Here is a 55,749-nt window from a genome sequence, read left to right on the forward strand (position 1 = left end):
CTTGAAATGCTGTCACCCAATTTCCACACTTAAAAAAATAATTTATCAAAAGACCAATATCTAAATTCTTTGAAAGTTGAATCACAGTTGCGACTTCATCTTTAGAACAGAATTGATAATAGGTTGAAATAATCTTTTTGATAGGAACATATCGCTGTAACTGAAATCTCACAACATAATCATCACCATCATACAAATCAAGGACTGCTTTTTTCAGCAAGTAAACCTCGTCCAGCGACATGATCTTATCAACTTCCCAATCAGTAATACCACATACAAAGAAATTCCCTTTATCAATTCCCAATTCTTTCAATCTTGCAACTATCTGATCTTGACTATGCTTCATAATATCTAACTCACAAAGATAATCGAAATTGCCTTCATTCAGAACCCTGATATTCGCTATCATCTTGATACAAAGTAACCTTTATCAACAAAGCTACCACCTTCTTCTAGCCGAACATCTCGACCAAATTTTTCATAGTCAAAATATCTTTCTAATGTTTCTCTTGACAATTCAAAACCAATTTCATCAACAATATATTCACCCAATTCTCGATCGGTTGCTACTTCAGGATATAACCAGCAATCATCAAATTCAGCATTTAATAAAGCCTTTGGATCAGAACTATCTGATTCAATGAATGATAAAACAATATCTTCATCTACATCTTCCAATTTTTCAGCAAGTTCATTGAACACAAATAAAGGACTTCTTTCAACATCTAAATCAGGCAATTCTTCAATAGATTGAATCGTTGTAGAAACATCTTCTACATCATATCCAAATTCAGAAGCTACATATTCAAGTTCAACAGGCAAAGAAAATTGTTTTACTTTCTTTGTCCGATTATCCATAATCAAAGCTGTTAATTCCATTTTTCACCTTCCTTTACTAACCTTCTACCTGCTTATTTAACTGCTCCAGATCAGCAACACTAAATAAACCATATCCAATGAATGAAGTCCCTTCATAATCAACAATTTCAATTTGATCATCATAAGAACCACTCATTCCAATCACAGACAACTTTCCAAAATATAAAGGCAAGCTAAACCAAGCCTGCCTTCCATTTTTTGGATTCTTAATTAAAACTCTTGAAGCCATATTCGGTACCAGCTATTCCTTATTGCAAGAAGTACCAGCTATCGCCTTCATAACCAAGATAGACACAACTATCACCAATACGAGAGATAATTTCTTCTTCATGTTCTTCTACATAAGCAGACAAACGATCTTCATTGACTAACTGCTCATATTCTCCATGATCCAAAATACCAGCAAAATCAATCAAGGCTTCTTGTGTATCAACTTCTGTAAATGAATTGATATAAACATTATCAGGGTTGCAACCATCAAATTGTCCAAACTCCACACCGTCAAAATGTTCATCTAAGCGATCAATAATTTTCTCAGGTTCATCAAGTAACTTTTTTCCAAAAGTGTAATGCTTACACACATCAGAAAATTTGTTATATACAACTTTAATACTCATTTTTTCTCCTTCCAAAATAAAAAAGGAAGCCAGCCTTGACTTCCTTCATTCCTTTACTTAAATTGAAGCTGAACGCTCAAAGCTAGAACCAATCGCAAATGCACGAGTTGTTACCTTGTTCAGTTGCTTGTTCATATCATAGTAACTATTCAAATCACGCTTGATACACTCAATAACTTGATACGGTAGTTGTAATTCTTCATCATTTTTAAGAAGCGCACTTAATTCACCAGCATTCTTCCACGCTAAATCAAATTCTTTTGATTTCAATTTTTTAGCAAGTTCATTCGACAATTCAATAACTTGTTTATCTTTTCCACTTAAAGCCATTTTTTTATACCTCATTTTTTCTATTTTTTATATTTTATTTTTTCCCAGCAATCATGCAGGAGAACGCTTCTTAATTTTCATCTATTCTCTCCCAAACAACCAATCCAACGAAACACCAAAAAAATCAGCTATTTTTTCTAATTTTTCATAGTTAGGTTTACACTTACCATTTTCCCAATCACTATAAGAATTTTGTTTTATACCAATTTTTTCTGCTAATTCTTCTTGACTAAATCCATGCTGTAAACGTAATTCTTTTAGTCTGACTGAAAATAAATTCTTTTTTTCTTCTTTTAACTTTAAATAGCTTTCTTTAGATATTTCTAAATTTACACTTAACAAATAATCAATAGAAACATCAAATATACAAGCTAACATACTTAATTTCTCAAAGTTAGGCTCACGCATTCCCTGTTCCCAATGTGCATAAGCACTTTGAGATATGTTTAACATATTAGAAAGACTTTTTTGTGTAAGTCCCTGCTTCTTCCTTAACACTTTTAATTTCTCATGAAATTTCTCCATATCCTAAATTCACCCTTTTCCTTCAACAAATAAACCACCTACCAAAAACATCAGAAATAACAAAATAGAGAATTTAACATTCCCTATCAATACATACGCAAACAGCGCCATAACCAATCCTACAATAATATTTACAAACAAATAATGTATGATCTTAAAAATCATCTTTACCATTCTTATCATATATAGACCTATCCAATTCTCTAAAATTCATCACAATTCCTGCAATTAGCGTAATACTAAAGAAAACAAAAGCGATTTTAGAGTTGCCACTAATTAAATTTACAACAAGAAATACAAACATAGGCAATATATAATTCAAACACATAAAGCGCAGGACTTCTCTTAACCACTTCAAAACTCTAGCCATATTCAAACCCATCTTTCTAAATGATATTTTTTCACCAATAGATTATAAACATCTATTCTTTCCTTATTATCTCTTTTCAGCAAACCAAACAATAACAACTTTCTTTTTATATCCACTTCTTTATTCAGATATTCTTCATATTCTTTAGTTAGTCTTTTAACTTCATACCAATCTTTTCTTGTTTTAGTTGATCTATAGGTCTGACATTGAAACTCAATATAATCTTGATAACCTCTAGCCTTCTTACTCGTTACAATTCCATCATAGAAATACCTTGCAGGAATCAGATACACCAATTTTCTTAAAACTTCATCAGTTATTTTTTTCTTCTTTTTCATAGAACAACCTCAAATAAAACTAACTATTTTGTCATATCAAGAATCGCATTTACATCTTCATGTATCCTTGACCAATCCAATATATATTCCTTGAAATAAGTCCGAAAGATTTTTGAAGGCTCAACAGGAATCACTACTAAATTTTCATTCCCTTCAAAACTAGGAAAATAACTACTAATAGACTTCAATCCTTTATCAGTAGATACAACCAAGTTACTATTATTGACAACTACTGAATCAGAACCTATCAGCTTGTAGATTCTTCTCATAATCAACCCTCGCTTGCTCTAATTTCTTCCAATTCTTTTCGCTTATATTCCCTTCAAACAATATCTTTTTCAACTTATGATCACCTGTTATGTTTTCCCAGGTTTTAAGAACAGTAGTAACACCTGAAACATTCTCATTGATCCATTTATACTGTTTATCAAAGAATCCAACTTCAACAGGAGCAGTTGAAAAACCGATTCGGTCAACTTCACCCAGCAATGAATACCACTCTTTGTTAAGAACCTTCTTTCCATTGACTTTCTCATAAACCTTAATCTTGCTATTGATAACTCTTACAGCCAACTTCGCCATATCCAGTCTTTCATTCAAGGCTTTTTTAACAAAGTCCAAAGCGACTTCATCACACATTCGCACTTCATACCGATTCTTGAATTGTAAAGCCGAATGAATGAAATCTAAATCAAAACCAAGTTTTTTCGCCTGCTCAATATCCTTCTGATAAAAGCAAAAATGATAGGCAGATTGTCTTGATCCAAAGTAGATTGTTTTAGCTTTTCCATACTCACCATTATCTTCAATCTGCTTCAATCTCAACCGACTGTCAATCAAACCTTTGTCCCATAATTCCACCAATTTTCCAAGTTCAAAATTCCCTTCTTCGTTATATTTTTCATCAAGCGCAATGTCTAACCGAGGTATATTCATATACTTTCCATCACCTTCAGCAATTTCACGCTCATACTCAAAACAGCGAATAAAGAAATCTCTCCAGCTTGCTTTTTGTTCTTCTTCTAGGTAATATTCAAATTGCCTGCAAGCCTGACCTTTTAACTCAATCATACAACCCATATCTTCCCTTTTCTTCGATATAAAAACATTGATATGCTGAAATGTATGTTTGGTATCATACCCTGAACCACCTTTTTCTTCTTCGAGAAAAGGCTTATTCTTCAAACACAAGACTTTCTCAATCACTTCAATATAATCTCTTGTTTTGAATGTTACCTTCAAATAGTCAACCTTACCTTCCAAAGAAAAACCACTATCTCTCACTCCTTCTTTAAAAGCCATCAACTCTTGAATTTGTGAATCATAGGATTCAGGCACTTTACCAGCTTCTTTCCAATGATAGAAAGAACCAGCATTAATTCCTAAATAATCTGATATTTCATTTACAGAGAAATTATATATTCTCATAACTTTTTCTAAATAATTAAATTCCATAATTCCTCACTTTTTCATTTTTTCAAAGTTTTCACTATCAAAAAGTCAGTAATATCAATACTTTTGAACACTTTTGAATACTTCTACCCCCCTATTAGTCATAGGGGGTTAATTCGCACAATCCAGCCTGCTAGTACACGCTAGTACACGCAGTCACTCGTCGCATACGCTTCCTCGTTCCTGCTACTAGCTACTAGCAAGCTGAATTGTACCAACTAGCACTAATAAAAAAAGAGGGGAAACCCCCTCACAAACTACTAGATTAGTATTGATCAAAAGGAAAATCTTCCAAAATCTCACTCCAATTTTGTGTAGTATTCTTTTTCAACTCAAACAAATCTCTAATAATATCTCTTTGAGTTTTATCAAGTAAGACTACGTTATCTTCCTTTTCAAAATCTAAAATACCATCTAGCTTATCAACCAAGTTTTTCATAGAACCAGCAGATACACCAAGTTCTTTAGAAAAAGCAAATGTTCTTACAAGATCATCTCCATTTTCTTTTTGTTTGCTTGCCATCAGTTCTTGAACCAATTCAGGACTAGCCTTTTTAACAGAGCCATTCTGCAATTCTTCTTTAGCCTGCATTTCTTCCTGTAATGCTTGTTTTTCTTCTTCAGAAAGAACCACTTCAGGATTCTCTAATGGATTGAAAGGATTTTCTCGTCTTTTCACCTGGTTAAATTCATCAGTAAATGAGAAACCATTGACATATAAAGGTGAATAAAATTCCCTTGCAACTTCTCCATAAACAGAAGCATATCCACGCCCATAAACACGCTTACCAGCAAGATATTTCACATACTTAAATTCCTTGTTTCTATTGACTTCACCAAAAGCAAGATCATAACCAACCTCGTCCAATCGACCAACAGACACACGAAAGTTAATGTTTGCTTGTAATTTTGAGCCTAAATCTTCTCTTGAAGGCTTCTGCATAGCTATTGTCGCAAAGCACCCAGCCTGCCTTCCAAGAAGCAGAAATTGCCCCATAGCATTGTCTAAGCGCTGTCTAGTTTGAAAGTCCAACATAGCACACAAGGCATTGTATTCATCACAAACTAGAAAATAAGGCTCTAAACCGTACTCATAAAACTTCTTCAAGTCCTTATCGCCATTTTCTTCACGTTTTTCACGCATATAGGCATATCGTGAAAACATAATCTCGACACCTCTTTCAATCATAGAAACAATATCTTCTACTTGATAAGAGATTCGACCTTCAAAGGCTTTTTGTTCTGCCATTGTCACAAAGTCAGCTTGTTTTGGATCGCAAATATCCACTACACCTACTTTTGACATAGCAAGAATCAGCGTTCTTAAAAGTACAGTTTTACCTCCACCAGTACCACCACAGACCAGCATATGAGGATCATCAATAGGATTCCAGTAAAGATTCTTCATCAGTTGAATACCTTTATCAGAATAATTGACATCAGTTACCTTGATACGATTCAAGAAAGCAGAATAGGCTAATTTGTAAGTTTTAAACTTAATATCGTCCTGGACTTCCATAAAATCCATAAAGAAAGTTGTTTCTAACTCACTACCAATCTTCTTAAATTTTTCTTGAAACTTGTTACCAGCCATTTTAAAAGCGACATCAAGATCATAGCGATTCTGTTTCATGTAAACAGCAGGAAACACAACTTTATCAATAGTACCTGATTCTCGTTTTACCTTCTTTGTATAGGTATAACCATTCTCTTTCAAAAAGAAAGCCAGTTTAGACAGTCTTTCTAACTTTTGAAAAAGAAAGAATCTTTCTTGTGAAAACCATGTTAAATAAATACTTAAAACAATAAATACTATCAACATGATCACAAGAATAACAATAGCTGGTATATCTAAACTCTTAATTTTATCAAAGTTTAAATAACCATAAAATACAAGCCCAGGACTAAATAACAAAAAGAAAAAAGAAAAGATAAAGTATCTAAGATTCACCATATAAGGCCTAATCTTGATTCCTCTATACGCAGGAAACAAACCCATATCTTTTCTCCTTTACCAACTAAGCTTTATGCTCTTGTTTTTGTTCTTGCTTCTGCTCTTGTTTAGGTTGTGGAGTTACACCGGCACCAACACGCTTAATGTTTTCAGCACGCAATGAGAAAGCAAGCGCCTTAATTTCAGACACATTGTTATTGCCACGATACACAGTATCTTCATAATCATAGATCCAAATTGTAGCTTGTCCTACAATTTCAACTTCCGACATGAACGGAATATCTTCTACTGAAATACCTTCTTCCAGCTTGATCGCAATAGTTTCTTGCATTTTGTCAGAGAACACTTCGGCATGAGTAGGATAATCAACAGCTTCACCTTCTACCATTTTCCAGTTTTCATCAAAACCAAGAAAAGTAAGTGTACCGAATTTTTCCTTCACATTTACAGGAATTTCTGCATTGTTAAATTTACGAATGTTAAAAGCCATTTTTTCATTTTCTCCTTTTCTTATTTTTCAAAGCGCAATTCACTTGCTTCAAATTGAATTTCTTCTTTTCGACCAACCAAGCGAGTTACAAAATTAAGTCCTGATACAGACTTAACAACAGTCAAGCCTTTAGCCTTCGGAATATCAGAATTATTTACTCCATAGACACGAACAGTCACGCTATTTTGTTGATCTCCTGACAATTCAAACTCACGGAAAGGAACAAAATTTTCTCCGTTTCCACTCACAACTTCACGGAATTTTGGATTGACAACAACTTTTGTTCCAATCGCTTCCAACCCAACAGGGATTTTTTTAATTTTTGCCATTTTTTACACCTCTTTAAATATTTATTTTCACAAATTAAAAAGGGAGATTTTCCTGTTTTAATCGCCCTTCACAGATAGACTAATCTTCTTTACGTTTAAGACCAGCAACACCAAGCACAGTTGCAAGCACACCAACTACACCAGCAAGACCAAGTGAAGATTCAGCAGTACCAGTATTCGGTAATTCAGACTTCTGCTCTTTTGGTTTTTCAGGAGTTACAGGTTTTTCTTCTTTTGGTTTTTCAGGAGTTACAGGTTTTTCTTTAACGTAGGCCTTGTGGTATTCCACTTCAACTTGTTTTTGTTTAGGAACAGGCACATAAGGCTTAATTGAAATCAATGGTTTAGGAGTGTATTTAGGATCATTGTATTTCTCAATAGAAATAGGCTCTTGCTTAATTTCTTTTTGTGAAGCACGTCCGAACAATCCACCTACGATTGAATATGAGGTATCAGCAGTATTTGAATGAATGAAGCTAAAGTTAATCTTTTGACCTTTTGCAAATGACCAGCCAATACCATTAGAATCAAGCACCCCTGCTGTACTTTGACTTTGCGCAGAATCATTCGCAGTAAATGAGTTACCACTTTGTGAAATGTTCTTACCAGTTGTCACTTTCGCTCCATCAAGTTTTGAAACATCAATCACCTGGTTACTATCAACATCATTGACAGTTACTTCACTTACATTATTAGAATCTGTTTCAACTCCAATAGTGACCATTTTCACCCAGCCTTGACGATCATTAAGGTAAGCACCTGAAGCACCACCACCAGCTTGACCGTCAACACCACCTCCACCATTAGCTTCACCAGCACCAGCAGAGATAAAGACACCATAACCGATACCACCATCTTCACCAGCCCATAGAGCAACATAGCTACGAATGAAGCCTGATTCAGCCGATGGAGTAACACCACTAAATGTTAAGGTAACATCACCATTAGAAGTGTTTTTTACCTTGATTTTAGCAGTACCACTCTTGTCATCAAAAAGGAACACATTATCAAAGTTTGCGTCCAAGTTAGTGTTACGAGCATAGCCTTGAATCACGTTAGCTGTATAAGCAGGAGGAGTGACTTTAGAAGCACCTGAAACAACTTCAAAAGTTGTTTTAGCAGTTGCAGTCAAACCAGTTTGAATTGACTTGATAACCTTACCAGCGTTAGCCTTATTCCATTGATCAACAGCTTTTTGATCTTGCGCATAGTTACCAGTGAATTTCAATCCAACTTTTTCCATGATAGCTTTGTCTTTAGCCTTGATTTTCTCAGCTTCCAGCTTTTCATTTTTGAATTTAGCTTCGTTTGTTTGATTTTCCTTCTTAGCTTGCGCATTGTAGCCTTCAACAGCTTTCTTATCCTTCGGATAATCACCTGTATGTTTCAAACCAGCTTTTTCCATAACAGACTTGTTATCAGCATTGATTTTACTGTTTTGCGCTTTAGCTTCATTGATTGCTTTAGTATTTTGCTTTTTCTCAGCAATCTTCTTATCAATTTCTGCTACTTGCGCTTTTTCATCAGCTTTTGCCTGATCTTCGGTATCATAACCAACTTTTTCTTTTTCAGTTACCTTGATACCAGCTTCTTGCGCTTTTTTCACAGTAGAATCAAGATCAGCAGATTCAACAGGTTTTACTGTTTCTTCTTTTTTAGCTTCTGCTTTTGAATCAGCTTTTGCTTCTGTTTTAGGTGCTTCGGTAGGTGAAGCAGGTTTAGCAACTTCAGTAGTTGCAGGAGTTGAAGGTTTTACTTCGTCAGCAGATACATTCCCATTAGTTACCATAGCCATCATAGCAAGAGCCAAAATAACTCCACAAGTACCAGCTACTTTCGTTTTACGGATTGATCCGTAAGCCTTAAATTCATTAGATTTAAACATTAATTTTTTCTCCTTTTTCTTTTTTTTATTTTAAATAATGTTTTTTCTTTTTCGATCTCATTCATTAGATGGTGAACGTGACCGTTTATAGATAAATACTGTCATATTTTCTCCTTTTCTCTAAACAAAAAAGCCGATATACACCGACTTACTACAACTAACAACTATTTAATGAAATTCAATAATTTCTCCTGTTTCTAAAAAATGGTTATAAGTACGATCAATACGATTATCAATCTTACGGTAAAATGTATTCGTTAATTGACCCATAGCATATAACTTCCTATACAAATCTTCACAACATTTTTTAGACGATACATAAACATCAGCACCCCTCTTAACGTGGGCATAAATTTTTAGATTCCAACAAAACCTACTATATATTCGCAGATATTCCCTACGAATCCATTCTTCTGAATATGTTCTTACATCATCTTCTCCCTTCCACTCAATAGATACGATCTTAACACACCTCTTTCAATCAATATTCACGACATATCGCATACATTACAAAACTATCTAATAAAATCAATAATAAAATTAAAAAGAATACACCAACAGTATTATTACTAAATATCAAATAGAAAAACTGATAAATTAGAAAATCAACTAACACCATACTAAAAGCTACTAATAAAACTCTTAACAGCTTCAAATGATATTCTAACCAAAACTTCATTCCTTTTTTTAGGAAAAGAAAATAACCTTCAAAAAATTCTCTTATAAAAATACCCTCTTTCTTTCTATTGTTAATTCACATAAAAGAATAATAACTATTCTCTTGTGAAAACTAACAATAAATTTTATTGTTAATTTCCTTTTTTGAGTAAAAATAAAAAGGCTTATATTTCAAAGCCTTTTCTTGTTAATCTTTTTTGTGTATGCTCTTATCTTCGCACACTTTCAGCTTTATAGCTTACTCCCTTCGCCAAGGTCACAGATTTAAGGATAACTCAATACCCCCTCTTCCTTACCCAAAGGCATTAGCAAGACATTCATCTTACACACCGACCATACGATATAGCCTCACTATCTCACTCTAGCTACCTCTACAAAGTATCATTGACTGCACCACAGCCGTCAGTTCCCTTTTCTTATCTACTCAGGCGAAAGGACGAAAAACCCAACGTGATCAATATTGACTAATAGATATAGTTTACGGAATCTAGCTAAAAAAATTAGATTGGTTTGTCTTTAAAGGTTCAGGAGCCATTCTAATTTTTTTAGCTAAACTCCACAAACTACATCTACTATCAGACCAACTTGACATTTTCCTAAAATTCACGTATAATTAAATTGCTACATTTAATCGTGTTAGTCAATGCTTCGTTGTTGTCTGACACGTTTTTTATTAAATTTTCAATGGACTTGAATTAAGAAATCAATACTTAATTCTTATAAGCTATTGCTTATATATCTATTATATAACCCATAGCTTATTTTGTCAATAGTTTTTTTAAAATTTTTTTAAAAAATTTTAAAAAGGAGTAAATATGTTTTATGATCGACTAAAAAAGCTAAGACAACAAGAAAAATACACACAAAAAGAAATTGCTAATTTCTTAAATATAACTCAACCAGCATACCAACAATTTGAAAGTGGTAAGAAAAAGATCAATATAGAAACAATGCAAAAACTTGCAGATTTTTACAATGTATCTACCGACTACCTGTTAGGTAAAACTGATATTCCTGATCCTGATTCAGATATTGACCTTGATTCTGCTATTGATAATTCAGTTGCTTATGATGGTACACCTATCACAGATCACGATAGAGAAATTATTAAGAATTATCTAAACGAATATTTTTCAAATAAGAAATAGTATGGAACTAAGAAAAGTCATAGAAGAAATCGAAGCCCTAGACTGCAAGGTTGTCTTGTTAGACCATTTAGAAACAAAAGGTCGTTATCTTTTTGTAAACAATCAACACTTCATCTTTCTACGTTCTGACACTACAGATATAGAAAAAATCAATATCCTACTACACGAGAAGCAGCACTTACTGAATGATGATTCGCATAACTCCCTTGCTCATATCGATACCTTCTCACAACGCATCGAAACCAGAGCTGAAAAAGGAAGAATTCTTAACTTTATGAGCTTAATCAACAGCGAGTATCCGATAGATGAACAATTCAACTACCATGACTATCTCAAAAATGCAGGTATACCAAGCACTTACGAGGTCTACGTGCAAGAAATAGCTACACAATTTTATAATGAAAACAAAAAAAATAACATTATCTAAGATAGTGTTATTTTTTCTATTTCCGAATATTTTTCAAATACCTGGTTGCCTATTTTGACCCCAAAAGCGAATTAAATATCCAGGAACATTTAATTTTCCTTCGCTTTTTATTCTAAAATTACAGTACCCCAAAGTTCACCATTACAAGATACAAATAATTCATTAAAAGAACCTGGTAATCTACTAAACAAAAATTTAACAAAATAGACTTCTAAGTCTGCATCATACTCTTTTGTAATTGACATATTTGAACCCGAATCCAACTTATCCAACTGATCAGAATACTCTTTCAAAAAATCCTTCACAAAGTAATTAAATCTCGAATTCATCGTTTTTGGAAGTCTATCGTGATAATTTATTTCTTTAATTTCCATATTCTATCTCCTTAAAACAAATCCGAATGTGTACCTACACGCTCAAATACAACATGTGTACCTCTTTCTAGGTAATAATAAATCATAAGCAAATCTGACTTCCTACCCCCAATATGAATTTCCCACAGCTTAGGTATTCTTTTTCTAGGCTCTAAAACATGCTTTTTATATTCATAACCCAACTCTTCATCATTTATTATCTTCTTAACAGCTTCATTGATAGGAGTTATATCTATTCCACGCTTAATTATTTTAGCCAAATCTTTATTGTATCTATTGGAAAACTCATAACTAAGCATTTTCTCTTACCATTCTTTCAAAATAATCATCTACACTTTCGGTACTTTTTGTTATTCCCTCATTTTTATATTTACTAATACTCTCTTTAAAAGCCTTCTGAGTAACTTCATTATATTCATCTATATTTCTTGTACGAATATAATCACCATTTTCTAACTCAATTTCATAATCTGAATCAAGTTTTAACTCAAACGGAATACTTCTCGTCAACACACTTTGCTTCAAAAATAACTTCACAGCAGTTGTCATATCCAAACCCAATTCACTAAAAACTTCAGTCGCTTCTTTTTTTAATTTATCATCTACTCTTACAGCAATTTGTGACATAGCAATTCTCCTTTTTTATCTTTTATATCTATTGTATCACTTTTAGATAGACAATTCAAGTTTTTATACATATTAAACACAAAATAAAATAGACCAGCTATATGATCCACTTAATTTTATATTTAATTCATTTTTTGGTCAAATTTTGGTCAACGTTTGGTCAAAAAAACAAAATATACTATCCTATTTTAAAAAACTAAATTGTGATGATTGCCTATAAATAAACACTTTGAATATTCTTTATGTTTCTTTACGCTTCTTAAAATGCCCCCTGCAGGAATCGAACCTGCAACTACTCCTTAGGAGGGAGTTGTTATATCCATTGAACTAAGGGAGCTAGAGAAAAACCCTGCCGTATGAGCAGAGTTTTTTTCATCGAATTAACGACGGATTTCTTTGATACGAGCTGCCTTACCTTGAAGAGCACGCAAGTAGTACAATTTCGCACGACGTACTTTACCGTAACGAACAACTTCGATCTTTTCAACACGTGGAGTGTGGATTGGGAAGATACGTTCAACACCTACACCGTTAGAGATTTTACGAACTGTGTAGTTTTCTGAGATGCCAGCACCTTTACGTGCAATAACAACACCTTCAAAGATCTGAACACGTTCACGGTTTCCTTCGACAACTTTCGCGTGTACACGAACAGTGTCACCAGGACGGAATGAAGGGATATCTGTACGAAGTTGACCTTCAGTCAAGCTTTGGATTAATGGATTCATTTTATTCTCCTATCTTTGTCAATCTTGAGGAAACTTCCTCAGCGGATAAACTGTATTTTTGTGCGTCCATTACACACAAGATACAGTTTATCAAATTTCCTAGAAAAAGTAAAGAAATTTAAAGCAAAATTCCCAAAAAAATTGCAAGAAAACCAAGCAAGTAGGTTAATAATAAATAACTATAAAATGCCTTCTTGTCATTGATCAGTCTTTGGAGTTCATCATTCAAAGTTGAGAAAGTAGTCAAACCACCACAAAAACCAGTTGCAAGAATAAGATAGACTTCTTTTGACTCCACATGGTTATAGCATAATCCAATCAAAAAACAACCTAGAAGATTAGCTATGAGTGTTCCTAGAGGCAGTACTGAACCCTGATTATAACTGGAAAAGAAATAACGAACAAGAGCACCCAGTCCACAAGCAAGCGCTAGATAAAATACTACCATTTCTTCCTCCCTAGACAATAAGCAAATAGAAGCCCACCGCCGATGCTCAAAATCAAATACGTCACCAAACTAAGGTACCGCCCTGTGTCCAGCAATTTCACAGCATCTAATAGGAGACTAGAAAATGTCGTTAGGCCACCACAGAATCCTGTTCCAAGCGCTAGAATAGTACCTTTACTACTTCCCTTATAAACCAGATAACCTTTTACAAGGTAGACAAGGCAAAAAATTCCTAAATAGTTGACTACTAGTGTTCCCCAAGGGAAGTCTGGACTAGATGGCAACCATCTCGAAATCTGAAAACGCACAATTCCTCCCAGCATACCAGCTAGAAAGATTCCTAGAGGGTAAAATTTTTCTTTTTTCATTTGATCGTTTTATCCTGATAATCACGTGAACGTTTGAGAATATCTGAAAAAGTCTCAACAATTGTATCTTCGTATTTTTTATTGCCTACACGATTTTTGACTTTTTCAAAGATAACTTCTTCTCTTTTAGTATCTAGAATAGGTTTTCCTGAAGCTTTTTTATAGGCAACTACTCCTTCAACTAAATGCATCCTCTCTTCTAAAAGTTGAACGATCTGGTCATCGATTTTATCGATTTCTTTTCGAATATTATCTAAATCCATAGAGTCTCCTTTTTAATTGAACTATTGTACCAAAAAAGCACTAAATAGGCTAGTAAAGTCCTAATCCTGTTTAATAAAAACTGCACTGACAATTTTCATCAGTGCACTTCATGCTTATCCTACTTTAGCAGCTAATTCTTCCGCGAATTGCTCCAAGCGTTCAATATCTTCTTCCTCGGCAGAAAGGTCAACTTTAACGCACTCTGAACCCTTTTCAGCTCCAGTAGCTATAAATACTCGGTCGAAGTCATCAACAGCTTTACAGAATTCATCGTAGAAAGTATCACCTGATCCGACTACACCATAGATTTTACCGCTCAAGTTGAGGTCTGCTAGATCTTCGTAGAAGTCCATCATCTCATCTGGTAATTCTCCATCTCCGTAGGTATAGGTTGCGACAATGGTGATGTCTGCTTCTAAAAAGTCAGAAGCGTCAACGGTTGTACACTCATCAACATCCACTTCTAAACCACATTCTCTTAATTTATCTGCTACAATATCAGCGATTTCTTCAGTATTACCGGTCATACTGGCAAATACAATTTTTGCTAATGCCATAAGGTCCTCCTCAATTAATCTTTCTCCATTATATCACATCTTTTTCATTTTAAAAATAAAAACTCTTGTGCTACAATGAAATGAGAAAGAATTGAGGTTCATTATGGAAATTTGTCACCAAATTTTAGAAAAAATTAAAGCATACAATACTATTATCATCCACCGTCATATGAAACCAGATCCTGACGCTCTGGGGAGTCAGGTAGGTTTAAAAGCCTTGCTTGAGCATCATTTTCCAGAAAAAACGATAAAAGTAGTTGGTTTTAATGAGCCAACCTTAACTTGGCTTGCTAAAATGGATCAGGTAGAGGACACAGACTATCAAGGTGCACTTGCCATTATCTGTGATACAGCAAACACAGCACGTATTGATGATAAACGATATCTTAATGCTGAGTCAATTATCAAAATTGACCATCATCCAAATGACGAAGTCTACGGCGATCTTGTTTGGGTAGACACGAACTCTAGTAGTGCGAGTGAGATGATTGCTCTCTTTGCTGAAGCAACTAACTTAGAATTATCCGACTATGCTGCTAAAATGCTCTGCGCTGGAATTATTGGTGATACCGGTCGTTTTCTCTACCCTTCTACTTCTGCACGCACGCTTCGTATCGCAAGTCAACTCAGAGAACATAACTTTGACTACGCTGAATTAACTCGTAAAATGGATACTATGAGCTTTAAGATTGCCAAACTCCAGGGTTATGTCTATGATCACTTAGAAGTTGATGAAAATGGTGCTGCACGTGTCATTCTCACCCAAGAAATCTTGAAGAAATACGACGTTACTGATGCGGAAACAGCAGCTATCGTTGGAGCTCCAGGCCGTATTGATACTGTTAGCCTTTGGGGAATCTTTGTGGAGCAAGCAGATGGTCACTACCGCGTACGTCTTCGCAGTAAATTTGTCCCAATCAATGAAGTTGCAAAAGAACATGATGGCGGTGGACATCCTCTTGCTAGTGGAGCAAATTCCTATAGTTTAGAAGAGAATGAGCTCATCTACCAAAAATTAAAAAACTTGCTGAAAAATAGATAAAAAGCTTGCCAAACTTTTCAGAATCTGATAGACTAGTATGGTAACAATCTATGGCTCGCAAAGAGACCATGGCAGAAAGGAAATATTGCAAAATGAAAAAAGATATCCATCCAGAATATCGCCCAGTTGTCTTCATGGACACAACTACTGGTTACAAATTCCTTAGCGGTTCAACAAAACGCTCTAGCGAAACAGTTGAGTTCGAAGGCGAAACTTACCCATTGATCCGTGTGGAAATTTCATCAGACTCACACCCATTCTACACTGGACGTCAAAAGTTCACTCAAGCAGATGGACGCGTGGATCGTTTCAACAAAAAATACGGTCTCAAATAATCAACCGCATCACTTGTATACGGTTAAACGAAAACAACTTCGATTCGGAGTTGTTTTTTTGTTTCCTTTATTTTTTCAAGCTTTAATTTTTTTATAGCTTATAATAGTCCAAATTCTTATTTCTACTTCTACTTTCGTAACAAGTCCTCTACAAAATAAAAAAACCTACGAACCAAGCTTGACGCTTGATTAATAGGTTTTTTATAAAATCATTATTTAACTGCTTCTTTAAGAGCTTTACCAGCTTTGAATGCTGGAACTTTAGAAGCTTTGATTTTGATTTCTTTACCAGTTTGTGGGTTGCGACCTTTACGAGCTGCACGTTTACGAACTTCGAAGTTACCAAAACCGATCAATTGAACTTTTTCACCAGCTGAAAGGAATTCAGTTACAGCTGCGAATACAGCGTCAACTGCTGCTGCTGAATCTTTCTTAGTCAATTCTGTAGCTTCTGCTACTTTAGCGATCAAATCTTGTTTGTTTGCCATGTTAATGAATCCTCCAAAATTATTTCTAATTAACACTTATAATCATAACCTAAAATTGCTTTTAGGTCAAGTCAAAAACACGTTTTTATTGATTTTTCTTCATTTTTTTAGGAATTATAGCGAATTAAGATCGCCCAGGCGTTTTCTCCGGTGTGAGTTTGGATAATTGAGCCTGTTTCTAGAACTGAAATTGGTTTTTCAACGTAAGGTTGTAGAACAGCTTTCATCTCGTTTGCAAATTCATTTGTACCTGCATAAGAAATACCAATCTCAGCTACTGAACGATTTGAAAGAGTGGCTACTAACTCATCCAACCATTTCTTAAAGGTTTTTGAACCACGTCCTTTGACAATCGGTTGAAGCTCATGGTCTTTCATTTGCATAACTACTCGAATATTCAGTAAAGAGCTCAGCAAACCAGTAACACGGCCAATTCGACCACCTTTTACAAGATTTTCTAAAGTTGAAACACCGATGTAGAGTTCAGTGTGATTTTTTACGTCCTCTACATGGGTTAGAATAGTTTCAAGGTCTTTTCCTTCTTGAGCTAGTTTAGCAGCTTCCACAACTTGGAACTTCAAGGCCTGATCTGTGAATGAACTATCCAAAACAGTGACATCTGCTGTTGACAAACTTGCTCCTTGACGAGCCGCTTCAACAGTTCCTGATAAAGCATGGGACATGTGAATAGCTAGAATCTGACTACCATCCTTACCCAAATCATCAAAAATTTCTGCAAAGAGTCCCACTGGTGGTTGACTAGTCTTAGGAAGATTTTTACTAGCTTGCATCAAGCGAAGAAATTCTCCTTCTTCAAGATCTGCATCTGAATAAAGGACACTATCAATCATTACAGATAGTGGAACAACAGTAATATCAAATTCTTTAACCACTTCCGGTTCAATAGTAACCGAAGAATCCGTTACAATTTTTACTTTTGTCATTTTGCCAATCTTTCTATTTTTACTATTGTTGATTATTCAACTTATAACTATAACAATTATATCAAAAAAATACTAAAAGTTCATACTCAATCCACCTAAATTTAAAGCAATTTATACTTCTTTTTAATAAAAAAAGAAAATCACCTTGCTTGGTGATTATCTTTTGTATTTAAGATAAATAATCATACAAATCTTGCATTTGTAAATCATCGGGTACTAATTGTAGATAGGATTGAATGTAGTCTTTTGCTTCTTCTAGCTTACCTAACTCTCTTAACAAATAAATAAACTGTTCCAAAAACTCTGGATTATCCTTGAGTTCAGTAGCAAGTTCCTTATAGAGATCATATGCTGCATCTAATTCTTCAGTTTCTTGATAGCTTCGAGCAATCATCCATTTAGTCAAGACATTTTCAGGTTCATAGACTGCTAAAGCTAGAATGTCTTCGTATCTTTCTTGTTCTTGGTAGATGGTAGCTAAGCGTAGCAAAATCTCTTCCTGGTCATCAGCATTTTCTTGTGCTTGAATCAGATAAGCTTCTGCTTGCTCAGGTTGATGCAACTCATAAGATAGCTGAGATGCAAGGAGTAAGAGCCGAGTTTCAAAAGGATTTTTTGACAAGCCCTGTTGAGCTATTTTAAGAGCCTCTTCTGTCTGATGCTCTTTATGAAGGGCTTGACTATAACCATATTCATACCCCTCAAAATCTGGAGAAATAGTGTCTAGTTGTTTAAAGTATAGTACGGCTTTCTGGTAGTCTTCTTGGTCAAAATAGAGACTCGCAAGCTCAAAGGCTGTTTGGTCATCATATTCTAATTCTAAGGCTTTTTCTAAAAATTCTATTGCAGATTCAAACTTACCTAAACGTGCATAAGCAAGACCTATTCTCTGATAAGTCGAAATTCCTGTTTGATCATAGATAGCACGATTATCTAATTGAGCATAGCCTTTAATGGCTTCTAAATCGTTTCCTAGCTCGCTATCTAGCTCGGCTAGTCCAAATATCAGGAGAGGATCATCAGAGTAGCTACGAGCTTCTAAGAGCTTCTCACGCGCAACATCTGTCAATCCTTCCATCTGATATAAATCTGCTTTTAAGGCAAGAGCTGATACGTACCATTCACTTTCCGGACCAATATTCTCTAAATAATCAAAAGCCTCCTCAATCAATCCATCCTCACCAGCTATTGCAGCTAGATTGATGTTGACTTCTGGAAATTTCGGCGCTAATTTCTCATAGATTTGTGCTGCCTGTGGATAGAAACCAATCCCTTCGAGATATGCAGCAAGTTCAAGAAGAACTTCATCTGAATCTTCTTCTAGGGCTTTTTGGAAAAAAGAATCAGCTCTTGATAAATCTTGTTGCTCCAAGGCTTCGAGCATTTGTTGACTATTGTTCACCTTCAGTCTCCTCTACTGGTTCATAAAGTCCACTAACTCCTTTATACCAATCAAAAATTGCTGAGATGACTACTTTTGCGGAAGCGTAGATTGGAATACCTAGCAATACACCCCAAATACCAAACATGGATCCTGAAGTTAACAGTACAAAAAGAATAGTAATTGGGTGAATATTTAATTGACTACCCAAAATCAGTGGAGAAACAAAACGTCCTTCAATAGTTTGCTCTACAATGAAAACGATAATAACTTTTAAGAGCATAACAGGACCAGCAATCAAACCCAAAACAAGAGCTGGAATCATTGCAAGAAAACTACCTAGATAAGGAACTAAATTGAGAAAACCGGCTGTAATACCTAAAGTAACAGCATAACGAAGTCCAATAATCTTAAAGAAGATAATAAACATGATAGCTACGATTACAGCCACTGTAATTTGCCCTCGAACATAATTGGAAAGTTGTTGATTGACTTCTGAAAGAACCTTACCAACTGGTTCTCTCAATTTATTTGGTAAGAATTGAGTAATATAGTCTCTAAGTCCTTTTCCGTCTCGAAGGAGATAAAAGAGCATAAATGGCATGATGATCAGAGCGACAATGACCTGTGACGTTCCACTGATAAGAGCACTCACCCAGTTAACAGCCTTAGAAGAAATATTACTTGCCCAAGCAGTTGCCTGTGTTGAAAAATTAGCTAAAACTTGCTCCAGTTGGGGTCTAAAGTCATCTGGCAAACGCTTGGTTACAAGGTCATTAATGACTCTATCAGCATCCTCGAGATAACTTGGGACATTTTGCGCAAAAATTACTACTTGACGTTGAAGGTTTGGAATTGCAACGGCTAGTCCAATAATCAAGAGTATGGCAATAATGATAAAGATAATACTAATGGCTAAGACACGGTTAATCTTGTACTTCTCCATCAGATCTACTAGTGGATTTAAGAGGTAAAAAAGTAGACCCGATAAAATAACCGGCAACATCACTACTGATAAAAAGTCTATAACTGGGAAAAATAAAAAGCTAATTTTACTGAGAATAAAAATATTGAGACCTAATAACAAGGTCACCAAGAAAACAGTGGTCGCTTTATTGTCTAAAAACCATTTAAAAAACCAAGATAAGGTAAAGTGTTTCTCTTTTTGTTCCATTTTTTCTTCCTTTCCTTTGTCCTAACATTATACCATGTTTTAAGAAAAATAAGGGTTTTTTATAGTCTTTTAGCAAGGGATAAATTTGTCTTCTTGACAAGGGAAGAGCTGTTTTTTCTGACTTAGATTTTTCATCAAGCAGGCCTTTTTATGTTATAATTGAATTATCTTTTTCTAGAGGTATGAATATGAAAGAAATAGTATATTTTGGAACCTATACACGACGTATTTCTCAAGGGATTTACAAGGCTGATTTTGATACTGAGACTGGCAAACTCTCAAATCTAGAACTATTTGCAACCGAGCCAAGTCCAACCTACCTAGCCTTTGATCAGCATCAGCATCTCTATACTGTCGGAAGCCACGATGACAAAGGTGGAATCGCAGCATACAAAACTGATGGTGCCCTCCTGAATCACGTCGTTGAAGAAGGTGCTCCTCACTGCTACGTTGCAGTCGATGAGACACGGAGTCTAGTCTATGGCTCTAACTATCATAAAGGTCAAGTTCTAGTCTACAAACGTAAAGAAGATGGCTGTCTTGAATTGGCAGACAAAGTTCAACACACTGGCCATGGTCCACATGAAAACCAAGCTTCTCCCCACGTACACTACACCGATTTAACACCAGACCAATATTTGGTAACTTGTGACTTAGGTACTGACGAGGTTATTACCTATGATGTCAATCTAGAAGGAAAGTTGACGAAACTAGCAACTTATAATTGTAATCCCGGTGCTGGTGCTCGTCACCTTGTTTTCCACCACCACTACAAAATTGCTTATCTCATCTGTGAACTCAATAGTACGATTGAAGTATTGATTTACGATGGTGTTGGAGAATTTGAACAAATGCAGGTCATTTCAACCTTACCAGATGACTATAGTGGTTTTAATGGTACTGCGGCTATTCGTCTTTCTAAAGATGGCAAATTCCTCTACGCTTCTAATCGAGGCCATGATTCTATCGCTGTTTATAGCATTTTAGCAGATGGAAGCTTGGAATTATTAGAGATTGTTCCAACCAATGGGAAAAATCCACGTGATTTTGATTTGTCACCTGACCAAGAATTCCTTATCGCTGTTCACCAGGATTCTGATAACGCGACTGTCTTTAAGCGCAATCCTCAAACTGGTAGACTGGCAGAACTCTCTAATGAATTTCATGTTCCTGAAGCAGTCTGCATAAGTTTCAATAAATAGGGCATAAAAAAATGAACTTGTTTTACAAGTTCATTTTTTATTTTATAATTTATTTCCGACATTGATACGGTTAATAGCACGTTGCAATGCAATTTTAGCACGGCGCTCTTGGTCGATTAAGTGTTTGTCTTGTGCTTCTTCGATTTCACGTTCTGCACGAAGTTTAGCACGTTCTGCACGACTAACATCAATATCGCGCGCACGTTCAGCTGAGTCAGCAATAATGGTAATGACATTATTAGCAATCTCAATGATTCCTCCGTTTACTGCAATCCAGTTCACATGAGTATCATCATCGATGCGTTTAACCTTTACTTCATCAACTGCTAGAACCGCAATCATATTTTCATGTCGTGGCAAGATCCCCATCTCACCATCCAGAGTTCGTACCGATACAAAGCTGGCATGGTGATCATAGACGAGGCCATCTGGTGTCACGATCTGGACAGTTAAATGTGCCATAGATCACCTCTTAAAATCCCATTTTTTCAGCCTTAGCAATAACATCTTCGATTGAACCTACTCCACGGAAGGCATCTTCTGGAAGGTGATCGTGTTTACCGTCAAGAATTTCCTTGAAGCCACGAACAGTTTCAGCTACTGGAACATAAGATCCTGGTTGACCTGTAAATTGTTCCGCAACGTTGAAGTTTTGTGACAAGAAGAACTGAATACGGCGTGCACGAGCAACCAAAGTCTTTTCTTCATCAGAAAGTTCATCCATACCAAGGATGGCGATGATATCTTGCAACTCATGGTAACGTTGAAGCACACGTTTCACTTCTGCAGCTACTGCATAATGCTCTTCTCCAACAATTTCAGGTGCCAAGGCACGTGAGCTGGAAGCAAGTGGGTCAACGGCTGGGTAAATCCCCAATTGAACCAATTTACGTTCCAAGTTAGTTGTTGAGTCCAAGTGAGCGAAGGCTGTTGCTGGCGCTGGGTCAGTATAGTCATCCGCTGGCACGTAGATGGCCTGGATAGAGGTTACAGAACCCTTCTTGGTTGACGTGATACGTTCTTGCAATTGACCCATTTCCGTTGCGAGGGTTGGTTGATAACCAACGGCTGAAGGCATACGACCCAAAAGGGCAGATACTTCTGAACCAGCTTGTGTGAAACGGAAAATGTTGTCAATGAAGAGAAGAACGTCTTGACCTTCTACATCACGGAAGTATTCAGCGATTGTCAAACCAGTAAGGGCAACACGCATACGTGCTCCTGGTGGCTCATTCATCTGACCAAATACCATGGCTGTTTTTTCGATAACGCCTGATTCTTTCATTTCCCAGTAGAGGTCGTTCCCTTCACGAGTACGTTCCCCAACACCAGTAAATACTGAGATCCCACCGTGTTCTTGGGCAATGTTGTGAATCAATTCTTGGATCAATACGGTCTTACCTACTCCGGCACCACCGAAGAGTCCGACCTTACCACCTTTAAGGTAAGGGGCAAGAAGGTCGATAACCTTGATCCCTGTTTCTAGAATTTCTGAAGAGGTAGACAATTCATCAAAAGTTGGTGCTTTTTTATGAATTGGCTGACGCTCTGCATCTTCACCAAAAGGAGCTTCCAAGTCAATGGTATCTCCCAAAACGTTGAAGACACGTCCTAGAGTTTCTTTCCCAACTGGTACTGAGATTGGACGACCTGTGTCCAATACTTCCAAACCACGGGTCAAGCCATCAGTTGATTCCATAGCGATGGTACGAATCATACCATCTCCCAACTCCAAGGCTACTTCAAGGACGATTTTTGTTTTTCTTTCGTCATTTTTGTAGACGACAAGTGCATTATTAATCTCTGGTAGTTTCTCACCTGCTGCAAACATGACGTCTACAACGGGACCGATAACCTGAGCAATTTTACCTGAACTCATCTACTTCTCCTATTCTGTATAAGATACTGTCGGTTCCTAGCTCAACTAGGTCCTAAGTTCATTTCTCTGAGCAATATTGCTTTATTCTAAAGCACTAGCTCCTGCTACGATTTCTGTAATTTCTTGTGTAATCGCCGCCTGTCTGGCACGGTTATACTGGATAGTCAAATCATTGATAACTTTTTTAGCATTATCTGTAGCTGTTTGCATAGCCGTCATCCCTGCCGCATTTTCAGCTGTCTTGGCATCAATAATAGCACCGTAAATCATACTTTCTGCAAACTGTGGCAATAGTTGATCCAAGATTTCTTCACGACTTGTTTCAAGCTCAAATGTCAAGCTGTAGTTATCATCTGCTTCATTTGGGTCCAAGTCGACAATTGGAAGCATCTGCTCCACACGCATTTGACTTGTCAGTGTATTCACGTGGTGGTTGTAGCAAACATAGAGCTCATCGAAAAGTTCATTTTGATACATTTCAATGGTTTTTGAAATAATCTTACGAACTTCATCGAAGCTTGGTTGACTTGCGAGACCACGCAATTCATAAATTGGCTGAATACCACGAGCTTTAAAGAAGTCTGCTCCCATACCACCGATACAGATGACTTCAAAATCATCACCTGATGGATGGTATTCTTGTTGCAGTTCCATGACAGCCTTCAAGATTGAAGAGTTATATCCTCCAACAAGACCACGGTCAGATGTAATGACGATATAGCCTGTTTTCTTGACAGGGCGACTAATCAACATTGGATTTGTTGATCCGCCAGCACCATCACCGTGAAGGATATCTGTAAGGAGTTTACGGACTTTTTGAGCATAAATCTGGAAGTTGCGTGCAGCTTCTTCAGAACGACCTAACTTAGCTGCAGAAACCATCTGCATGGCGTTAGTAATTTGACTAGTATTTTTCGTTGAGGCGATTTTTGTTTTAATATCATTTAGAGATACTGCCATCTGACACCTCTATTCTTATTGGAAGCTGGATTGGTTGAGAAACTCAGTAATCGCAGCATCCAAGACTGCTTCTTCTGGCAAGTCTTTTGTTTCACGAATAGTTTCCAAAATCTCTGGATGTTGCGCATCAAAGAAGGCATGGAATTCTTCCTCAAAACGAACAATATCATCAACTGATATAGTATCCAAGAATCCATGAGTCAAGGCATACAGAATGGTTACTTGTTTCTCAACAGGTAGTGGTTTATGAACAGGTTGTTTCAATACTTCTACAGTACGACGACCACGGTTCAATTTAGCCTGTGTAGCTGCATCCAAGTCTGAACCAAATTTAGTGAAGGCTTCCAACTCTCGGTATGAAGCAAGGTCGATACGAAGAGTACCAGCAACCTTCTTCATGGCTTTAATCTGAGCTGAACCACCAACACGAGATACAGAAGAACCCGCATCAATAGCTGGACGAATACCCGCATTAAAGAGGCTATCACTTAGAAAGATTTGTCCATCCGTAATAGAGATTACGTTTGTCGCGATATAAGCTGAGATATCTCCTGCTTGGGTCTCGATAAATGGAAGAGCCGTGATAGATCCACCACCAAGCTCATCTGAAACTTTAGCAGAACGCTCAAGTAGACGGCTGTGAAGGTAGAAGACATCCCCTGGGAAGGCCTCACGACCTGGTGGACGACGGAGCAAGAGAGAAAGTTCACGATAAGCTACCGCTTGTTTAGATAGGTCATCATAAACGATCAAGACATGCTTCCCTTGGTACATGAACTCTTCTGCCATAGCAACCCCTGCATAAGGAGCAAGGAAGAGCAAGGGAGAAGGTTGTGAAGCTGAGGCTGTCACAACGATTGTGTAATCTAAGGCACCGTACTGACGAAGTGTTTCTACTTGTGTACGAACTGTTGATTCTTTTTGTCCAATCGCTACATAGATACAAATCATATCTTGACCTTTTTGGTTCAAGATAGCGTCAATAGCGATAGTTGTCTTCCCTGTTTGACGGTCACCAATGATCAACTCACGTTGGCCACGACCGATTGGAACAAGGGCGTCAATAGCTTTCAAACCTGTTTGCAATGGTTCTGAGACAGACTTACGTTGCATAACACCAGGAGCTGGTGCTTCAACTGGACGAGTCTTGTCTGTATTAATCGGTCCCAAACCGTCTACAGGACGACCAAGGGGATCGACTACACGTCCAATCAAGCTATCACCAACTGGAACTTCCATGATTTTCCCTGTACGACGAATTGTATCGCCTTCACGGATATCTGTAAAGTCTCCAAGAATGATAATACCGACATCTGTTGATTCCAAGTTTTGCGCCATACCATAAGAGCCGTTTTCAAAAATCAACAGCTCACCACTCATGGCATTTTCAAGACCATGAGCACGCGCAATCCCGTCACCAATATAGGTTACAACACCTGTTTCAGTCACATCAAAATTGGGTTTGAAATTTTCAATTTGTTGCTTAATTAAAGCGCTGATTTCTTGTGCGTTAATTGCCAAAAGAACACCACTTTCTATTTCAAATTTTCCTTAACAACTTTAAGTTGTTGTTTAATACTCACATCAATTGTCTTGTGATTGGCAAAAATAACAAAACCACCGATTAAACTATCGTCAATTTTTTCCTTAATGCTACGAACTTTTAGAGACATCTTTTTCTCGATTAGAGGAATTAGTCGTTCTTTTTGTTCACCAGTCAAAGGATGTGCAGACAAAATAGTCACTTCAAAACGATTGGTTTCTTTTTCAAGACGATTCAAGCAATCTACAATCACATCATAAAACAGGTTTGATCTGTGATTGTAAAGTAGAACCTCGATAAAGTTTTGTACTAAAGGTGACACAGAGTCCTGGAAAAAACGAACCGTTTTTTCTTTATCCGACTCATCTACTGCCACCTGAGCTAAAAAAGAAGGTAAGCCTGTTTCTTCAGCTAATTGCTTGATTTGAGACAAGTCTGAAAAAATAGAGTCTTCTTCTCCTTTTTCAATCACCAATTGGACAAAAGGCATGCTGTATTTTTCAATTACCTTTAGAGTCTTTTTGTCCATTAAGCTTCTCCTAGCTGATCGATATACTGATCAATGAGTTCTTTATGGGCCTGACCGTCAAGGTTTTGAGAGATAATTTTTCCAGCTAGACTGATTGTCAAGTCTGCCACATCTCCCTTAACACTTTGTAAAGCTTCAGCTTTATTTTGAGCAATTTCTTGGTTGGCTTTTTCTTTTAAGCGCCCTGCTTCAAGTTTAGCTTCGGCCAAAATATCAGCTTTACTTTTCTCAGCTGTTTCCTTTGCATTCTCGATAATCGTTTTAGCTTCGGTACGGCTTCCTGCTAACTCAGCTTCGCGTTTGCTAGCAAGTTCCTCTGCCTTTTTACGGGCTTCCTCGGCACCATCAATATCTGAAGAAATCTTTTCAGCGCGTTCATCTAAGACACTGGTAATATTTCCCCAAGCATATTTCTTCACTAAAAAGATCAATAAAAGGAAGGAACCAGCGATCAGAATAAAGTCACCAATAATGGTACTAATAGTTAAATCCATCTTCTAATCCTCCTCTACTTACTCTTCCCCTTCATTTATTTTTTTACCAATGTACATAGATGACAACATGGTAAATACATAAGCTTGAATACATGAAATGAAAATCGAAAATGCTGTCCATAACATGTTTGCAATAAAGGCAAAAGGATACCAATACAAGGCATGTTGTGACAAGACCAATAGCAATCCCGCTAAGACCTCACCGGCAAAGATATTTCCATAAATCCGAATCGCCAAAGAGGCAAAATTGGTGAACTCTTCTAAAATGTTCATCGGAGTCATGAAGCCAGGTGTAACAAATGCTCTCAAATATTCTTTAACGCCTCTACGACGAACTCCTTCTACATGAGCGATCAAAGTGATCAATAATGAGAGGGATAAATCGTATCCAAGGTTGGCTGTTGGAGAAGTCCACAAGTTATAACCGTTTGTTGTTTGTACTTTTGCCATTAAACCAATATTATTGGCAACCAAGATAAACAAGAATAGAGAAAATAGGAACAAGGAATAGTCCTTGATGTATGAATCTCCAATGTTTGGTTTTGCAAAACTAACTACAAAGTCATAAATCATCTCAAGAGCATTTTGTTTGCCCTTGGGACGGATGGTCATTTTTCGACTTGCCCAATAGACAAAGGCAAAAACCATCAAAACAGTTACAAGAGACATGGCAAGCAGGGTCAAATCAAAGGATATTGGTCCAATATTAACGGTTGGATTCAAACTTTCTTCCATGGTTTGACACCTCCATTTCTAAATAGAGTTGTCTATTTAATGACAAATGCCATCGCTAGGGTTACAAAGAAGGTACCTTCTACAAAGGCAACACCAAGAATTAAAAGGCTACGTAATTGGTTGATAATTTCAGGTTGACGAGCGGCAGACTTGAAGAGATTACTCATAATCATTCCTTCAGCAATAGATACACCCATACAGGCAAGACAAAGTCCGAAAAATGTTAAATTCATGACGAATTCTCCTTTTTTAAATTAAATTTACCTCCCTAGTTTAGTCCTAAAATTTGCTTTTGTCAACTTTTTACTAGTAATGAAAGCGTTTCGAATCATTTATTTCTAATTTTACGATTTTCAAGACAATTATATAGAAAATTTTATTGTCTTTTCATACCACTTTCGCTACCTTTCCTTGTTTTCTGAAAACAAAAAAACCGAGTTTTACAACTCGGTTTTGCCATTTCTTATTTAAAATAATATGAGTGATGATTTTGACAAGCTGGATTAAAGAGAGCTTCACAGTATGGACAAGTGCCCGTCTCTGTATACTCCTCATACCTTAGTGTTTTCCCACAGGAGCCACATAAGATAGGTCTATCCTCTTTCAGATTTAAAGGATAGGGAGAAAATATGTGCGACTCCAGTTCATTATGACACTGATAACAGGCATAGTATTTCTGACACTCATAGCACTGTAAGGCTACGATATCCTTATCACTATGGTAATGAACACATCTGCTTTCATGATCTACTAGTAAGCCCTGAGCTTGAACCATTCTTTTTCCTTATCTAGGCACGAACTGTGACGCTTGTTCCATCTTCTTTATAGAGATTGATCAGGCCTTCTTTCAAAGCACGTACCATGTCCCCTGCTTCTACTGGTTGAGGAACCTTGATAGTCAAAAGTTCCATTGGATTTGGGGCGCGATCGATTTTATTTCCTTTGGCATCGTGAAGGTCTTCGATAAAAGTTTCAAAATGACGGAAGCCTGGTCCGTAGAACTCAACTTGGTCACCTTCGTTGATAACGTTACGTTGACGAATAGTTGCTGTTTGTGTAGCATCATCATAAGAAACCACTTCAGCGACAAACTTGTATTCAGGGATTTTACGGCGAGCACCAAACAACTGCTCATTTTCAGATGGTGTTCCATAGTAGAAACCTGTAGCCAATTCACGTTGGGCAACCTTCCACATTTCATCAATCAAGTCTTGCTTAATAGCTTCAAACTTTTCAGGACTCTCAAGATAGGCATCAACAGCAGCCTTGTAGCAGTTTGTTACTGTTGAAACATAGTGGATAGACTTCATACGGCCCTCAATCTTAAGACTGTCCACACCATTTTCAATCATATCTGGGATATGGTCAATCATAGACATATCAACCGCAGACATAGAGAATTCTTCAGGAATTTCTCCCTTGAGACTCTTACGTTCCTTACCGAACGGCATATCGTAAAGATCATATTTCCAACGGCAAGATTGTGAACATCCACCACGGTTGGCATCACGCATACTCATATGGTTAGAAAGAGTACAACGACCAGAGTAAGAGATACACATAGCTCCATGAACGAAGGCTTCAATCTCAACATCTGTACGTTTGCGAATCTCTGCCAATTCTTCCATAGAAACCTCACGCGCCAAAACGACACGCGTCAATCCAAGTTCTTTCCAGAATTCTAGAGTTTCATAGTTGGTAGCACTTGCTTGAGTTGAAAGGTGAATTTCAAGTCCTGGTGCTTCTGTTGCTGCAATCATGATCAAGGCTGGATCTGATACGATAACCGCTGCAATCCCAATATCACGTAATTTACGGAACCATTCTCCGGCCCCTTCTTCGTTTCCTTCGTGCATAACCATATTGGCAGCCACATATACCTTAGCTCCATACTTAGCCGCGAACTGTACTCCTTCTTCCATTTGTTCGAAAGTAAAGTTCCCTGCACGGCTACGAAGACCATAGGCCTGACCACCGATAAAGACAGCATCTGCTCCATATTGAACAGCTACTTTTAGTTTTTCAAGTGTTCCTGCAGGTGATAGAACCTCAGGACGTTTCAAAGTTTTTGTCATGTTTTCTCCTATTTGCAATATAAAAGTTTGACACTAATCTTTACCATTTTATAGCAAAAAGGTTCTAAAATCAAGTTTTGATTGATTGTTTAGACAATTTTAATTTTCTTGAAAAGCTTAGCTCAGCGAACTGTTTCTATTTGCCAAGCACTCCAACCTTTAAAACGAATGGCCCCCTTTTGATCCGTTTTATAAATCGAATTCCCAAGTTCATGGTTATTCTCCCCATTTTTTTCTTTAAATTTTTTCTTCTTGTCAACAGAAATGACAGTGATTTTAGGCTGAAAGATTTCGAAGACTTCGATATCTGTCTTTTTCTTCGAGGCTTGCTGATGAGTTAGCACTACATCTGCTTGGATTTTTGGATAAGACTTGTTTAAGAACTTCTCCTCTATATTTCCAGTGACTAGAAAAGTTTGATTTAGTAGCTTTCCATACATTGCTATTGAGGTTTTACTATCACTGTTTTGATTTTCGATTACTTCTAAACTACTCCCAAAAATATATAACTGCTCTCCTGTTTTAATAGGACGTACTTTCAAGTTACTTTCCTTTAATTTATCCATAAATTCTCTTTTAGAAAGAGTTTTTTCAGTTACTAGAATCTCTCCAAGATTGAAGGCTTTACTAATTTCTAGTAGGTGGTCTAGTTGCTTAGGTTCACTAGTCGTTAGCACAAGTTGATCAATCTTTGCCAATCCTCGACTTTTCAGATAGGGAATTAAACTCCGTTTGGCAACGCTCGAGGTGACTTTCTCTTGCCAAGCTTCTTTTTTCTCAACTGCTAACTTTTCACCGACATCCAGTAATATTGTCTTTCCTGTCATGTCTCTTAGGAAAATGCTCCGTCCCTGCTCCATGTCTAGGACTGTGATTTCATTTTCCAGTGGATGTTTGGTTACTAAGAAAAGTAAAATGATAAATAGGATAAGCAAAGGTGCTTTCTTCAAATTTTTACAATAATCATAAATCAGCGCCAAAGAGACTAATAGACATACCAAAACCCAGAGATTCGGTTGACCAAAAATAAAGGGTCTAGTAGATAGCTGAGAAACATAGCGTATGATGCTCTCTAGCCATTCAAAGAGAAAGTTAAACTGGGTAATAGGATATATCCATGACATACAGAAGAGTATTGATAAAAGTGGTAGCAAGACCATATCAAATAAAAAAGAAAAGACAAAGGTTAAGAGTATGGACCAAGGTTGAAATTCAGAAAAATAGAATGATAAAATTGGCAGGATTCCTAAGTAAATAATGGAGCTTTCTCTCACCAAACCTTTTATCCCTGCTACTTCTTCACCAGTCATGGTCAGGATAAAGGCATAGGCACAGGAGAGCACTCCACCAGCAGTTAGGAAGAAATTCGGCATAACGATAAACAAGACAAGGACTGTCAAAGCAAAGTTATCCAGCCCCTTGAAGCCATGTTGAGCCAAAAGTTTTTGTAAGAGACTTCTAATAACAGAGGCTGAAAATCCTGTCAAACCTGCATAGACCAAAGAAAAGGGATAGGCAAGCCATTTGAACTTCTCCTGCGTCAAACCCAATCGTAAGAGTGATTTTTTAAAAGCATTCATGAAGAAACCAACCTGCATTCCTGACAAAGCAAAAAGGTGAATAATCCCTAGACTGGAATAGAGTTCATTCATTTGCTCAAAATCTGTGTCCAAGTGCCCTAATAAAAGACCTGTCATATAATTACGCATGGGGTCAGGAAAATTCTTTTTTATCCAGACAACTGCTTTTCTTCGCAAACTGGATAGGTTTTCTCCTATATCCCAGCTGGATGTTTTCTTTAATTCGACAATTTCCGATATCGTTAAGGTCTGATAAATCCCCTGTGTTTTGAGATAGTTTCTATAATCAAATCCCGCAAAATTATTCACTCCTTGAGGAATAGCTAGCTTTCCTTTTACTACTATCTCATGCAGTTCAGATAACTCTTGAAATCTTTCCTTTTCAGCCTCTGACTGGAATTTATAATAAACCTGAAAGAGTCTCCCATCAGCCTTCCCACGAAAGGATAAACTATCTCCATTGACCTTGATAGTATCAGGCAAGATTCGTACCGTATTAACTGAGTCAACAAAATGTTGACTCGTTTCTTCTTGTTGCCATTTTTGAAATATAAACCAGCTTCCAAAAAGACCACAAACAAAGAGAACCTTGGTCACAGTTTTCCATGGAAATTGAAAAAAGAGGCAGAGAAGTAAAAAGACAAAGCCCAAAAGTGCTAAAAAGCTTGCTGAAAAGATAGCATAGTAGAGCCATAATAAAAGAAAACTGAGATAGATTTTTGGGATGGGAAATCGACTAATCCACTGTGACATACTCTTTTAACTTTTCTATCGTTTTTGCACCAATACCAGAAACCTTTTTGAGCTCATCAACTGACTTAAACTTACCGTTGGACTCACGATGGTCGATGATATCCTGAGCACGTTTGGCTCCCAATCCCTTGACTTGTTTAAGTTCTTCTAAACTGGCTTTATTAAGATTGACTTTCTTGTTTTCTTTGGTGTTGGAAGCACTTGATGGCATTTCTTGACTGGTAGCTTCTTCCTTAGTTGGAACATAGACAAGTGCTTCATCACTAATTCTCTGGGCAAGATTGATAGACTTACTGTCTGCATTATCTGCCAAGCCACCCGCTTTCTGGACAGCATCATTGATACGACTTCCAACTGGCAAATTATAGATTCCAGGTGATTTGACCGCACCTTTTACATCAACAGTAATTAGATCTTGCTCCACCACTTCTTCCTTCTGATTTTTATCTTCCTTTTCATCCGTCGAATCCTTTGAAACAGTTGTAACTTCTGTTTGCAAATTGCTTTCCTTAGCCGGTGTTTGAGCGACTGGCTTTAGGAGGAAAAATCCGCCTAAGACCATGCCCAAACTAGCACAGATAACAATGATTTTGTATTCTTTGATTTTCTCAATAAGTTCTTCCATAATTTCTCCTCTCTTAGCTTATTCGTAAGGCAAAGAAAAAACAGCTGAAAAATCTTTTCAACTGCTTACTTATTTGCAAAATAATTTTCCTTGGTCAAGACATATCTTAAGTAGAGAAATAAGTTTTTCTTGCAATTTATAGCGGTTTCATATAAAATAAGAACATCACAAGAAATGACTGGGTTCTTCCTGTGATGATTTCGTATAAGAACCTAGATGTTAAATAAGGAGCTAATCTCTATGCTAATTGGAATTCCAAAAGAAATTAAAAACAATGAAAATCGTGTGGCTTTAACACCTGCTGGTGTCCACAGTTTGGTCGGTCGTGGTCACCGAGTCCTCATCGAAACAAATGCGGGACTTGGATCTGGTTTTGCTGATGCTGACTATGAAAAGCAAGGAGCTGAGATTGTCGCAACTGCTGCTGAAGCCTGGGCTGCAGAGTTAGTTGTTAAAGTCAAGGAGCCCCTTGCTAGTGAGTACCAGTTCTTGCGTGACGATTTACTTCTCTTCACCTACTTGCACATGGCAGCAGCCCCAGAATTAGCTGATGCTATGCTTGCAGCGAAAACAACTGGTGTTGCTTATGAAACTGTACGCAATACTGAAGGTCAACTTCCTCTATTAGTTCCAATGAGTGAGGTTGCAGGTCGTATGGCTGTCCAAATCGGAGCTCACTTCTTGACGAAACAAGCTGGTGGTTCTGGAGTTCTTTTAGGTGGTGTCCCAGGTGTACCAAAAGGAAAAGTAACCATTATCGGTGGTGGTGTCGTTGGTACACACGCAGCACGTATCGCTCTTGGTTTAGGAGCTCAAGTAACTATTCTTGATATCAGCGCTAAACGTCTCTCTGAACTTGAAGATGTCTTTGGTCACCAAATCCAAACACTCATGTCTAACCCATTTAATATCGAAGCAAGTGTGCGTGAAGCAGACGTTGTTATCGGTGCAGTATTGATTCCTGGTGCCAAAGCTCCAAAATTAGTGACAGATGACATGGTTCAACAAATGCGTCCTGGTTCTGTCATTGTAGACGTTGCTGTAGACCAAGGTGGTGTTATTGCAACAGCTGACCGTGTGACAACCCATGATGAGCCTGTCTATGAGAAACACGGTGTCCTTCACTATGCAGTTGCTAACATTCCTGGAGCCGTTGCACGTACTTCTACTATCGCCCTTACAAATGTGACTCTTCCATATATCGAAGCCTTGGCAGGAAAAGGATTTAAGAAAGCAATCCTTGAAGACGCAGGCTTGCTTGAAGGTGTAACAACTTATCAAGGTCAACTCACCAGCCAACCAGTTGCTGAAGGTTTAGAACGTGACTTCACACCTATCAGTGAGCTTGTTTAACAAGAAATTCAAAAAAAATTAAGAGCAGTTTTTCAACTGCTCTTTTTCTTTATTCTATTTCTTCTTGATTTTCTTCAGCTTTGACAGGTCGAGGTTCATAGGCTCTAATAATCTGAGCGACTACTGGATGTCGAACCACATCCTTGGCTGAGAAGTGTACAAAGTCGATTTGGTGAATGTTCTTAAGTTTTTCTTGGGCATTGATCAAACCTGACTTTACATTACGAGGCAGGTCAATCTGGCTAATATCCCCATTGACAATCATTTTAGAATTGAATCCAAGACGTGTCAAGAACATCTTCATCTGCATGATGGTTGTATTTTGGGCTTCATCCAAAATGACAAAGGCATCATCCAAGGTGCGTCCACGCATATAGGCCAAAGGCGCAATCTCAATAATTTCTCTCTCCATGAGACGAGTTGTTTGGTCTTTCCCTAAGATCTGATATAAGGCATCGTATACTGGACGAAGATAAGGGTCTACCTTTTCCTTCAAATCTCCTGGTAGAAATCCTAAGCTTTCCCCAGCTTCTACTGCTGGACGAGTCAGGATAATACGCTTGACTTGACCACGTTTGAGGGCTGTAACAGCCAAGGTCACTGCTAGGAAAGTTTTTCCTGTACCCGCTGGACCAATTCCAAAGGTCACATCATGGTTCTTAACACTATCTACATAAAGTTTTTGACCCAGTGTCTTTACACGTATCGGCTTACCAGTATTGTCTTTGATAATCTCTTCTTCATAGAGGGCAACAAACTTATCGATTTCATTGTTTCTAACCATATTGATGGCTGTCACCACATCCGGAGTTCCTACTGTCATGCCACGATTGACCAAGACCGTCAAGGCTTGAATTACTTGTCGTGCTTCTTCACAAGAAGACTCCTCTCCCAAGACTTGTACAATTTCTGTACGAGCATGGATGATAACATCTAACTCATCCTCCATCAAGCGAAGATGGCGTTCATTGGAACCAAAAAGATGAAACAGGTCATCTGGATGACTTAACTGAATGTCTATTGAATGTTCCTTCAAATAAAGAACCTCTCTAACTCTTTAATTTCTTTTTATTATAGCAAAGGCAATTAGAAATTGCTATACCTAACACCTATGGTATCTTTAATGTTCTAAATATTCTTGCCAGATACGATCGAAGTCTCCCATATTAAAGGAAAAACTAGCATGTTCTTCTAAAAATCGACTCACCTGATCGAAATCATCCGTATGTTTTGGGAAGGCTGACTCCTCAAAGGCAAGATCCGCTAAAATTGCTTTGGGACTATGACTCTTAGGATTACGCTCTGTCATAAGCCAAGTATAAAATGATTTTCGCATAAGCCTCCCTAAATTAACTCTGTACCAAATTGGTCTTGTTTAATCTTTCCAGCTTTCATTAAACCACCAAGCGCTTTTTTGAACTGACCTTTAGAGATACCGAAGGTTGCCTTAATATCGTCAGGTGACGATTTGTCATTCAAGGTCATAAATCCACCATTGCTTTCCAAGTATGTCAAAATCATTTGTGCATCATTTTCTAACATCTCAAAAGAGCGAGGTTTAAGTGAAAGATTAAGGGTACGATCAACCTCACGGAAGCCTATCACACGCACATCTAGGACTTGACCCAAACGTGGCTCTGCATAACGTTCACTTGGATGAATAAAGCCCAGCATATTATTTTCAGGTAGATAAACGAAGGTACCCGATAACTTGAGACGATAAACGATTGCAGGCCAGTTTTGATTCTGCATGTTATTGTAGGCAGGACGTGCTAGTCGTTGGAAGTCTTCCTGATAAGCCAAAACTCCCCAGATACGGTCTTTCTTATCTACTTCTAGACGAATATAAAGTTTATCGCCCTTCTTTGGCCAGAGCTCTTTCAGTTCAGGTAGGATATCAAGTGACACAACGATTTCCTTGTCAGGAAGCCCTGTATCAACAAAAACACCCAAATCCTTACGAACCTCTGTTACCGTTCCCCAACCAAATTGATCCTGAGTTGCAGTCACTTCTTGAGTTGTCAAGCGAAGTTTTTGCTTCATATCCGTGTAGGCGAAACCTTTGACCGTATCACCAACTGTATGCTGACCTTCTTCCTTAGCAAGAGCGTAAGTTTGACCATCCTTTTGAATAAAGTAAAAACGGTCATTTTCATCGATGATAAGTCCAACGATAAAACTTGCAAGATTTGTATTCATGTTTCCTTCTTTCGAATAAAACTCAGCCAGCAATGCCAACTGAGTTTTTCTGTTTATTTTTTAGACTTCCAAGATTTCTTTTTCTTTATTGGCAGTCATGTCGTCGATGTGTTTAACAGCATCGTCTGTCGCTTTTTGAATATCTTTTTCAAGAGTCTTCAATTCATCTTCAGTGATTTCTTTTGCTTTTTCTTGTTTTTTAGCTTCATCCATAGCATCACGACGAATATTACGGATCGCTACTTTAGCATTTTCACCAACTTTTTTCACTTCTTTAGCGAGGTCGCGACGAGTTTCTTCTGTAAGAGCTGGGATTACCAAGCGAATAACAGAACCATCGTTAGCTGGTGTAATACCAAGATCTGAAGCGTTCAAAGCACGCTCGATATCCTTCAATGAAGATTTATCAAATGGTGTTACCAACAAGACACGCGCTTCAGGAATTGTGATAGAAGCGATTTGGTTAAGAGGTGTTTCGACACCATAGTATTCAACAGTAATACGGTCAAGCAAGCTAGCGTTAGCACGACCTGCACGGATACCACCAAATTCACGAGCAAGTGAGTGGTGAGATTGAGTCATTCTCTCTTTAGCTTTTTCTACAATTGCGTTAGCCATAATTTTCTTATTCCTTTTCTTCGATATTGTTTGAAACAGTTGTTCCGATATTTTCACCAAATACAACACGTTTGATATTGCCAGGTTGATTCATATTAAAGACTACCAAGTCAATATCGTTATCCATAGATAGAGTTGAAGCTGTTGAATCCATGATACGGAGTCCTTTATTAATAACATCACGGTGAGTCAATTCTTCAAATTTAACAGCCGTTTTATCTTTCTTAGGATCCGCATTGTAGACACCATCTACACCATTCTTAGCCATCAAAATAGCGTCCGCTTCAATCTCGGCTGCACGAAGAGCCGCTGTCGTATCTGTAGAGAAGTAAGGTGAACCAATTCCCGCGCCAAAGATAACGATACGTCCTTTTTCCAGGTGGCGAAGGGCACGTCCACGAATATAAGGTTCTGCTACTTGTTGCATGGCAATAGCTGTTTGTACACGAGTATCAACACCAGCTTGTTGCAATGAATCTGCCATCACAAGAGCATTCATGACTGTCCCAAGCATTCCAGTGTAATCCGCTTGAACGCGATCCATACCAGCTTCTGCTGCAGGTTCTCCACGCCAAAGGTTTCCACCACCGATAACCAAGGCGATTTCAATTCCTAGCTCGTGAACTTCCTTGATTTCTTGGGCCATACTTTGGACGGTTTTGATATCAATACCGACACCACGTTCGCCAGCAAGGGCTTCACCAGATAGCTTGATTAAGATACGTTTATACTTAGGTTCTACCATTTTCTCTCTCCTTTTTTCATCCTACCTATTTTATCACAATTTCAAGGATTTTTATAGTATCATGAGCAATTCTTTCAAAAAAATTAGACAGATAAAAATTTCTCTAAATCAGACAAGGCACGTTCTGCAATTTTCTCATAACGAGCTTTTTTATCACGAATACGCTCACCTTCTAACTCCTTGATAATCCCGAAGTTGACATTCATGGGTTGGAAATACTTGCTGTCAGCATGGGTGATGTAATGAGCTAAACTACCGATAGCTGTAGTCTCTGGGAAAATAGCCTCACTTTCTCCCTTGAAAAGACGAGCAGCATTGATTCCAGCAACTAATCCTGAAGCAGCCGACTCAACATACCCTTCCACACCTGTCATCTGACCAGCAAAGAAGAGATTTGGCTGTTTCTTAGAACGGTATGTTTGCTCAAGAAGATTTGGCGAATCCATATAGGAATTGCGATGCATGACGCCATAGCGAACAAACTCAGCATTTTCAAGACCTGGAATCATTTGGAAGACACGCTTCTGCTCTCCCCATTTGAGGTGAGTTTGGAAACCAACGATGTTATAGAGACTACCTGCAGCATTATCCTGACGAAGCTGAACAACTGCGTATGGCGTTTTAAAGTCACCATCACGAGGCCCTTTATAGTCTTCTGGATACTCTAGACCAACTGGTTTCATAGGACCATAAAGCATAGTTTTAATGCCACGTTTAGCCATGACTTCAATTGGCATACAACCTTCAAAGTACTTTTCTTTTTCAAAAGAATTAAGGGGTGCTTCTTCCGCATTGACCAAGGCTTCATGGAAATCCATAAATTCTTGCTTGGTCATCGGAGCATTTAGGTAGGCAGCTTCTCCCTTGTCATACCGAGACTTGAGATAGACCTTGCTCATATCGATGGTGTTGACGTCGATAATAGGCGCTGCCGCATCGTAGAAATAAAAACCGTCACCACCATTAAGATAATGAATTTTCTCAGCCAGGGAATCGCTAGTCAAGGGACCAGTAGCGACAACCGTAATAACATCTGTCGGCAATTCTGTAATTTCATCACGAACCACTTCAATTAAAGGGTGATTGGCAATTTTTTCAGTAACCATTTGAGAAAAACCGTCACGGTCAACCGCGAGAGCACCACCTGCAGGAACACGTGTAGCTTCTGCTGATTCTAAAATCACAGAACCAAGACGACGCATTTCTTCCTTGAGGAGACCGACAGCATTTGTAATAGCATCCCCTCGTAATGAGTTGGAACACACTAATTCTGCAAAATTATCTGTTTTATGCTGTGGTGTTGATTTGACACCACGCATTTCATAGAGTTTAACTGGAATACCACGCTCTGCAATTTGGTAGGCTGCTTCCGAACCTGCCAAACCAGCACCGATAACATTGATATAAGATTGAGACATGACACTAATACCTCTTTGGGTGTAACATAAGTCCATATCAAAACAAGCTACTGGACTGTTTGACACCCACAAATCTTTCTAATTTTTCTTTTACTAGTATAACAAAAAAAGGGAAGAAGGCAAACTTCCCTGTTTAGTCATCCGATTGATTCTCTTCCCATTCATGATAAGATGCATAGAGCTGGCTTTTGTTCCACTGATATATTTTAGCGACTTCCTTAATGGCTTGATTTTTCTTAACACCTTGTTGGATGCGCTCTTGTATTTCTGAGAATAAATCCTCTTCATCCTTATCTTCTACTTCTTGACTAGCACCTTCTACAATCAGAAGACACTCCCCCTTAAGTGGGGTTTCTGCGATACTTTCTAGTAACTCAGTAATATGACCTCGTTGATATTCTTCATAAATCTTAGTCAATTCTCGAACTAAGACAACTGAACGATCAGCGTAGACCTCTAGCATATTTTCTAGAGTATCAGCCACACGATGTGGAGATTCATAGAAAATCTGGGTCTCAGGATAATCTTTTTTTGATTCGAAAAATTGCTTTTGTTGTCCCGATTTTCGAGGTAAGAATCCATAAAAAATGTGGGGTTGTGGAGCTAAACCACTGGCAATCAAGGCAGAAATTCCTGCGCTAGCACCTGGAACTGTGACAACTGCTATATCTTCTTCAATTGCCGCCTTGACCAAATCATGACCTGGGTCAGAAATACTTGGCAAACCCGCATCAGAAACTTGAGCAATACTTTGTCCTGCTTTCAGGAAACCAATCAAATCAGGAATTTTATCCTTGGCATTATGCTCATGAAAACTGATTTGTTTGGTTGAAATATCGAAATGCTTGAGCAATAGACCAGTATTACGAGTATCCTCGGCAGCAATCCAATCCACTTCTTTCAAAGTCTGAATAGCACGAAAAGTCATATCCTCTAGATTCCCAATTGGAGTTGCGACAAGATATAACTTACCGTATGGTGACTGCCCTTTAAAACTTTTTTGAATCTGCATGCTTACTCCCTAAACAACAATTCATCACAAAACATACATTCTGCATCTTGTTCACGACGTTGGCCATAAAAGTCGCGACACACATGAAAACCGTCGTCATAGATTCGGCTCACGTTTTCTCTAACATGCTTGATCTTAGTTGGAGCTGTTTCTTCTTCCTCACTCAAGCGCTCTCTCAGTTTATCGTTTTCTAAGCGAAGAGCTGTATTCTCCTCTACAACACTCTTGAGATTTTTTTTGATGGCTTCGACATCTGCCAAGGTTGCCAACAACTGTTGAGAAAAATCATCTAAGGCATCAAATAATTCTTTCTTGTTCATGAACAGCCCTTTCTTTTTCTGTTTTCATGTTCATTTTACTGTAAAACTAGGTATTCCAAAGAATTCTGGAAAGACACATTTGCTTTCCACATTTTTCTGGCTTCGAGAAGGTTTTGCAATATTGTACGTGCTACTTTTTTTTGAATCTCTTGGCCTGCTAAAACTTCTAAAATTCTAAAGACTTGGTCTTGTTTTTCTTTGTCATCTGCTAAGCTAGCTAATTTTGAGACCTGTAAATAAGATTCGTTTTTCCCAGCATCTAACCAAGAATAGAATCGTTCACTTTCTTCAAGTAGAGTCCAAAAACTTGTTTGATTTGTCAGTTTTTCGGCTTCTGCTTGCGATTGACTAAACTCAGCTAAAAGCCTTGCTTTATTTTTGACCAATCCTGCTTGTTCAAGTTGATTCCTAAGGCTTTCGACTTGTTTCTTAAATTGGAAAATTTGAGTCCGACTACGAATAGTTGGTAACATCTGCTCTTGATCATTGGTTAAAAAGAAAATATAGATTTCACTTTGCGGTTCTTCAATGACCTTTAGTAGTGAATTGGCGGCATTGGCATGCATTTTTTCTGCTTGTTCAATAATAAAAACCTGACGTTGATTTTCGATTCCTGATTGAGAAAACTGGCCAACTAATTCTCGGATTCGTTCCGTTCTAATGATTTGATTCATCGGACGAATAATGGTGACATCAGGAAATTCTTCCTGATCAATCAACTTACAATTTCGGCAAGACTCGCAAGGTAAGACACCCTGCTTTTCTGTACAGAACAAACTCTTAGACAGAAATAAGGCCATCTCCATGCTTCCGAAATACCCTGAAAAGAGATAGGCATGATTGAGTTGTTTTTGTTCCAAGATATGAACAAAACGGTCAAATTGCTGGGGTTGACAAGCTTTTAATTGCTCTTGATTCATTCTGTCAGCCCCATTCTGTCAAATAAAACTTGTTTAGTATTTTCAACCACTTGATCTAGTGGTAAACTGGCATCGATTTTAACAATACGCTCACCTTCTTTCTCAAGAAGAGAAAGATAGCCTTGACGAACTTTTCTGTGCAGGTCTAAACCTTCCAAATCTAAACGATTAACTTCGCGATCACTGTTTGCTGCGATTCTTTCAAGCCCCTTTTCTACTTCAATATCAAAATAAAGTGTCAAATCTGGTTTAAGACCATCTGTCGCAAATTGATTGAGCCAGTCAATAGCTTCAATATTCAAACCACGACCAAAGCCTTGATAAGCAACTGAACTATCAATAAAACGATCCATGATGACCAATTTTCCAGCTGCAAGTGCTGGCAAGACCTTCTCTACTAGGTGCTGTCTACGACTTGCAATATAGAGAAGCAACTCTGTCTTTGGATCCATCTGAGTATGACTAGGATCTAAAATGACTTCTCGAATCTTCTCACCAATCAAAACACCACCTGGCTCACGTGTTGTTAAAAACTCAATATTCTTTTCTTCTAACAAAGGGAGGATAGCTTCAAGCACACTCGTTTTACCAGCTCCCTCTGGCCCCTCTAAAGAGACTAAAAATCCTTTTGACATGACGAACTCATTTCTTTTTTTCTTCCTTCTATTCTATCAAAAAAACAGGCATTTGTGAAAAGCTTTTTAACCTAATAAAAATTTATTCTGAAAAACTAGGATATACATTCGTTAATAAATAAGATATATATTTAATTAAGTTTCTATATTCGTAATCAACTACCATACTGTCTTATTTTGTCTTTGTATAACTAGAAAAAAAGAACCTTGCATAGCAAGATTCTTTTAATGTCTGACTTAAATAATTGTTCTTCTGGGAACTAAATCGAATTAAGCTTCGATTTCTGTAACCATACCTGAACCAACAGTACGTCCACCCTCACGGATAGAGAATGTAGTACCTTGTTCTACGGCGATTGGGTGGATCAACTCAACGTCGATTGTCACGTTATCACCTGGCATTACCATTTCAGTACCTGCTGGAAGTTCGATTGAACCTGTAACGTCAGTAGTACGGAAGTAGAATTGTGGGCGGTAGTTGTTGAAGAATGGAGTGTGACGTCCACCTTCTTCTTTAGTAAGGATGTAAACTTCACCTTTGAATTTAGTGTGTGGGTTGATTGAACCTGGTTTAGCGATAACTTGTCCACGTTCGATTTCGTCACGTTGAACACCACGAAGAAGGACACCTACGTTATCTCCTGCAAGACCTTCGTCAAGTTGTTTACGGAACATTTCAACACCAGTAACAACTGCTTTTGAAGTTTCTTCTTTGATACCAACGATTTCGATTTCGTCGTTGACACGAACAGTACCACGGTCGATACGTCCTGAAGCAACTGTACCACGTCCAGTGATTGAGAATACGTCCTCGACTGGAAGAAGTAATGGTTTGTCAGTGTCACGTTCTGGTTCTGGAATGTACTCATCAACAGTGTTCATCAATTCCATGATGATGTCTTCATATTTAGAGTCACCTTCAAGAGCTTTAAGAGCTGAACCTTGGATAACTGGAAGATCGTCACCTGGGAAGTCGTATTCTGAAAGAAGGTCACGGATTTCCATTTCAACCAATTCAAGCAATTCTTCGTCGTCAACCAAGTCGATCTTGTTCATGAAGACGATAAGGTGTTTAACACCAACCTGACGTGAAAGAAGGATGTGCTCACGAGTTTGTGGCATTGGTCCGTCAGTTGAAGCTACTACAAGGATAGCTCCGTCCATTTGAGCGGCACCAGTGATCATGTTTTTAACGTAGTCCGCGTGTCCTGGAGCGTCGATGTGAGCATAGTGACGTTTTTCAGTTTCGTACTCAACGTGCGCAGTGTTGATAGTGATACCGCGTTCGCGTTCTTCTGGAGCAGCATCGATAGACGCATAGTCTTTAGGTTGGTTAACTGCTGAAGGCAAGCGACGTGCCAAAACAGTTGTGATAGCTGCAGTTAGGGTAGTTTTACCGTGGTCAACGTGTCCGATAGTACCAATGTTAACGTGTGGTTTACTACGATCGTATTTTTCTTTTGCCATTTGAGTAAAAGCCTCCAATAAAATATATTTTATAGATAGACAGTAGGCAATACAGTCTAACTTTCCTTACTATTTTATCAAATTTTAGCTAAATTGCAAGTGTTTTACAAAGTTTTTATTAATTATTCTTATTCTTAGTATAAGTTGTAGATTTATTGATAAAAAAAGAAACAGATGAATCCGTTTCTTTTTTAAATCTTTATTTTTCTCCCACTTCTTGTACTTCTTTATGTTTTTCATAAAGTCGGACTAGGAATTTGGATATTTCTTTGAGAATTGAGTAGGTAGGAACGGCAACGATCATACCTACGACACCATAGATATTACTTGACAACAATAATAGCACGAGAATTGTAATCGGATGAACTTTCATGACTCCACCAACAATACGAGGGTATAGGATATTCCCATCTACTTGTTGGACAATCAGCATATAGATAACTGCTATAATCATCTTTTGAGGATCTGTAAACAGATTTGAAATAATCATCGGAATTAGTCCAATACTTGGTCCAACATAAGGAATCAAATTTGCTAAACCTGAGAAAATAGCAAAAACTAATGCATATTTTAAGCCAATCACACTATAACCGATAAAAGCCAAACACCCGATAATAAATGCATCGATTGATACTCCACTTATGTAACGGGAAATAGTCTCATTCAAGTTTGTTATTAAACCAGATATATTGAGTTTGTCTCGCTTTAAAATAGTTCTTTCTAGCATCGGTAAGAATTTATGACCATCTAAAAGGAAATAAATCAAGAAAACCGGTGTCATAATGATAATTAAAACAGTGCTTACCAAAGCTGAAAGGACACTTCCCACACTATTTGTCACACTATTTAAGATATTTTGTAAAATATCGACATAAGAAAGATTTAATTGTTGGATTGTTTGTTGAATATCTAGCTCTTGGAAAGTAGGATATTTCGATAATTCTATCACTAAATCTTGGATTCGAGAATAGATATCTTGGCTAGAATTAATCAAGCTACTCAACTGATTAATTAAAATCGGCAAGAGATAGACGACAGCTATCACTATGGTTCCAAAGAGAACACAAAGTGTTAACAAAATACCAATGATTCGATTAATTTTACATTCCTTCTCTAAAAAAATGACAATTGGGTTTGTTAAGTAGTAGAGAAATCCACCCAATAAGAAGGGAATCATGATTGTATTTACGACACTTACAAACGGTGTAATAATAGCACCCATTTCTCGCCATAAGTAGAAAATAAGGGTTATTAATAATATCTCAGTGGTCCAGAAGAATAATTTATTTCTCCGAAACATAAGCCACCTCCTCTTTTTCCTATTTTACCATATTTCGAAAAAGATTGATAACCTACATTATAAAAACAAGAATATTTTTTGTCTTTATGATAGAATAAAGTTACTATGAAGAAATTATTTTTAACATTTATCACGCTTATTTCATTTGGTTCTGCTACTACTGTTTTTGCTCAAGATTTTGATGTCGCTGCAAAACACGCCATCGCTGTTGAGGCTAACAGTGGTAAGATTTTATATGAAAAAGATGCGACCCAACCGGTTGAAATTGCCTCTATCAGTAAACTACTTACCGTTTACCTAGTATATGAAGCTCTAGAGCAAGGCAAAATCACCCTTTCTACCCCAGTGGAAATTTCAGATTACCCCTACCAGCTCACAACCAACTCCGAAGCAAGTAACGTTCCTATGGAAGCTCGCAACTACACTGTTGAAGAGTTGCTAGAAGCAACATTGGTATCTAGTGCCAATAGTGCAGCTATCGCGTTGGCAGAAAAGGTTGCTGGATCAGAAAAAGACTTTGTTGATATGATGAAGGCTAAACTTCTTGAATGGGGAATTCAAGATGCTACCCTCGTCAATACAACTGGTCTCAATAATGAAACTCTTGGGAATAATATCTACCCTGGTTCTAAGAAAGATGACGAAAATAAGATGAGCGCCTATGATGTTGCTGTTGTCGCTCGTAATCTTATCCTCAAGTATCCTCAGGTTTTAGAAATCACAAAGAAACCTTCTTCCACTTTTGCAGGAATGACTATTCATTCTACAAACTCAATGTTAGACGGTATGCCTGCCTACCGTGGGGGAATTGACGGTCTAAAAACTGGGACTACTGATAAGGCAGGAGCATCCTTTGTTGGAACAACTGTAGAAAAAGGAATGCGTATTATTACAGTTGTCCTTAACGCTGACAACCAAGATACCAATCCTTACGCTCGTTTCACAGCAACTTCATCACTTCTGGACTATATCTCATCTAATTTTGCTCTCCAAACAATCGTTAAGCAGGGGGAAAGCTACCAAGATAGCAAATCTCCAGTTTATGATGGGAAGCAAAATACGGTTACAGCAGTCGCTAAAGAAGATATAAAAATTGTTCAACGTCTTGGTAGTCGAGCGGAATCAAGTGTTACATACACACCTGATGCTACTGAGCATGTTGCTCCTCTAGAAGCAGGTACGGTCGTTGGACATCTGACCTATGAGGACAAGGACTTAGTCGGTCAAGGTTATATCACCACTGATAAACCCACCTTTGAAATGGTTGCTGATAAAAATGTAGAGAAAGCCTTCTTCTTAAAAGTATGGTGGAATCGTTTCATTCGATTTGTAAATGAAAAATTATAAAAAATCGCGAGAAATCGCGATTTTTTCTTTATTGATTTTTTGATAGTGTAGAGTTTTTATAGCCATAAGTAAAGTAAGTAATAACTCCTACTACTAGGGCTAATACAAATGCTATCCAAGTTTCAAGAGTATATTGAAGCATAAAGGACACACAGATCGCAGAAATCACGATAGATACCACAAAAGCAGGTCCTGCTAGTGTTGCTGCAGCTGTTCCTGTAATGGTAAAAATACCAGTTCCCACCATGGCCCCTATTCCTAAAAGAATTAAATCCCATAATTTCAAATGACGATGCATTTCTGTTTTACTTAGACTGAAGTCTTTTGTTCTAAAAATATTCATTCTTGATCTCCACTAACAATAATTGTTTTATTTTACCACAGATAATGTATTTTGTGAATATTTATAAAATTGTATCTAAAAAAACTGAACAAATGTAATATTTGCTCAGTTTTTATTTATAGTTAAAATTCAACAGTTGTTATACTTCGTAGTATGGGAAAGGACTGTCACTATCTAATGGACGATTTGGTACTTCTTTTTCCAAAATAGCGCGCCAACCAGAGACCAATTCTTCAAAAGTCAATTTGGCTTCAGGAGAAGCTGTTGTAAGCTTCCGTCCAAACCAAGCCATGGTTGCAGTTTCAAACTGAAGCATAGCGTAGTCGATTACCGGTACGTTTGCCTCTTCATAATTCTCATTTACTGCTTAGGCAACTTCTGATGCTTGTGGAAGAAGTTGATTTCTGATTTTATCAACAACACTTGCGTCCATCTCTCGCCAAGAAAGTAATTGACCATCTACCTGATAAAAGAGCTCAAAGGTTTCTTGATTTTTCTTAAAATTGGTAAGAACAAAAGCACGTTCTACCGCATCGGGACCACCAACAGCCTTGACAGCGTTTATCAAGAGGTTTTGTTCCATTTGTCTCCAATAATCATCAGCTTCTTCTACTAAATCAATTGTGAAAGGTGGAACAATTTCCTCGGCAGAAATTTCGCCTTTATTCGCTTTCTCGATATTACCAAATAATTTTTTTAAGAATCCCATTTGCTTCTCCTTTTGGGTTTTATCCAACTGACCCTTCCATTTCATAGCTAATCAAGCGATTCAGCTCAACTGCATACTCCATTGGAAGTTCTTTGGTGAAGGGCTCTACAAATCCCATGACAATCATCTCAGTTGCTTCAGTCTCTGACAAGCCACGACTCATAAGGTAATAGAGTTGTTCTTCTGAAATCTTAGACACCTTGGCTTCGTGCTCCAAAGCTACTTGTGAGTTGTGGATTTCATTAAATGGAATGGTATCTGACGCTGACAAGTCATCCATGATAATGGTGTCACACTCGATGTGAGAAACAGATTTCTTAGAGTTCTTGTTGAAAGTCACTTGTCCACGGTAGTCAACCTTTCCTCCACCTTTAGCGATTGATTTAGAGACAATAGACGAGCTCGTATGTGGAGCATTGTGGATCATCTTAGCACCAGTATCTTGGTGTTGCCCTGCATTGGCAAAGGCAATCGAAAGCATGGTACCACGCGCTCCTTCTCCATCTAGGTAAACAGATGGATATTTCATAGTTGTTTTTGCACCCAAGTTTCCATCAATCCACTCAACAGTCGCATCTTTCAAAGCTTTAGCACGTTTAGTTACCAAGTTATAAACGTTGTCAGACCAGTTTTGGATGGTTGTATAACGCATATAAGCTCCGTCCAAAGCGAAAATTTCTACAATGGCAGCGTGCAAGCTGTTGCTTGAATATGTTGGCGCTGTACATCCTTCTACGTAGTGGACACTTGCTCCCTCATCAACGATGATTAAGGTACGTTCAAACTGACCTGTATTTTCGTTATTGATACGGAAATAGGTTTGAAGCGGAATATCTACCTTGACACCTTTTGGTACATAGATAAAGGTTCCACCAGACCATACTGCTGAGTTGAGGGCAGCCAACTTGTTATCTGTCGGCGGTACTAACTTCGCAAAGTATTGCTTAAACAAGTCTGGGTATTCCTTGAGGGCAGAATCTGTATCTGTAAAGATAATTCCTAACTTCTCAAATTCTTCCTTCATGTTATGGTAAACCACTTCGGACTCATACTGGGCAGAAGCTCCAGCTAGATAAGCACGTTCAGCTTCAGGAATCCCGATCCGTTCAAAGGTTTCTTTGATTTTTTCAGGAACGTCATCCCAAGAACGGGCTGGTTTATCAGATGGTTTTTGGTAGTAGATCAAGTCATCAAAGTCAATCTCTGACAAATCTGCTCCCCAAGTTTGCATGGGCATTTTTTTGAAGGTTTCATAAGATTTCAAACGGAATTCCAACATCCACTCAGGTTCTCCCTTAGCAGCTGATAGTTCACGAATGACATCTTCATTCAATCCTTTTCCTGTCGATAGGACAGGCTCTACATCGTCATGGAAACCAAATTTATATTCACCAAGATCAATTGGTTTTGGTTCTACTCTTTCTTCAGCCATAATATCCTTTCTTTCATTCTTTATTTCTAATGATTTATAAGACAAAGAAAGCTTGTCTTATTTGTTTTCTTGGTCTTCAATTGTTTTCTTAAGGGCATTCCAAGCTAGGGTTGCACACTTGATTCGTTGCGGGAATTTGGCAACTCCTGATAAGAAAGCTGCATCTCCAAGTTGATCTTGACGCTCATCCTTTTGACCTTGAACCATTTCAGAAAAAATGGTCGCAAGCTCTAGGACTTCTTGCTTGGTCTTTCCTAAAACTGCATCTGTCATCATACTAGCAGAGGCCGTTGAAATGGTACAGCCTGAGTTTAGAAAAGCAATATCTTCCAAACGGTCCTCTGCGTCAAACTTGACAGAGAGGTTGATAACATCCCCGCAGGTTGGATTATTGAGGCTGATTTGCTCAGCGTCTTCTAACTTCCCTTGGTGATGGGGATTTTTCGAATGGTCCGCTACCACTGCCATATAAAGACTATCTAGTTTAGAAAGTGCCATTGAAAAACTCCTTTGTCTTTTGTAGTGCATCTACCAACTTGTCGCAATCAGCCTTGGTGTTGTAGATATAAAAACTAGCTCGAGCTGTTGCTGGAACATCCAAATATTGAAGCAAAGGTTGCGCACAATGGTGACCCGCACGAACTGCTACTCCTTCATAATCCAGAGCAGTTGCAAGGTCATGAGGATGAAGATCGCCAAGATTAAAGGCAATGACACCTGAACGTTGAGCCAAATCTTGCGAACCGTAAATGGTCAATCCTTCAATTGCCAGTAATTTTGGATAAACGTATGCGATCAATTCCTGTTCGTGAGCTTCAATAGCATCCATACCAATGTTTTCAAGATAATCCACGGCAGCTGCAAGTCCAATAGCACCAGCCATATTGGGAGTTCCAGCCTCGAATTTCCAAGGTAACTCCTTCCAGCTAGCAGATTGCTCATAGACGAAATCAATCATCTCGCCACCAAATTCTACTGGTGACATTTGTTCCAGATACTTTTCTTTACCGTAAAGGACGCCAATACCAGTCGGACCAGCCATCTTGTGACCTGAAAAGGCAAAGAAGTCTACATCCAAGTCCTGGACGTCAATCTTCATATGAGGTGTAGACTGAGCACCATCCACCACCATAATAGCTCCAACTTGATGAGCCATTTGTGTGATTTCTTTGATAGGATTAATCACTCCAAGAACGTTTGATGCGTGAGCTAGTGAAACAAATTTAACTTTGTCAGTCAATTTAGTACGCAAGTCACCCATATCCAGAGCTCCATCTTTGAGATAGACATAAACAAGCTCTGCCCCAGTCTTTCGGCAAACTTCCTGCCATGGAATAATATTGGAATGGTGTTCCATGACTGAAATCAAGACCTGGTCTCCCTCAGTCAAGATTTCTTCAGCAAAACGCGCCACCCAGTTGAGACTGGTCGTAGTTCCTCTAGTGAAGAGTACTTCCTTTGTCGAACCAGCGTTGATGAACTTACCAATGGTTTCACGAGCGGCTTCATATGATGCTGTCGCTCTCTCAGCCAAGGTATGAACACCTCGGTGGACATTGGCATTGTCCTGTTCATAGTAGCGATTAATGGCTTCCAGAACAGCTAGTGGTTTTTGTGTCGTCGCAGCATTATCCAAATAAACAAGAGGTTCGTCATTAACAATCTGATCTAAAATTGGAAAATCCTTGCGAATCACTTCTGCATCTAACATAGGCTTCCCCTTAGCGTTTTGACAATTTTTCTTCGATCGTCGCAATCATTTCATCACGAACTTCCTTGACAGGAATCTCAACGATTACAGATCCAAGGAAACCACGAACAACCAAACGTTCTGCAGTTGCCTTGTCTAATCCACGGCTCATAAGGTAGTACATATCTTCTGGATCCACTTGTCCGATAGACGCTGCATGCCCTGCAGTAACATCATTTTCATCAATTAAAAGAATTGGGTTGGCATCGGAACGTGCTTGGTCTGAAAGCATGAGAACACGGCTTTCTTGTTGGGCATCTGCTCCCTTAGCACCCTTGATGATGTGGCCAATACCATTGAAGGTCAAAGTTGCTTTTTCAAGAATAACACCGTGTTGAAGGATATTACCGATAGAGTTGCAACCATAGTTAGTTACTCGAGTATCAATCCCTTGTACCTGACGACCGCTTGAAAGTGCTACGACCTTAAGGTCTGCATGGCTACCATTTCCAATCAAGTCGCTATCAAAGTCTGCAACGACGTTCCCTTCGTTCATGACACCGATAGCCCAGTCAATACTTGCATCGTTACCCAATTTACCTCGGCGGCTAATGTAGGCAGTGACATTCTCACCAAGACGATCAATTGCAGCAAATTTCACTTGAGCACCAGAACGTGCAATCACTTCAACAGTGATATTAGCAGTCGCCTTAGCACTACCCTCACCGCGTGATTCTAAACGTTCCAGGTAGCTGATTTTAGAGTTTTTACCTGCAATGATCAGAATATGCTTGTTAAATGGCACATCACTATCACTATCTTGGTAGAAAATTCCTTCGATTGGTTCTGTGATTTCTACATTGTCTGGAATATAGAGAACAGCACCACTATTAAAGTAAGCTGTGTGGTAGGCTGCCAATTTGTCATCGTCGTATTTTACTGATGACATGAAAAATTCTTCTATGAGTTCTGGAATTTCTTCTAAAGCCGAATGGAAGTCTGTAAAGACCACTCCTTGTTCAGCCAACTCAACTGGAATTTGCTCAAAAACTGTTTGAGTTCCAACCTGCACCAATTTCAAGTGATTATCTAAAGCAGTGAAATCAGGAATATTTGCTGATGGTTCACTTTCCGTGATGGTACCATCACCAAGATTCCAACGGTGAAATTTTACACGCTCAATGACTGGCAATTCCAAACTCTCAATCTTATCAAAAGCTTTTTGACGGAGGTCTGACAACCAGCTTGGTTCAGCGTGCATTTCTGAAAAAAGTTTAATAGTTTCTTTAGTCATTTACTTCTCCTAAAAGATACGAGGGAATTACAATTCTTCCTTGTAGTCATAGCCAAGTTCTTCAGCTAGTTTCGCGTATCCTTCACGTTCCAAGCGTGCAGCCAATTCTGGACCACCAGAAAGAACAACACGTCCTTCCATCATAACGTGTACCACATCTGGTGTGATATAGTTCAAAAGACGTTGGTAGTGAGTAATGATCATAGCACCAAAACCTTCACCACGCATAGCATTCACACCTTTAGAGACAACTTTAAGTGCATCAATATCAAGACCAGAGTCAATCTCATCTAAGAGGGCAAAAGTTGGTTCCAACATCAAGAGTTGAAGAATTTCGTTACGTTTTTTCTCACCACCTGAGAAACCTTCGTTGAGGTAACGCTCTGCCATTTCTTCTTTCATGTTGAGCAATTCCATTTTTTCGTCTAACTTAGTGATAAATTCACGAACTGAAATCTTCTCATCATCTTCTTTACCAGCATTCATAGCTGCACGAAGAAACTCAGCATTTGTAATCCCAGGAATTTCTGATGGATATTGCATGGCAAGGAAAAGTCCCATACGCGCACGCTCATCCACTTCCAATTCAAGGATGTTTACACCATCAAACAATACTTCACCTTTAGTGACTTCATAGTTTGGGTTCCCCATAATAGCAGCTGAAAGAGTAGACTTACCGGTACCATTTGGTCCCATGATAGCTGCAATTTCTCCTGTTTTAAGAGTCAGATTGACCCCTTTTAAAATTTCTTTTCCTTCAATTTCAACGTGAAGATCTTTGATCTCTAATACTGACATGATTGTTCCTTTCTTTTCATCCTTTTTACTGTATTTACCTGAAATTTAACCTTTTTAAATCCCTAGAAAAACACAGTAAAATGTCAATAAATATACCTTAATAGTATAACAAAAAAAAGCCTAAAAGGCTTTGATTTTGTCTAGAAGCTAGGAGCTACTTCTTCCCTTGAAAATGATCGTCTATAGCGCTCACAATTTTACCCATGATATAACTCACGCGAAAATTTCTCAGGATCAAAATAGCCCAAAGCAAGGCCACGATATACCGTTGCTCCATGATGGATTCATTAAAGAAATAAGTCTCAGCAGCAGTAAATAAGGCCATGATAATAAATTGTTGTCTGTTCATAGTCTTTTACCACCAATTCCCCTTAATCTTCAGCTATAGTCACTTTATCTGCTAAAAATTCAAAGCCTTGAGGAAGTATGGACTCTTCAGTCTCTTCCTTCACGACTTGTTCTTGAGAACCTTTAGCTCTGCTTGAAAATGCAGCTCGAACTTCTAGCCATTCTTCTTGTGAAATAGCTAAAATTTCTGGAGAAAAACCAGCGGCACGACTAAGAATATTACCAAACATGGTGTTAAGATTGTCTCGTTTCATGGTTTGACCAGCATTGAAATTCGATTCAAAAGCCAAAATCGCATGATGTTCATTAGCAGCAACTGGTTTAGAACCAGCTAAGAGTGCCTTATCTGGACCAGATAAGCTTTCAATGACTTCTCCCCAAGCATTCTGAAGACGAATTAAATTTTGTCGGGCTAAGTCTGGATTTTCGACTGCTTCTTGAAGAATAGACTGCACCTTATTTCGGTCTACACGATAGATTGACTTAGTGTAAGTCGGACGACTTGGTGTAGAAACAGTTTGTTTGGGATTATAACCAACATTGCCAAGAGCTTGTTTCAATCGTGCAACTTCTTCTCGAAGAGAAGACAATTCCTCAGCCACCTCACCTGAAAGTTCTGGTTGAGAATCAATTTCTGCTAAACGAATAGTCATCATTTCGGCATAAATTTTAGGTTGTAGGCTAGCCTTAATATCAGCTAGACTTTTAGTAGCAAGACTAATCATCTCAAACAAGACATCCTGCGGAAGAGCTAAGTTTCTCTCAAATGCATCACTATGATGTGTATTTTCTCCACCTGCTTGAACAATTAAGATATCACGTAGATATTGCAGCAAATCGACTACAAAACGTGTCATGCTCTTTCCATTCTCAAAAATCAAATCAAGATTTTGAAGAGAACCCGGTACATCCTTTTGAGCTAAAGCAGCTACGTAATGATCCAAGGCACTTAAACTAATGGTACCAGTGATTTCTTCTGAGACTGCTGTTGTCAATGTAGCTTCTTGGGTTAAGCTTAATGCCTGGTCTAGAATTGACAAGGCATCCCGCATCCCACCTTCAGCTCGTCGAGCAATAATTTCAACAGCTTCTGTTTCGTAATCAATCCCTTCTTTTTCTAAAATCTGGAAGATATGATCTCGAATATCCTGAGTCTTAATGGACTTGAACTCAAATCGTTGAACACGAGACAAAATAGTTGCAGGAATTTTATGAAGCTCAGTCGTTGCCAAAATAAAGACTACATTTGGAGTTGGTTCTTCCAGTGTTTTCAAAAGGGCATTAAAGGCACCTGTCGAAAGCATATGAACCTCATCAATGATATAAACCTTATACTGAGCTATACTTGGAGCATAAGTTGATTTATCACGAATATCACGAATTTCATCAACCCCATTATTAGAAGCAGCATCCATTTCGATAACGTCTTCTAAACTTCCATCCGTAACAGCTTGACAGATATAACAGTTATTACAAGGTTCTCCCCCTACTTGATTAGGGCAGTTCATAGCCTTAGCAAAAATCTTAGCCACACTAGTCTTACCAGTTCCACGAGGCCCTGAAAATAGGTAGGCGTGACTAATCTTATCCTGTTCCACAGCCTGTTTAAGAGTTCTAGCAACAACTTCCTGGCCTACTAACTGTGAAAAATTTTGACTTCTATATTTTCGATAAAGCGCCTGATACATTATGCTTTCTCCTCAAACATTGAAAATTTCCATTCTGTCTTATCTAGTAAAATAGACACAAACTCTTCTAAATACTTCTGATCCATTTCATCATAATCATCAATATGAGATGAGTCCAAATCTAATACACCCAAAATCTGTCCATTTTTTACCATTGGAAGTACGATCTCGCTACGAGCACTACTATCACAAGAAATATAATTTGGATAAGTCTTGACATCACCAACGATAACTGTTTGACGGCTAGCCGCTGACTCACCACAAACTCCTTTTCCGAGAGCGATTCTAACACATGAGACTCCACCCTGAAAAGGGCCTAAAATAAGCTCATTTCCGTCATATAAATAGAAACCTGCAAAGACAGTACGAGGAAAGTTCATTTTTAAGAGAGCACTAGCATTTGATAGATTAGCCAACACATTGGTCTCACCTTCTAAAAGACTAGAGAGTTGTTCATTTACAATTTGGTAAATTGATTCTTTTTCGGAATGTAACATAAGTCCATTATATCAAAAAATACTAGTTGAAAAAAGAAAAATCCCTTGTTTTACAACAAAGGATTTATAATTAGTTCTGATTGATTAAAGTTCGATGTCTCCGAACAAGTCAGCCATTGAGAATCCTGTTTGAGTTTCAGGAAGTTCAAAGTCACGTTTTTCTTGACGTTTTGGACGACGTGGACGTGGAGCACGTTTTTCTTCGTTTTGTCCTTCTTCTTGAGCTGGACGCTCTTCAAGAGCTTTGATAGAAAGTGATACACGTTCTGCATCAGCATTAACATCAAGAACTTTAACAGTAACTTCTTGACCAACTGTAAGAGCTTCTTTTGGATTTTCAATACGTTTGTGTGAAATTTGTGATACGTGAACAAGTCCATCGATACCTGGCAATACTTCAACAAATGCACCGAAGTCAGTCAAACGTTTAACTGTACCTTCTACAACGTCACCTTTAGCCAATTTTTGCTCAACGCCATCCCATGGTCCAGGTGTTGTTGCTTTAAGTGAAAGTGATACACGTCCTTCTTCTTCGTTAAGGTCAAGGATTTTCACTTCTACTTCTTCACCAACAGTTACAACTGATTTTGGAGAAACGTTACGTTCGTGTGACAATTCAGTCAAGTGAACCAATCCATCAACACCACCAAGGTCGATGAAAGCACCGAAGCTTGTGATACGAGCAACTTTACCAGTTACTACATCACCAGCAGCCAATTTACCGAAAACTTCTGCACGAGCTGCTGCAGTAGCTGCTTCTACAACTTCACGACGTGAAAGGATGAAGCGGTTTTCTTTAGGGTCAACTTCTTTGATTTTAGCTTCAAATTCTTGACCTACAAAACGCTCAGTGTTACGTACGAAACGAGTATCCAACATTGAAGCTGGGATAAATCCACGCAAACCTTCAAATTCTACTGAAAGTCCACCTTTAACAGCGCGAGTTCCTTTAACTGTAACAACTTCTTCTTCGCGTCCTACAAGTTTGTCCCATGCTTTGCGAGCTTCAAGGCGTTTTTTAGATACAAGGTATGTTACTGTATCAGTATCTTTACCAACTACTTGACGAAGTACAAGAACATCAAATAC

General features: G+C 38.0%; 65 protein-coding genes, 1 tRNA gene and 2 pseudogenes (2 of these 68 only partly in view). 7 read left to right on the top strand and 61 right to left on the bottom strand.

The genetic code is table 11. The features are described from left to right. From M1F91_RS02345 to M1F91_RS02405, 13 genes are all read right to left on the bottom strand, one after another. A protein-coding gene (locus M1F91_RS02345) for a hypothetical protein (protein WP_247912480.1) crosses the window boundary here: on the bottom strand, positions 1-409 show its 5' portion. It extends 65 nt beyond the left edge of the window; only the first 409 of its 474 coding nucleotides appear in the window; its start codon is at positions 407-409; its stop codon lies off the left edge, out of view. Continuing rightward, on the bottom strand, positions 406-879 hold the full coding sequence (locus M1F91_RS02350; protein ID WP_247912481.1) for an antirestriction protein ArdA: 474 nt from the start codon (positions 877-879) through the stop codon (positions 406-408). The genes M1F91_RS02345 and M1F91_RS02350 overlap by 4 nt, the downstream gene beginning before the upstream one ends. A gap of 16 nt (positions 880-895) precedes the next feature. Further along, positions 896-1,108, bottom strand: a complete 213-nt coding sequence (locus M1F91_RS02355) for a hypothetical protein (RefSeq protein WP_247912482.1) — start codon at positions 1,106-1,108, stop codon at positions 896-898. Positions 1,109-1,127: 19 nt separating this feature from the next. Next, positions 1,128-1,496, bottom strand: coding sequence for a hypothetical protein (locus M1F91_RS02360; RefSeq protein WP_247912483.1), 369 nt, complete (start codon positions 1,494-1,496; stop codon positions 1,128-1,130). A gap of 57 nt (positions 1,497-1,553) precedes the next feature. Then, positions 1,554-1,826, bottom strand: a complete 273-nt coding sequence (locus M1F91_RS02365) for a hypothetical protein (protein WP_247912484.1) — start codon at positions 1,824-1,826, stop codon at positions 1,554-1,556. Between the two features lie 81 nt (positions 1,827-1,907). Next, entirely contained in the window at positions 1,908-2,351 is a 444-nt protein-coding gene (locus M1F91_RS02370) for a helix-turn-helix transcriptional regulator (protein WP_247912485.1), read from the bottom strand. 154 nt (positions 2,352-2,505) lie between these two features. Next, positions 2,506-2,721, bottom strand: a complete 216-nt coding sequence (locus M1F91_RS02375; RefSeq protein ID WP_247912486.1) for a hypothetical protein — start codon at positions 2,719-2,721, stop codon at positions 2,506-2,508. Positions 2,722-2,723: 2 nt separating this feature from the next. Next, complete coding sequence (locus M1F91_RS02380; protein WP_247912487.1) at positions 2,724-3,059, bottom strand: hypothetical protein; 336 nt, start codon at positions 3,057-3,059, stop codon at positions 2,724-2,726. Positions 3,060-3,296: 237 nt separating this feature from the next. Beyond that, the gene (locus M1F91_RS02385) at positions 3,297-4,514 is read right to left on the bottom strand and encodes a replication initiation factor domain-containing protein (RefSeq protein WP_247912488.1); all 1,218 of its coding nucleotides are present in this window, start codon (positions 4,512-4,514) and stop codon (positions 3,297-3,299) included. 262 nt (positions 4,515-4,776) lie between these two features. Continuing rightward, positions 4,777-6,510: an FtsK/SpoIIIE domain-containing protein gene (locus tag M1F91_RS02390; protein ID WP_247912489.1), complete on the bottom strand. Its 1,734-nt coding sequence runs from the start codon at positions 6,508-6,510 to the stop codon at positions 4,777-4,779. Between the two features lie 19 nt (positions 6,511-6,529). Then, entirely contained in the window at positions 6,530-6,955 is a 426-nt protein-coding gene (locus M1F91_RS02395; protein WP_247912490.1) for a hypothetical protein, read from the bottom strand. A 20-nt stretch (positions 6,956-6,975) separates the two neighbouring features. Beyond that, entirely contained in the window at positions 6,976-7,284 is a 309-nt protein-coding gene (locus tag M1F91_RS02400) for a hypothetical protein (RefSeq protein ID WP_247912491.1), read from the bottom strand. Between the two features lie 79 nt (positions 7,285-7,363). Then, the gene (locus tag M1F91_RS02405; RefSeq protein WP_247912492.1) at positions 7,364-9,169 is read right to left on the bottom strand and encodes a putative cross-wall-targeting lipoprotein signal domain-containing proteiin; all 1,806 of its coding nucleotides are present in this window, start codon (positions 9,167-9,169) and stop codon (positions 7,364-7,366) included. A 1,493-nt stretch (positions 9,170-10,662) separates the two neighbouring features. Here M1F91_RS02405 and M1F91_RS02410 point away from each other — a divergent pair. Then, entirely contained in the window at positions 10,663-10,995 is a 333-nt protein-coding gene (locus M1F91_RS02410; protein WP_247912493.1) for a helix-turn-helix transcriptional regulator, read from the top strand. 1 nt (position 10,996) lies between these two features. After that, entirely contained in the window at positions 10,997-11,422 is a 426-nt protein-coding gene (locus M1F91_RS02415) for an ImmA/IrrE family metallo-endopeptidase (protein ID WP_247912494.1), read from the top strand. A gap of 107 nt (positions 11,423-11,529) precedes the next feature. On the opposite strand, the gene M1F91_RS02420 is transcribed toward M1F91_RS02415, so the two are convergent. The 9 genes from M1F91_RS02420 to M1F91_RS02460 form a co-directional block, all read right to left on the bottom strand. Beyond that, on the bottom strand, positions 11,530-11,796 hold the full coding sequence (locus M1F91_RS02420; protein WP_247912495.1) for a hypothetical protein: 267 nt from the start codon (positions 11,794-11,796) through the stop codon (positions 11,530-11,532). Between the two features lie 11 nt (positions 11,797-11,807). Further along, entirely contained in the window at positions 11,808-12,095 is a 288-nt protein-coding gene (locus M1F91_RS02425; RefSeq protein WP_060805787.1) for a type II toxin-antitoxin system mRNA interferase toxin, RelE/StbE family, read from the bottom strand. Then, positions 12,088-12,423: a type II toxin-antitoxin system RelB/DinJ family antitoxin gene (locus M1F91_RS02430; RefSeq protein ID WP_247912496.1), complete on the bottom strand. Its 336-nt coding sequence runs from the start codon at positions 12,421-12,423 to the stop codon at positions 12,088-12,090. Before M1F91_RS02430 ends, M1F91_RS02425 begins: the two co-directional genes overlap by 8 nt. Before the next feature lie 265 nt (positions 12,424-12,688). Further along, positions 12,689-12,760 (bottom strand) — tRNA-Arg (locus tag M1F91_RS02435). Positions 12,761-12,803: 43 nt separating this feature from the next. After that, complete coding sequence (gene rplS / locus M1F91_RS02440) at positions 12,804-13,151, bottom strand: 50S ribosomal protein L19 (protein ID WP_001068670.1); 348 nt, start codon at positions 13,149-13,151, stop codon at positions 12,804-12,806. Positions 13,152-13,269: 118 nt separating this feature from the next. After that, on the bottom strand, positions 13,270-13,599 hold the full coding sequence (gene crcB / locus M1F91_RS02445; RefSeq protein WP_247912497.1) for a fluoride efflux transporter CrcB: 330 nt from the start codon (positions 13,597-13,599) through the stop codon (positions 13,270-13,272). Then, complete coding sequence (crcB, locus tag M1F91_RS02450) at positions 13,593-13,967, bottom strand: fluoride efflux transporter CrcB (protein WP_247912498.1); 375 nt, start codon at positions 13,965-13,967, stop codon at positions 13,593-13,595. The genes crcB (M1F91_RS02445) and crcB (M1F91_RS02450) overlap by 7 nt, the downstream gene beginning before the upstream one ends. Further along, on the bottom strand, positions 13,964-14,230 hold the full coding sequence (locus M1F91_RS02455; protein ID WP_247912499.1) for a chorismate mutase: 267 nt from the start codon (positions 14,228-14,230) through the stop codon (positions 13,964-13,966). Before M1F91_RS02455 ends, crcB (M1F91_RS02450) begins: the two co-directional genes overlap by 4 nt. Positions 14,231-14,344: 114 nt before the next feature. Beyond that, on the bottom strand, positions 14,345-14,788 hold the full coding sequence (locus M1F91_RS02460) for a flavodoxin (RefSeq protein ID WP_247912500.1): 444 nt from the start codon (positions 14,786-14,788) through the stop codon (positions 14,345-14,347). Between the two features lie 103 nt (positions 14,789-14,891). Here M1F91_RS02460 and M1F91_RS02465 point away from each other — a divergent pair, with 103 nt between their 5' ends. Both M1F91_RS02465 and M1F91_RS02470 read left to right on the top strand, forming a co-directional pair. Continuing rightward, entirely contained in the window at positions 14,892-15,830 is a 939-nt protein-coding gene (locus tag M1F91_RS02465; protein ID WP_223332909.1) for a bifunctional oligoribonuclease/PAP phosphatase NrnA, read from the top strand. Between the two features lie 92 nt (positions 15,831-15,922). Then, entirely contained in the window at positions 15,923-16,165 is a 243-nt protein-coding gene (locus M1F91_RS02470) for a type B 50S ribosomal protein L31 (protein WP_004253349.1), read from the top strand. A gap of 212 nt (positions 16,166-16,377) precedes the next feature. Here the strand turns inward: M1F91_RS02470 and M1F91_RS02475 are convergent, their stop codons facing one another. From M1F91_RS02475 to M1F91_RS02490, 4 genes are all read right to left on the bottom strand, one after another. After that, positions 16,378-16,653, bottom strand: a complete 276-nt coding sequence (locus M1F91_RS02475) for an HU family DNA-binding protein (RefSeq protein ID WP_004253345.1) — start codon at positions 16,651-16,653, stop codon at positions 16,378-16,380. Positions 16,654-16,760: 107 nt separating this feature from the next. Beyond that, positions 16,761-17,597, bottom strand: coding sequence for a DegV family protein (locus tag M1F91_RS02480; protein WP_049495720.1), 837 nt, complete (start codon positions 17,595-17,597; stop codon positions 16,761-16,763). Between the two features lie 169 nt (positions 17,598-17,766). Further along, complete coding sequence (locus tag M1F91_RS02485) at positions 17,767-18,999, bottom strand: tetratricopeptide repeat protein (protein ID WP_247912501.1); 1,233 nt, start codon at positions 18,997-18,999, stop codon at positions 17,767-17,769. Then, positions 18,989-20,152: an AI-2E family transporter gene (locus tag M1F91_RS02490; RefSeq protein ID WP_247912502.1), complete on the bottom strand. Its 1,164-nt coding sequence runs from the start codon at positions 20,150-20,152 to the stop codon at positions 18,989-18,991. Before M1F91_RS02490 ends, M1F91_RS02485 begins: the two co-directional genes overlap by 11 nt. Positions 20,153-20,340: 188 nt before the next feature. On the opposite strand from M1F91_RS02490, the gene M1F91_RS02495 reads away from it, so the two are divergent. Next, positions 20,341-21,354, top strand: a complete 1,014-nt coding sequence (locus M1F91_RS02495; protein WP_247912503.1) for a lactonase family protein — start codon at positions 20,341-20,343, stop codon at positions 21,352-21,354. Between the two features lie 42 nt (positions 21,355-21,396). On the opposite strand, the gene M1F91_RS02500 is transcribed toward M1F91_RS02495, so the two are convergent. From M1F91_RS02500 to M1F91_RS02555, 12 genes are all read right to left on the bottom strand, one after another. Next, positions 21,397-21,816, bottom strand: coding sequence for a F0F1 ATP synthase subunit epsilon (locus tag M1F91_RS02500; RefSeq protein ID WP_006148659.1), 420 nt, complete (start codon positions 21,814-21,816; stop codon positions 21,397-21,399). Between the two features lie 10 nt (positions 21,817-21,826). Then, positions 21,827-23,233, bottom strand: coding sequence for a F0F1 ATP synthase subunit beta (gene atpD / locus M1F91_RS02505; protein WP_004253325.1), 1,407 nt, complete (start codon positions 23,231-23,233; stop codon positions 21,827-21,829). A gap of 81 nt (positions 23,234-23,314) precedes the next feature. Further along, on the bottom strand, positions 23,315-24,193 hold the full coding sequence (locus tag M1F91_RS02510; RefSeq protein WP_004253324.1) for a F0F1 ATP synthase subunit gamma: 879 nt from the start codon (positions 24,191-24,193) through the stop codon (positions 23,315-23,317). A 15-nt stretch (positions 24,194-24,208) separates the two neighbouring features. Continuing rightward, complete coding sequence (gene atpA, locus M1F91_RS02515; protein ID WP_004253321.1) at positions 24,209-25,714, bottom strand: F0F1 ATP synthase subunit alpha; 1,506 nt, start codon at positions 25,712-25,714, stop codon at positions 24,209-24,211. A gap of 14 nt (positions 25,715-25,728) precedes the next feature. Beyond that, positions 25,729-26,265, bottom strand: coding sequence for a F0F1 ATP synthase subunit delta (locus M1F91_RS02520; protein WP_074324169.1), 537 nt, complete (start codon positions 26,263-26,265; stop codon positions 25,729-25,731). Then, on the bottom strand, positions 26,265-26,759 hold the full coding sequence (gene atpF, locus M1F91_RS02525) for a F0F1 ATP synthase subunit B (protein ID WP_006148662.1): 495 nt from the start codon (positions 26,757-26,759) through the stop codon (positions 26,265-26,267). Before atpF ends, M1F91_RS02520 begins: the two co-directional genes overlap by 1 nt. Positions 26,760-26,777: 18 nt before the next feature. Next, positions 26,778-27,494, bottom strand: a complete 717-nt coding sequence (gene atpB, locus M1F91_RS02530; protein WP_247912504.1) for a F0F1 ATP synthase subunit A — start codon at positions 27,492-27,494, stop codon at positions 26,778-26,780. Positions 27,495-27,526: 32 nt separating this feature from the next. Then, positions 27,527-27,727: a F0F1 ATP synthase subunit C gene (locus tag M1F91_RS02535; protein ID WP_045591509.1), complete on the bottom strand. Its 201-nt coding sequence runs from the start codon at positions 27,725-27,727 to the stop codon at positions 27,527-27,529. Between the two features lie 230 nt (positions 27,728-27,957). After that, on the bottom strand, positions 27,958-28,269 hold the full coding sequence (locus M1F91_RS02540) for a CHY zinc finger protein (RefSeq protein WP_247912505.1): 312 nt from the start codon (positions 28,267-28,269) through the stop codon (positions 27,958-27,960). Between the two features lie 13 nt (positions 28,270-28,282). Then, positions 28,283-29,569 carry a U32 family peptidase gene (locus M1F91_RS02545; RefSeq protein ID WP_247912506.1) on the bottom strand — a complete coding sequence of 429 codons (1,287 nt, stop codon included), beginning with the start codon at positions 29,567-29,569 and terminating at the stop codon, positions 28,283-28,285. A 122-nt stretch (positions 29,570-29,691) separates the two neighbouring features. Continuing rightward, positions 29,692-31,902 (bottom strand): ComEC/Rec2 family competence protein, encoded by a 2,211-nt coding sequence (locus M1F91_RS02550; protein WP_247912507.1) that lies wholly within the window; start codon positions 31,900-31,902, stop codon positions 29,692-29,694. Beyond that, positions 31,886-32,527: a helix-hairpin-helix domain-containing protein gene (locus tag M1F91_RS02555; RefSeq protein WP_247912508.1), complete on the bottom strand. Its 642-nt coding sequence runs from the start codon at positions 32,525-32,527 to the stop codon at positions 31,886-31,888. The genes M1F91_RS02550 and M1F91_RS02555 overlap by 17 nt, the downstream gene beginning before the upstream one ends. 240 nt (positions 32,528-32,767) lie before the next feature. Here M1F91_RS02555 and ald point away from each other — a divergent pair, with 240 nt between their 5' ends. Continuing rightward, positions 32,768-33,880, top strand: a complete 1,113-nt coding sequence (gene ald / locus M1F91_RS02560) for an alanine dehydrogenase (RefSeq protein WP_247912509.1) — start codon at positions 32,768-32,770, stop codon at positions 33,878-33,880. A 49-nt stretch (positions 33,881-33,929) separates the two neighbouring features. Here ald and M1F91_RS02565 read toward each other — a convergent pair whose 3' ends face one another. The 12 genes from M1F91_RS02565 to M1F91_RS02620 all read right to left on the bottom strand — a co-directional run bounded on the left by M1F91_RS02565 (position 33,930) and on the right by M1F91_RS02620 (position 44,514). Beyond that, on the bottom strand, positions 33,930-34,916 hold the full coding sequence (locus M1F91_RS02565) for a PhoH family protein (RefSeq protein WP_247912510.1): 987 nt from the start codon (positions 34,914-34,916) through the stop codon (positions 33,930-33,932). A gap of 84 nt (positions 34,917-35,000) precedes the next feature. Continuing rightward, positions 35,001-35,216, bottom strand: coding sequence for a YozE family protein (locus M1F91_RS02570; protein WP_006154472.1), 216 nt, complete (start codon positions 35,214-35,216; stop codon positions 35,001-35,003). Between the two features lie 8 nt (positions 35,217-35,224). Next, the gene (gene cvfB / locus M1F91_RS02575; protein ID WP_247912511.1) at positions 35,225-36,079 is read right to left on the bottom strand and encodes a S1 RNA-binding domain-containing protein; all 855 of its coding nucleotides are present in this window, start codon (positions 36,077-36,079) and stop codon (positions 35,225-35,227) included. Between the two features lie 60 nt (positions 36,080-36,139). Then, positions 36,140-36,697: a ribosome recycling factor gene (frr, locus tag M1F91_RS02580; protein WP_006152642.1), complete on the bottom strand. Its 558-nt coding sequence runs from the start codon at positions 36,695-36,697 to the stop codon at positions 36,140-36,142. A gap of 7 nt (positions 36,698-36,704) precedes the next feature. After that, positions 36,705-37,442 (bottom strand): UMP kinase, encoded by a 738-nt coding sequence (gene pyrH / locus M1F91_RS02585; RefSeq protein ID WP_004253279.1) that lies wholly within the window; start codon positions 37,440-37,442, stop codon positions 36,705-36,707. Between the two features lie 83 nt (positions 37,443-37,525). After that, entirely contained in the window at positions 37,526-38,860 is a 1,335-nt protein-coding gene (trmFO, locus tag M1F91_RS02590) for a methylenetetrahydrofolate--tRNA-(uracil(54)-C(5))-methyltransferase (FADH(2)-oxidizing) TrmFO (protein WP_247912512.1), read from the bottom strand. Positions 38,861-38,993: 133 nt separating this feature from the next. Continuing rightward, entirely contained in the window at positions 38,994-39,872 is an 879-nt protein-coding gene (rsmI, locus tag M1F91_RS02595) for a 16S rRNA (cytidine(1402)-2'-O)-methyltransferase (RefSeq protein ID WP_247912513.1), read from the bottom strand. 2 nt (positions 39,873-39,874) lie between these two features. Then, positions 39,875-40,192, bottom strand: a complete 318-nt coding sequence (yabA, locus tag M1F91_RS02600) for a DNA replication initiation control protein YabA (protein ID WP_247912514.1) — start codon at positions 40,190-40,192, stop codon at positions 39,875-39,877. A gap of 35 nt (positions 40,193-40,227) precedes the next feature. Continuing rightward, positions 40,228-41,112 (bottom strand): DNA polymerase III subunit delta', encoded by an 885-nt coding sequence (locus M1F91_RS02605; RefSeq protein WP_247912515.1) that lies wholly within the window; start codon positions 41,110-41,112, stop codon positions 40,228-40,230. Further along, positions 41,109-41,747, bottom strand: a complete 639-nt coding sequence (gene tmk, locus M1F91_RS02610; protein WP_247912516.1) for a dTMP kinase — start codon at positions 41,745-41,747, stop codon at positions 41,109-41,111. Before tmk ends, M1F91_RS02605 begins: the two co-directional genes overlap by 4 nt. Positions 41,748-42,017: 270 nt before the next feature. Further along, complete coding sequence (gene tuf / locus M1F91_RS02615; RefSeq protein WP_004253262.1) at positions 42,018-43,214, bottom strand: elongation factor Tu; 1,197 nt, start codon at positions 43,212-43,214, stop codon at positions 42,018-42,020. Positions 43,215-43,413: 199 nt separating this feature from the next. Then, on the bottom strand, positions 43,414-44,514 hold the full coding sequence (locus M1F91_RS02620; protein WP_247912517.1) for an AI-2E family transporter: 1,101 nt from the start codon (positions 44,512-44,514) through the stop codon (positions 43,414-43,416). A 105-nt stretch (positions 44,515-44,619) separates the two neighbouring features. On the opposite strand from M1F91_RS02620, the gene pbp3 reads away from it, so the two are divergent. Then, a complete protein-coding gene (gene pbp3 / locus M1F91_RS02625; RefSeq protein ID WP_247912518.1) occupies positions 44,620-45,861 on the top strand; it encodes a D-alanyl-D-alanine carboxypeptidase PBP3 in 1,242 nt (413 codons plus the stop codon). Positions 45,862-46,006: 145 nt separating this feature from the next. Here pbp3 and M1F91_RS02630 read toward each other — a convergent pair. From M1F91_RS02630 to rpsA, 11 genes and pseudogenes are all read right to left on the bottom strand, one after another. After that, positions 46,007-46,204 (bottom strand): annotated as a pseudogene (locus M1F91_RS02630) (amino acid permease); the annotation flags it as partial. A 139-nt stretch (positions 46,205-46,343) separates the two neighbouring features. Continuing rightward, a pseudogene (locus M1F91_RS02635) lies at positions 46,344-46,913 on the bottom strand (hypothetical protein). A 19-nt stretch (positions 46,914-46,932) separates the two neighbouring features. Further along, positions 46,933-48,345 (bottom strand): Fe-S cluster assembly protein SufB, encoded by a 1,413-nt coding sequence (gene sufB, locus M1F91_RS02640; protein ID WP_004253255.1) that lies wholly within the window; start codon positions 48,343-48,345, stop codon positions 46,933-46,935. Between the two features lie 57 nt (positions 48,346-48,402). After that, entirely contained in the window at positions 48,403-48,843 is a 441-nt protein-coding gene (gene sufU, locus M1F91_RS02645) for a Fe-S cluster assembly sulfur transfer protein SufU (RefSeq protein ID WP_247912520.1), read from the bottom strand. Further along, positions 48,830-50,056 carry a cysteine desulfurase gene (locus M1F91_RS02650; protein ID WP_247912521.1) on the bottom strand — a complete coding sequence of 409 codons (1,227 nt, stop codon included), beginning with the start codon at positions 50,054-50,056 and terminating at the stop codon, positions 48,830-48,832. Before M1F91_RS02650 ends, sufU begins: the two co-directional genes overlap by 14 nt. Positions 50,057-50,066: 10 nt before the next feature. Beyond that, complete coding sequence (gene sufD, locus M1F91_RS02655) at positions 50,067-51,329, bottom strand: Fe-S cluster assembly protein SufD (RefSeq protein WP_247912522.1); 1,263 nt, start codon at positions 51,327-51,329, stop codon at positions 50,067-50,069. 27 nt (positions 51,330-51,356) lie between these two features. Further along, entirely contained in the window at positions 51,357-52,127 is a 771-nt protein-coding gene (gene sufC, locus M1F91_RS02660) for a Fe-S cluster assembly ATPase SufC (RefSeq protein WP_000114489.1), read from the bottom strand. 154 nt (positions 52,128-52,281) lie between these two features. Next, positions 52,282-52,476, bottom strand: a complete 195-nt coding sequence (locus M1F91_RS02665) for a DUF3272 family protein (RefSeq protein ID WP_004253242.1) — start codon at positions 52,474-52,476, stop codon at positions 52,282-52,284. A gap of 22 nt (positions 52,477-52,498) precedes the next feature. Continuing rightward, entirely contained in the window at positions 52,499-54,163 is a 1,665-nt protein-coding gene (gene dnaX / locus M1F91_RS02670) for a DNA polymerase III subunit gamma/tau (RefSeq protein WP_247912523.1), read from the bottom strand. Further along, the gene (locus tag M1F91_RS02675) at positions 54,163-54,660 is read right to left on the bottom strand and encodes a GAF domain-containing protein (RefSeq protein WP_247912524.1); all 498 of its coding nucleotides are present in this window, start codon (positions 54,658-54,660) and stop codon (positions 54,163-54,165) included. Before M1F91_RS02675 ends, dnaX begins: the two co-directional genes overlap by 1 nt. A gap of 84 nt (positions 54,661-54,744) precedes the next feature. Further along, on the bottom strand, positions 54,745-55,749 hold the 3' portion of the coding sequence (gene rpsA / locus M1F91_RS02680) for a 30S ribosomal protein S1 (protein ID WP_004253232.1). 198 nt of this gene lie beyond the right edge of the window; only the last 1,005 of its 1,203 coding nucleotides appear in the window; its start codon lies off the right edge, out of view; its stop codon occupies positions 54,745-54,747.

It is taken from the genome of Streptococcus sp. oral taxon 431 (assembly GCF_023110115.1).
Lineage (GTDB): Bacteria > Bacillota > Bacilli > Lactobacillales > Streptococcaceae > Streptococcus.

What these genes read in the sequence shown, in the direction of transcription:
- M1F91_RS02420 (WP_247912495.1), bottom strand. Translation starts at nt 11,796, where the DNA reads ATGGAAATTAAAGAAATAAATTATCACGATAGACTTCCAAAAACGATG.
- M1F91_RS02455 (WP_247912499.1), bottom strand. Translation starts at nt 14,230, where the DNA reads ATGGATTTAGATAATATTCGAAAAGAAATCGATAAAATCGATGACCAG.
- M1F91_RS02465 (WP_223332909.1), top strand. Translation starts at nt 14,892, where the DNA reads ATGGAAATTTGTCACCAAATTTTAGAAAAAATTAAAGCATACAATACT.
- sufU (WP_247912520.1), bottom strand. Translation starts at nt 48,843, where the DNA reads ATGGCACTTTCTAAACTAGATAGTCTTTATATGGCAGTGGTAGCGGAC.
- sufC (WP_000114489.1), bottom strand. Translation starts at nt 52,127, where the DNA reads ATGTCAGTATTAGAGATCAAAGATCTTCACGTTGAAATTGAAGGAAAA.
- M1F91_RS02605 (WP_247912515.1), bottom strand. Translation starts at nt 41,112, where the DNA reads ATGAATCAAGAGCAATTAAAAGCTTGTCAACCCCAGCAATTTGACCGT.
- tmk (WP_247912516.1), bottom strand. Translation starts at nt 41,747, where the DNA reads ATGTCAAAAGGATTTTTAGTCTCTTTAGAGGGGCCAGAGGGAGCTGGT.
- M1F91_RS02425 (WP_060805787.1), bottom strand. Translation starts at nt 12,095, where the DNA reads ATGCTTAGTTATGAGTTTTCCAATAGATACAATAAAGATTTGGCTAAA.
- crcB (WP_247912497.1), bottom strand. Translation starts at nt 13,599, where the DNA reads ATGGTAGTATTTTATCTAGCGCTTGCTTGTGGACTGGGTGCTCTTGTT.
- cvfB (WP_247912511.1), bottom strand. Translation starts at nt 36,079, where the DNA reads ATGAATACAAATCTTGCAAGTTTTATCGTTGGACTTATCATCGATGAA.
- M1F91_RS02370 (WP_247912485.1), bottom strand. Translation starts at nt 2,351, where the DNA reads ATGGAGAAATTTCATGAGAAATTAAAAGTGTTAAGGAAGAAGCAGGGA.
- rsmI (WP_247912513.1), bottom strand. Translation starts at nt 39,872, where the DNA reads ATGCAGATTCAAAAAAGTTTTAAAGGGCAGTCACCATACGGTAAGTTA.
- M1F91_RS02365 (WP_247912484.1), bottom strand. Translation starts at nt 1,826, where the DNA reads ATGGCTTTAAGTGGAAAAGATAAACAAGTTATTGAATTGTCGAATGAA.
- M1F91_RS02360 (WP_247912483.1), bottom strand. Translation starts at nt 1,496, where the DNA reads ATGAGTATTAAAGTTGTATATAACAAATTTTCTGATGTGTGTAAGCAT.
- M1F91_RS02470 (WP_004253349.1), top strand. Translation starts at nt 15,923, where the DNA reads ATGAAAAAAGATATCCATCCAGAATATCGCCCAGTTGTCTTCATGGAC.
- sufD (WP_247912522.1), bottom strand. Translation starts at nt 51,329, where the DNA reads ATGACTAAAGAAACTATTAAACTTTTTTCAGAAATGCACGCTGAACCA.
- M1F91_RS02395 (WP_247912490.1), bottom strand. Translation starts at nt 6,955, where the DNA reads ATGGCTTTTAACATTCGTAAATTTAACAATGCAGAAATTCCTGTAAAT.
- atpF (WP_006148662.1), bottom strand. Translation starts at nt 26,759, where the DNA reads ATGGATTTAACTATTAGTACCATTATTGGTGACTTTATTCTGATCGCT.
- M1F91_RS02405 (WP_247912492.1), bottom strand. Translation starts at nt 9,169, where the DNA reads ATGTTTAAATCTAATGAATTTAAGGCTTACGGATCAATCCGTAAAACG.
- M1F91_RS02495 (WP_247912503.1), top strand. Translation starts at nt 20,341, where the DNA reads ATGAAAGAAATAGTATATTTTGGAACCTATACACGACGTATTTCTCAA.
- M1F91_RS02375 (WP_247912486.1), bottom strand. Translation starts at nt 2,721, where the DNA reads ATGGCTAGAGTTTTGAAGTGGTTAAGAGAAGTCCTGCGCTTTATGTGT.
- M1F91_RS02475 (WP_004253345.1), bottom strand. Translation starts at nt 16,653, where the DNA reads ATGGCAAACAAACAAGATTTGATCGCTAAAGTAGCAGAAGCTACAGAA.
- M1F91_RS02620 (WP_247912517.1), bottom strand. Translation starts at nt 44,514, where the DNA reads ATGTTTCGGAGAAATAAATTATTCTTCTGGACCACTGAGATATTATTA.
- M1F91_RS02500 (WP_006148659.1), bottom strand. Translation starts at nt 21,816, where the DNA reads ATGGCACATTTAACTGTCCAGATCGTGACACCAGATGGCCTCGTCTAT.
- M1F91_RS02390 (WP_247912489.1), bottom strand. Translation starts at nt 6,510, where the DNA reads ATGGGTTTGTTTCCTGCGTATAGAGGAATCAAGATTAGGCCTTATATG.
- frr (WP_006152642.1), bottom strand. Translation starts at nt 36,697, where the DNA reads ATGGCTAACGCAATTGTAGAAAAAGCTAAAGAGAGAATGACTCAATCT.
- ald (WP_247912509.1), top strand. Translation starts at nt 32,768, where the DNA reads ATGCTAATTGGAATTCCAAAAGAAATTAAAAACAATGAAAATCGTGTG.
- M1F91_RS02570 (WP_006154472.1), bottom strand. Translation starts at nt 35,216, where the DNA reads ATGCGAAAATCATTTTATACTTGGCTTATGACAGAGCGTAATCCTAAG.
- M1F91_RS02400 (WP_247912491.1), bottom strand. Translation starts at nt 7,284, where the DNA reads ATGGCAAAAATTAAAAAAATCCCTGTTGGGTTGGAAGCGATTGGAACA.
- crcB (WP_247912498.1), bottom strand. Translation starts at nt 13,967, where the DNA reads ATGAAAAAAGAAAAATTTTACCCTCTAGGAATCTTTCTAGCTGGTATG.
- sufB (WP_004253255.1), bottom strand. Translation starts at nt 48,345, where the DNA reads ATGGCTGAAGAAAGAGTAGAACCAAAACCAATTGATCTTGGTGAATAT.
- rplS (WP_001068670.1), bottom strand. Translation starts at nt 13,151, where the DNA reads ATGAATCCATTAATCCAAAGCTTGACTGAAGGTCAACTTCGTACAGAT.
- M1F91_RS02350 (WP_247912481.1), bottom strand. Translation starts at nt 879, where the DNA reads ATGGAATTAACAGCTTTGATTATGGATAATCGGACAAAGAAAGTAAAA.
- M1F91_RS02460 (WP_247912500.1), bottom strand. Translation starts at nt 14,788, where the DNA reads ATGGCATTAGCAAAAATTGTATTTGCCAGTATGACCGGTAATACTGAA.
- M1F91_RS02675 (WP_247912524.1), bottom strand. Translation starts at nt 54,660, where the DNA reads ATGTTACATTCCGAAAAAGAATCAATTTACCAAATTGTAAATGAACAA.
- M1F91_RS02410 (WP_247912493.1), top strand. Translation starts at nt 10,663, where the DNA reads ATGTTTTATGATCGACTAAAAAAGCTAAGACAACAAGAAAAATACACA.
- tuf (WP_004253262.1), bottom strand. Translation starts at nt 43,214, where the DNA reads ATGGCAAAAGAAAAATACGATCGTAGTAAACCACACGTTAACATTGGT.
- trmFO (WP_247912512.1), bottom strand. Translation starts at nt 38,860, where the DNA reads ATGTCTCAATCTTATATCAATGTTATCGGTGCTGGTTTGGCAGGTTCG.
- atpB (WP_247912504.1), bottom strand. Translation starts at nt 27,494, where the DNA reads ATGGAAGAAAGTTTGAATCCAACCGTTAATATTGGACCAATATCCTTT.
- M1F91_RS02650 (WP_247912521.1), bottom strand. Translation starts at nt 50,056, where the DNA reads ATGTTAGATGCAGAAGTGATTCGCAAGGATTTTCCAATTTTAGATCAG.
- M1F91_RS02415 (WP_247912494.1), top strand. Translation starts at nt 10,997, where the DNA reads ATGGAACTAAGAAAAGTCATAGAAGAAATCGAAGCCCTAGACTGCAAG.
- M1F91_RS02665 (WP_004253242.1), bottom strand. Translation starts at nt 52,476, where the DNA reads ATGAACAGACAACAATTTATTATCATGGCCTTATTTACTGCTGCTGAG.
- M1F91_RS02545 (WP_247912506.1), bottom strand. Translation starts at nt 29,569, where the DNA reads ATGACAAAAACTTTGAAACGTCCTGAGGTTCTATCACCTGCAGGAACA.
- M1F91_RS02380 (WP_247912487.1), bottom strand. Translation starts at nt 3,059, where the DNA reads ATGAAAAAGAAGAAAAAAATAACTGATGAAGTTTTAAGAAAATTGGTG.
- M1F91_RS02535 (WP_045591509.1), bottom strand. Translation starts at nt 27,727, where the DNA reads ATGAATTTAACATTTTTCGGACTTTGTCTTGCCTGTATGGGTGTATCT.
- pbp3 (WP_247912518.1), top strand. Translation starts at nt 44,620, where the DNA reads ATGAAGAAATTATTTTTAACATTTATCACGCTTATTTCATTTGGTTCT.
- M1F91_RS02550 (WP_247912507.1), bottom strand. Translation starts at nt 31,902, where the DNA reads ATGTCACAGTGGATTAGTCGATTTCCCATCCCAAAAATCTATCTCAGT.
- M1F91_RS02385 (WP_247912488.1), bottom strand. Translation starts at nt 4,514, where the DNA reads ATGGAATTTAATTATTTAGAAAAAGTTATGAGAATATATAATTTCTCT.
- M1F91_RS02510 (WP_004253324.1), bottom strand. Translation starts at nt 24,193, where the DNA reads ATGGCAGTATCTCTAAATGATATTAAAACAAAAATCGCCTCAACGAAA.
- yabA (WP_247912514.1), bottom strand. Translation starts at nt 40,192, where the DNA reads ATGAACAAGAAAGAATTATTTGATGCCTTAGATGATTTTTCTCAACAG.
- M1F91_RS02555 (WP_247912508.1), bottom strand. Translation starts at nt 32,527, where the DNA reads ATGGAAGAACTTATTGAGAAAATCAAAGAATACAAAATCATTGTTATC.
- pyrH (WP_004253279.1), bottom strand. Translation starts at nt 37,442, where the DNA reads ATGGTAGAACCTAAGTATAAACGTATCTTAATCAAGCTATCTGGTGAA.
- M1F91_RS02355 (WP_247912482.1), bottom strand. Translation starts at nt 1,108, where the DNA reads ATGGCTTCAAGAGTTTTAATTAAGAATCCAAAAAATGGAAGGCAGGCT.
- M1F91_RS02430 (WP_247912496.1), bottom strand. Translation starts at nt 12,423, where the DNA reads ATGTCACAAATTGCTGTAAGAGTAGATGATAAATTAAAAAAAGAAGCG.
- M1F91_RS02480 (WP_049495720.1), bottom strand. Translation starts at nt 17,597, where the DNA reads ATGACAAAAGTAAAAATTGTAACGGATTCTTCGGTTACTATTGAACCG.
- dnaX (WP_247912523.1), bottom strand. Translation starts at nt 54,163, where the DNA reads ATGTATCAGGCGCTTTATCGAAAATATAGAAGTCAAAATTTTTCACAG.
- atpD (WP_004253325.1), bottom strand. Translation starts at nt 23,233, where the DNA reads ATGAGTTCAGGTAAAATTGCTCAGGTTATCGGTCCCGTTGTAGACGTC.
- M1F91_RS02540 (WP_247912505.1), bottom strand. Translation starts at nt 28,269, where the DNA reads ATGGTTCAAGCTCAGGGCTTACTAGTAGATCATGAAAGCAGATGTGTT.
- M1F91_RS02490 (WP_247912502.1), bottom strand. Translation starts at nt 20,152, where the DNA reads ATGGAACAAAAAGAGAAACACTTTACCTTATCTTGGTTTTTTAAATGG.
- M1F91_RS02520 (WP_074324169.1), bottom strand. Translation starts at nt 26,265, where the DNA reads ATGGACAAAAAGACTCTAAAGGTAATTGAAAAATACAGCATGCCTTTT.